48 protein-coding genes, 2 tRNA genes and 2 riboswitches (2 of these 52 cut by a window edge) are annotated in these 57,671 nt (G+C 63.6%); of the genes, 29 read left to right on the forward strand and 21 right to left on the reverse strand.

The genetic code is table 11. The features are described 5' to 3' along the window. Both cycA and BMY91_RS19595 read right to left on the reverse strand, forming a co-directional pair. Positions 1-698: the 5' end (the start) of a D-serine/D-alanine/glycine transporter gene (gene cycA / locus BMY91_RS19590; RefSeq protein WP_090824981.1), read on the reverse strand. The gene continues 769 nt to the left of window position 1, outside the view; the window shows 698 of its 1,467 coding nt (coding positions 1-698); it begins with the start codon at positions 696-698; its stop codon lies beyond the left edge, outside the window. A 144-nt stretch (positions 699-842) separates the two neighbouring features. Next, positions 843-941: riboswitch (glycine riboswitch) on the reverse strand. Between the two features lie 74 nt (positions 942-1,015). After that, positions 1,016-2,953, reverse strand: coding sequence for an FAD/NAD(P)-binding protein (locus tag BMY91_RS19595; RefSeq protein WP_090825088.1), 1,938 nt, complete (start codon positions 2,951-2,953; stop codon positions 1,016-1,018). Positions 2,954-3,013: 60 nt separating this feature from the next. Between BMY91_RS19595 and BMY91_RS19600 the strand changes: the two genes are divergently transcribed. Together BMY91_RS19600 and BMY91_RS19605 are read left to right on the forward strand one after the other, a co-directional pair. Beyond that, complete coding sequence (locus BMY91_RS19600; RefSeq protein ID WP_090824982.1) at positions 3,014-5,245, forward strand: prolyl oligopeptidase family serine peptidase; 2,232 nt, start codon at positions 3,014-3,016, stop codon at positions 5,243-5,245. Between the two features lie 189 nt (positions 5,246-5,434). Next, a tRNA-Ser gene (locus BMY91_RS19605) sits at positions 5,435-5,522 on the forward strand. Positions 5,523-5,560: 38 nt separating this feature from the next. Here the strand turns inward: BMY91_RS19605 and BMY91_RS19610 are convergent. Both BMY91_RS19610 and BMY91_RS19615 read right to left on the reverse strand, forming a co-directional pair. Beyond that, complete coding sequence (locus BMY91_RS19610) at positions 5,561-6,994, reverse strand: MFS transporter (RefSeq protein ID WP_090824984.1); 1,434 nt, start codon at positions 6,992-6,994, stop codon at positions 5,561-5,563. Between the two features lie 148 nt (positions 6,995-7,142). Next, positions 7,143-9,308: a RecQ family ATP-dependent DNA helicase gene (locus tag BMY91_RS19615; RefSeq protein WP_090824986.1), complete on the reverse strand. Its 2,166-nt coding sequence runs from the start codon at positions 9,306-9,308 to the stop codon at positions 7,143-7,145. Between the two features lie 125 nt (positions 9,309-9,433). On the opposite strand from BMY91_RS19615, the gene BMY91_RS19620 reads away from it, so the two are divergent. The 4 genes from BMY91_RS19620 to BMY91_RS19635 all read left to right on the forward strand — a co-directional run bounded on the left by BMY91_RS19620 (position 9,434) and on the right by BMY91_RS19635 (position 13,120). Beyond that, positions 9,434-10,852, forward strand: a complete 1,419-nt coding sequence (locus BMY91_RS19620; RefSeq protein ID WP_090824988.1) for a phosphomannomutase/phosphoglucomutase — start codon at positions 9,434-9,436, stop codon at positions 10,850-10,852. 11 nt (positions 10,853-10,863) lie between these two features. Further along, positions 10,864-11,319, forward strand: coding sequence for a hypothetical protein (locus BMY91_RS19625; RefSeq protein WP_090824990.1), 456 nt, complete (start codon positions 10,864-10,866; stop codon positions 11,317-11,319). A gap of 24 nt (positions 11,320-11,343) precedes the next feature. After that, positions 11,344-11,814 (forward strand): RrF2 family transcriptional regulator, encoded by a 471-nt coding sequence (locus tag BMY91_RS19630; RefSeq protein ID WP_090824991.1) that lies wholly within the window; start codon positions 11,344-11,346, stop codon positions 11,812-11,814. A gap of 148 nt (positions 11,815-11,962) precedes the next feature. Beyond that, entirely contained in the window at positions 11,963-13,120 is a 1,158-nt protein-coding gene (locus tag BMY91_RS19635) for a globin domain-containing protein (RefSeq protein ID WP_090824993.1), read from the forward strand. A gap of 89 nt (positions 13,121-13,209) precedes the next feature. Here BMY91_RS19635 and BMY91_RS19640 read toward each other — a convergent pair whose 3' ends face one another. Then, complete coding sequence (locus tag BMY91_RS19640) at positions 13,210-15,036, reverse strand: phosphoenolpyruvate carboxykinase (GTP) (RefSeq protein WP_090824994.1); 1,827 nt, start codon at positions 15,034-15,036, stop codon at positions 13,210-13,212. A 284-nt stretch (positions 15,037-15,320) separates the two neighbouring features. Between BMY91_RS19640 and BMY91_RS19645 the strand changes: the two genes are divergently transcribed. Beyond that, positions 15,321-15,394, forward strand: a tRNA-Arg gene (locus BMY91_RS19645). 159 nt (positions 15,395-15,553) lie between these two features. Here BMY91_RS19645 and BMY91_RS19650 read toward each other — a convergent pair. Then, a complete protein-coding gene (locus tag BMY91_RS19650; protein ID WP_090824996.1) occupies positions 15,554-16,282 on the reverse strand; it encodes a FadR/GntR family transcriptional regulator in 729 nt (242 codons plus the stop codon). 323 nt (positions 16,283-16,605) lie between these two features. Between BMY91_RS19650 and BMY91_RS19655 the strand changes: the two genes are divergently transcribed. The 7 genes from BMY91_RS19655 to BMY91_RS19685 all read left to right on the forward strand — a co-directional run bounded on the left by BMY91_RS19655 (position 16,606) and on the right by BMY91_RS19685 (position 24,897). Beyond that, positions 16,606-18,228: an ABC transporter substrate-binding protein gene (locus BMY91_RS19655; protein WP_371261064.1), complete on the forward strand. Its 1,623-nt coding sequence runs from the start codon at positions 16,606-16,608 to the stop codon at positions 18,226-18,228. Positions 18,229-18,330: 102 nt separating this feature from the next. Continuing rightward, a complete protein-coding gene (locus tag BMY91_RS19660; protein ID WP_024819607.1) occupies positions 18,331-19,287 on the forward strand; it encodes an ABC transporter permease in 957 nt (318 codons plus the stop codon). A 3-nt stretch (positions 19,288-19,290) separates the two neighbouring features. Next, on the forward strand, positions 19,291-21,411 hold the full coding sequence (locus BMY91_RS19665; protein WP_090825000.1) for a dipeptide/oligopeptide/nickel ABC transporter permease/ATP-binding protein: 2,121 nt from the start codon (positions 19,291-19,293) through the stop codon (positions 21,409-21,411). Beyond that, positions 21,408-22,214: an ATP-binding cassette domain-containing protein gene (locus BMY91_RS19670; RefSeq protein ID WP_090825002.1), complete on the forward strand. Its 807-nt coding sequence runs from the start codon at positions 21,408-21,410 to the stop codon at positions 22,212-22,214. The genes BMY91_RS19665 and BMY91_RS19670 overlap by 4 nt, the downstream gene beginning before the upstream one ends. A gap of 37 nt (positions 22,215-22,251) precedes the next feature. Continuing rightward, a complete protein-coding gene (locus BMY91_RS19675) occupies positions 22,252-23,169 on the forward strand; it encodes a dihydrodipicolinate synthase family protein (protein WP_090825004.1) in 918 nt (305 codons plus the stop codon). A 6-nt stretch (positions 23,170-23,175) separates the two neighbouring features. After that, complete coding sequence (locus tag BMY91_RS19680) at positions 23,176-24,177, forward strand: ROK family protein (protein WP_090825006.1); 1,002 nt, start codon at positions 23,176-23,178, stop codon at positions 24,175-24,177. 33 nt (positions 24,178-24,210) lie between these two features. Beyond that, positions 24,211-24,897 (forward strand): N-acetylmannosamine-6-phosphate 2-epimerase, encoded by a 687-nt coding sequence (locus tag BMY91_RS19685; RefSeq protein WP_090825008.1) that lies wholly within the window; start codon positions 24,211-24,213, stop codon positions 24,895-24,897. A gap of 61 nt (positions 24,898-24,958) precedes the next feature. Here BMY91_RS19685 and BMY91_RS19690 read toward each other — a convergent pair whose 3' ends face one another. After that, a complete protein-coding gene (locus tag BMY91_RS19690; protein ID WP_090825011.1) occupies positions 24,959-25,798 on the reverse strand; it encodes a sulfurtransferase in 840 nt (279 codons plus the stop codon). A gap of 156 nt (positions 25,799-25,954) precedes the next feature. On the opposite strand from BMY91_RS19690, the gene BMY91_RS19695 reads away from it, so the two are divergent. The 5 genes from BMY91_RS19695 to BMY91_RS19715 all read left to right on the forward strand — a co-directional run bounded on the left by BMY91_RS19695 (position 25,955) and on the right by BMY91_RS19715 (position 32,246). Further along, complete coding sequence (locus BMY91_RS19695) at positions 25,955-27,412, forward strand: dihydrolipoyl dehydrogenase family protein (RefSeq protein WP_090825013.1); 1,458 nt, start codon at positions 25,955-25,957, stop codon at positions 27,410-27,412. Between the two features lie 72 nt (positions 27,413-27,484). After that, positions 27,485-28,360, forward strand: a complete 876-nt coding sequence (locus BMY91_RS19700) for a P-loop NTPase family protein (RefSeq protein ID WP_090825015.1) — start codon at positions 27,485-27,487, stop codon at positions 28,358-28,360. Beyond that, on the forward strand, positions 28,357-30,393 hold the full coding sequence (locus BMY91_RS19705) for a YhgE/Pip domain-containing protein (protein ID WP_090825017.1): 2,037 nt from the start codon (positions 28,357-28,359) through the stop codon (positions 30,391-30,393). Before BMY91_RS19700 ends, BMY91_RS19705 begins: the two co-directional genes overlap by 4 nt. After that, positions 30,390-31,022, forward strand: a complete 633-nt coding sequence (locus tag BMY91_RS19710; protein WP_090825019.1) for a TetR/AcrR family transcriptional regulator — start codon at positions 30,390-30,392, stop codon at positions 31,020-31,022. The genes BMY91_RS19705 and BMY91_RS19710 overlap by 4 nt, the downstream gene beginning before the upstream one ends. 582 nt (positions 31,023-31,604) lie before the next feature. Beyond that, positions 31,605-32,246, forward strand: a complete 642-nt coding sequence (locus BMY91_RS19715) for a hypothetical protein (RefSeq protein WP_256212841.1) — start codon at positions 31,605-31,607, stop codon at positions 32,244-32,246. 80 nt (positions 32,247-32,326) lie between these two features. Here BMY91_RS19715 and BMY91_RS19720 read toward each other — a convergent pair whose 3' ends face one another. The 6 genes from BMY91_RS19720 to BMY91_RS19745 are packed head-to-tail and all read right to left on the reverse strand — an operon-like array spanning position 32,327 to position 40,625. Next, on the reverse strand, positions 32,327-33,745 hold the full coding sequence (locus BMY91_RS19720; protein WP_090825022.1) for an NAD(P)/FAD-dependent oxidoreductase: 1,419 nt from the start codon (positions 33,743-33,745) through the stop codon (positions 32,327-32,329). 33 nt (positions 33,746-33,778) lie between these two features. Next, positions 33,779-35,383 carry a dipeptide ABC transporter ATP-binding protein gene (locus BMY91_RS19725; RefSeq protein WP_090825024.1) on the reverse strand — a complete coding sequence of 535 codons (1,605 nt, stop codon included), beginning with the start codon at positions 35,381-35,383 and terminating at the stop codon, positions 33,779-33,781. Continuing rightward, complete coding sequence (locus tag BMY91_RS19730; RefSeq protein WP_090825026.1) at positions 35,380-36,237, reverse strand: ABC transporter permease; 858 nt, start codon at positions 36,235-36,237, stop codon at positions 35,380-35,382. Before BMY91_RS19730 ends, BMY91_RS19725 begins: the two co-directional genes overlap by 4 nt. Then, positions 36,234-37,250 (reverse strand): ABC transporter permease, encoded by a 1,017-nt coding sequence (locus BMY91_RS19735; protein WP_090825028.1) that lies wholly within the window; start codon positions 37,248-37,250, stop codon positions 36,234-36,236. The genes BMY91_RS19730 and BMY91_RS19735 overlap by 4 nt, the downstream gene beginning before the upstream one ends. Before the next feature lies 1 nt (position 37,251). Then, on the reverse strand, positions 37,252-38,937 hold the full coding sequence (locus tag BMY91_RS19740) for an ABC transporter substrate-binding protein (RefSeq protein WP_090825030.1): 1,686 nt from the start codon (positions 38,935-38,937) through the stop codon (positions 37,252-37,254). Next, positions 38,934-40,625: an amidohydrolase gene (locus tag BMY91_RS19745; protein ID WP_090825032.1), complete on the reverse strand. Its 1,692-nt coding sequence runs from the start codon at positions 40,623-40,625 to the stop codon at positions 38,934-38,936. Before BMY91_RS19745 ends, BMY91_RS19740 begins: the two co-directional genes overlap by 4 nt. Positions 40,626-40,804: 179 nt before the next feature. Here BMY91_RS19745 and BMY91_RS19750 point away from each other — a divergent pair, with 179 nt between their 5' ends. Continuing rightward, the gene (locus tag BMY91_RS19750) at positions 40,805-41,482 is read left to right on the forward strand and encodes a TetR/AcrR family transcriptional regulator (RefSeq protein WP_254779890.1); all 678 of its coding nucleotides are present in this window, start codon (positions 40,805-40,807) and stop codon (positions 41,480-41,482) included. Positions 41,483-41,603: 121 nt separating this feature from the next. After that, the gene (locus tag BMY91_RS19755; protein ID WP_090825036.1) at positions 41,604-43,082 is read left to right on the forward strand and encodes a gamma-aminobutyraldehyde dehydrogenase; all 1,479 of its coding nucleotides are present in this window, start codon (positions 41,604-41,606) and stop codon (positions 43,080-43,082) included. Positions 43,083-43,169: 87 nt separating this feature from the next. Here the strand turns inward: BMY91_RS19755 and BMY91_RS19760 are convergent, their stop codons facing one another. Further along, positions 43,170-44,081, reverse strand: a complete 912-nt coding sequence (locus BMY91_RS19760; protein WP_090825038.1) for an EamA family transporter — start codon at positions 44,079-44,081, stop codon at positions 43,170-43,172. A gap of 72 nt (positions 44,082-44,153) precedes the next feature. Here BMY91_RS19760 and BMY91_RS19765 point away from each other — a divergent pair, with 72 nt between their 5' ends. Continuing rightward, complete coding sequence (locus BMY91_RS19765) at positions 44,154-45,104, forward strand: LysR family transcriptional regulator (RefSeq protein ID WP_090825039.1); 951 nt, start codon at positions 44,154-44,156, stop codon at positions 45,102-45,104. A gap of 132 nt (positions 45,105-45,236) precedes the next feature. Beyond that, positions 45,237-45,575, forward strand: coding sequence for a hypothetical protein (locus tag BMY91_RS19770; protein ID WP_254779892.1), 339 nt, complete (start codon positions 45,237-45,239; stop codon positions 45,573-45,575). A 34-nt stretch (positions 45,576-45,609) separates the two neighbouring features. On the opposite strand, the gene BMY91_RS19775 is transcribed toward BMY91_RS19770, so the two are convergent. From BMY91_RS19775 to BMY91_RS19785, 3 genes are all read right to left on the reverse strand, one after another. Then, positions 45,610-46,134, reverse strand: a complete 525-nt coding sequence (locus BMY91_RS19775; protein ID WP_090825041.1) for a SixA phosphatase family protein — start codon at positions 46,132-46,134, stop codon at positions 45,610-45,612. A gap of 100 nt (positions 46,135-46,234) precedes the next feature. Further along, entirely contained in the window at positions 46,235-47,101 is an 867-nt protein-coding gene (locus BMY91_RS19780) for a winged helix-turn-helix domain-containing protein (protein ID WP_090825043.1), read from the reverse strand. A gap of 552 nt (positions 47,102-47,653) precedes the next feature. Then, positions 47,654-48,610 carry a hypothetical protein gene (locus BMY91_RS19785; protein ID WP_256212842.1) on the reverse strand — a complete coding sequence of 319 codons (957 nt, stop codon included), beginning with the start codon at positions 48,608-48,610 and terminating at the stop codon, positions 47,654-47,656. A 204-nt stretch (positions 48,611-48,814) separates the two neighbouring features. Between BMY91_RS19785 and BMY91_RS19790 the strand changes: the two genes are divergently transcribed. From BMY91_RS19790 to BMY91_RS19810, 5 genes are all read left to right on the forward strand, one after another. After that, complete coding sequence (locus BMY91_RS19790; RefSeq protein WP_090825045.1) at positions 48,815-49,555, forward strand: response regulator transcription factor; 741 nt, start codon at positions 48,815-48,817, stop codon at positions 49,553-49,555. Positions 49,556-49,558: 3 nt separating this feature from the next. Beyond that, on the forward strand, positions 49,559-51,058 hold the full coding sequence (locus tag BMY91_RS19795) for a sensor histidine kinase (RefSeq protein WP_090825047.1): 1,500 nt from the start codon (positions 49,559-49,561) through the stop codon (positions 51,056-51,058). Between the two features lie 109 nt (positions 51,059-51,167). Beyond that, positions 51,168-51,355: riboswitch (cyclic di-AMP (ydaO/yuaA leader) on the forward strand. Between the two features lie 3 nt (positions 51,356-51,358). Further along, positions 51,359-52,219 (forward strand): aggregation-promoting factor C-terminal-like domain-containing protein, encoded by an 861-nt coding sequence (locus tag BMY91_RS19800; protein ID WP_090825049.1) that lies wholly within the window; start codon positions 51,359-51,361, stop codon positions 52,217-52,219. Between the two features lie 172 nt (positions 52,220-52,391). Next, the gene (locus tag BMY91_RS19805) at positions 52,392-53,651 is read left to right on the forward strand and encodes a glycosyltransferase (RefSeq protein WP_090825051.1); all 1,260 of its coding nucleotides are present in this window, start codon (positions 52,392-52,394) and stop codon (positions 53,649-53,651) included. 18 nt (positions 53,652-53,669) lie between these two features. Further along, positions 53,670-54,338, forward strand: coding sequence for a MerR family transcriptional regulator (locus tag BMY91_RS19810; protein ID WP_090825053.1), 669 nt, complete (start codon positions 53,670-53,672; stop codon positions 54,336-54,338). A 19-nt stretch (positions 54,339-54,357) separates the two neighbouring features. Here BMY91_RS19810 and BMY91_RS19815 read toward each other — a convergent pair whose 3' ends face one another. The 4 genes from BMY91_RS19815 to upp form a co-directional block, all read right to left on the reverse strand. Next, on the reverse strand, positions 54,358-55,749 hold the full coding sequence (locus tag BMY91_RS19815) for a pyridoxal phosphate-dependent decarboxylase family protein (RefSeq protein ID WP_090825055.1): 1,392 nt from the start codon (positions 55,747-55,749) through the stop codon (positions 54,358-54,360). Between the two features lie 94 nt (positions 55,750-55,843). Continuing rightward, positions 55,844-56,542 (reverse strand): HAD-IA family hydrolase, encoded by a 699-nt coding sequence (locus BMY91_RS19820; protein WP_090825057.1) that lies wholly within the window; start codon positions 56,540-56,542, stop codon positions 55,844-55,846. Between the two features lie 45 nt (positions 56,543-56,587). After that, positions 56,588-56,965, reverse strand: a complete 378-nt coding sequence (locus BMY91_RS19825; protein WP_090825059.1) for a glyoxalase superfamily protein — start codon at positions 56,963-56,965, stop codon at positions 56,588-56,590. A gap of 47 nt (positions 56,966-57,012) precedes the next feature. Next, positions 57,013-57,648: a uracil phosphoribosyltransferase gene (gene upp, locus BMY91_RS19830; protein ID WP_090825061.1), complete on the reverse strand. Its 636-nt coding sequence runs from the start codon at positions 57,646-57,648 to the stop codon at positions 57,013-57,015. A 22-nt stretch (positions 57,649-57,670) separates the two neighbouring features. Between upp and BMY91_RS19835 the strand changes: the two genes are divergently transcribed. Further along, position 57,671: a 1-nt sliver of a nucleoside deaminase gene (locus BMY91_RS19835; protein WP_090825063.1), read on the forward strand. It continues 533 nt past the right edge of the window; just 1 of its 534 coding nucleotides falls inside the window; the start codon is cut by the window's right edge — 1 of its three bases falls inside, at position 57,671; its stop codon lies beyond the right edge, outside the window.

The following is a 57,671-nucleotide window of genomic DNA, read 5'->3' on the forward strand; positions in this document are numbered from 1 at the left end:
TCGGCAGCGGTGGTGCCCACCAGTTCGATGCCCACGAAGGCGAAGACGGCAATCTGGAAGCCGGCAACAAAGCCCATGAACTCGTTGGGGAAGAAACCGCCATGGCTCCACAGGTTGGTGAAGCTGGCCGGTCCGGCCTCGGACTGGAAGCCGCTGAAAATCATGAACAGGCCAACGATGATGAGCGCCGCGATGGCCACGATCTTGATGAGGGCAAACCAGAACTCGGTCTCCCCGAATGCTTTCACCGTGGCCAGGTTCAGGAGCAGAAGGATGCCGATGGTGATCAGGCCCGGCACCCACAGCGGCAGCGAGGGCCACAGTTCCTGCGAGTAGCCGGCGATCGCAATGACGTCCGCGATGCCAGTAATCACCCAGCAGAACCAATACGTCCAGCCGGTGAAGAAGCCGGCCCAAGGACCCAGGAGGTCTGCCGCGAAGTCGCTGAAGGACTTGTAGTTCAGGTTGGACAACAGCAGTTCGCCCATGGCACGCATGACGAAGAACAGCATGAAGCCGATGATCATGTACACGAAAATGACGGAGGGTCCGGCCGCGGAAATGGTCTTGCCGGAACCCATGAAGAGGCCTGTTCCAATTGCTCCGCCGATGGCGATGAGCTGGATGTGGCGGTTGCTGAGCTGACGCTCAAGATGCGGTGAATCGTTACCAGTGGAAGGTGGGCGCTGAATCGTCAAAGGAACTCCATCGTTCAGGCGGCACAGGGTGCCACAAGATTCGGGTTCCTCCCCGCTCTGTAGATGGACCTGAGAGTTTCCGCAGGCATGGACCTGCTTGCACCTTCGGTGAGCCCGGCGTTCCGGGCTGCTTTCCAGAGTTGCCTCGTCGCGGCGGTACATGGGCCTGAGAGATTCCTGGGGAGGATTTGCTCCTACGGCGCCTGAAGGGATGTACCGGCAGGACTCTCCCGCCGCGGATCAAAAGCGCGCACCACCTACGGGGTGATGCAGCTCACACAGTAACGAAGGCGGGGCAGGTCCGCAACCCCGTGGAGCTACCGCGCCAGAATGCTACGGGCAATCTCATCAGCATCGCGGAGGGTCCGCTGTCCGCTGGCGTAGGCTGGCCCGGTGCGGGGTTTCGCTTCCGCAGCAATGGCTGTTCCCCACTGCGAGGCGGACAACTGAAGACCCAGAACGTACATTCTTTCGGTGACCGATCCGTTGGCCGCCAAGGGCCGGTACGGGTGCGGTTCAACATCCAGACCAGTGGTCTGCATCGGCGTGCCCTCGGCACCCATCATGATCTTGGTTCGCACCAGCCCGTCCGCCATGAGCTGCTCCAGCAACGGCGAGAGGTTGATGCCCACGCGGTTGGCGGGAGACATCGCCTCAATCAAAGTCCGGGCTTCAACGGGCGCATCATCCACCCACGGCGAAACGGCCCGGAACACCTTGGCGCCCCGGTCCACACTGAATTTCGGGTCCGGTCCAACAAAACTTACGACGCCGGCACGAGCCAAAGCGGCCAGCTGTTCCGAACGCAGCGCAGGCGCCCCGCTGGCCAGACCTTCGACGAAGGATTCGAACCAGCCGCGCAGCCCTGCCAGCCACGATTCGTCGGTGATACCACCGTCAGCCACCACGGATTTGAGGATTGCCCGGCCGGTATGGAGGGCACCAATGGCCATCTTGACGGGGTCCGCTTCGCCCAAAGCCGATCGCCGCGCATCATCATCCAGGTACGCCGTGATGGCCGCATCCAGCTCACGCCGGGATGCGAAGGACCGGCCGGCCAGCGGCGCGGCAAGGCCACGGAGATTCAGCCGGCGGGAGGCGACGACGTGCTTTTCAACAAGGTCTCCCACATCGCTTTCCCATTTCGCGGTGGTATGCGCATGTGGTTGGAGGGCGTCCTCCAGATCCGCAAGGAACTGCGCCGGGTCCTTGATGGCCGCGGGTTGGGACCGGGCCAGGGTGGAATAGTAGGCCCACAGCGCGTCGCGGTGCAGGAGGGGCCAGAGGTCGTGATCGAAGCCGGGTTGGATTCCGGCCGCCCGGAACCGGTCCACGGCGTCCTCGGTCAAGTAACGCATGGTGATGCTGCTGGGGTAGTAGCCTGCCAGCCCTGCCTTGGCCCGGTAGGGCGTGCCACGGCGGGAGGCAGCGATAATCCTGGGCTCCCGACCCGACGCCCGGTACTCCAGGACACCTGCCCCCGGCGAGCCTGCCTCAACGAACTTTCCGCCGCGACCTTCCGTGAGTTGGCCCATGACGTCGAAGAAATTCAAACCCATGCCCCGGACCAGCACGGGCTCATTGTCCGGCACACCCTGCCAGTTCACGTCCGCCGGTGGCGCCGGAGGGAAATACAGCAAACCCTGCTCATCGGCCGCCCTCTTAAAGGACCGCTGCTCGGGATTCAACCGCGACTCGATGTGGCCCAGCGCCAGGACCACGGAACCGACGGTGAGCGTCGCGCCGCTGGCGAGTTCGACGTCGAACCCGTCCGCAGCGGGACGCGCAGCAACGGCGAGCGTCCGGTGGAAGGCGACCTCGACGCCATCGGGCAGCCGTTCCAGCAACCCTTCCAGGGTTTGGCGCAAGTAGCGGCCGTAGAGCGCACGGCTGGGGAAGTTATCTGACTCGAGCGTCGCCAGCTCTGCCTTTTCGGCGTCGTTGAGTCCCACGCCATCACGACGCCGGGCCTCGCGCCATTGATCGAACGAACCACCCGCCAGCGGCGGTGCGAGCCTGGGGTCCTCGGGGATAAGCGTCGGGTAAAACGACTGAGTGTTCATCAAATAGAGGCGTGACTGCTCCGGCTGCCACACGTGGCCTGAACCCGCCGGGTAAGGGTCCACGACGTCAATACGCAGCGTGCTGCCTTCAACGCGCTCCGCCGCCCAATTCGCGAGCAACCGCTCAAGGACGCTGGTGCCCCGAGGGCCTGCCCCCAGCAGGGCAACACGGTTGGTTTGGGATGTAGCCACGCTCAAGCCTAACTTCTGCGTGACTTGCTTACCGTTGAACACTGTTGCTTGGATGGGGCCATGACCACCACAGAAGCTGATCAGACGCCCCTTCGCCGGAATGACACCGCGACGGCCTCCGGGCCGCGCCACGCAGCGGACGTCGCGCCCGAACCCACGGATGAAAACGTATGGCTCGAAGACATCCACGGCGAGGAACAGCTGGCGTGGGTCCGCGAACAGAACGCGCGCACCGAGGATTTGCTGCAGGATGCCGAGTACGAGGCCGTCGAGGCCGGCATCCTGGAGGTCCTCGATTCAACTGACCGCATCGCCATGGTCAACAAGCGCGGAGACTACTACTACAACTTCTGGAAGGACCAGGACCACCCCAAAGGGCTCTGGCGCCGGACTTCGTGGGACAGCTATCTCTCCGACGAACCCGTCTGGGACGTGCTGCTGGACATCGATGAACTCGCCGCCGCCGAAGGTGTTGAATGGGTTTTCCACGGCGCAGGATTCCTCCGCCCTTCGGACGGCAACGAATACCGCCTCGCCATGGTTTCGCTCTCCCCCGACGGCGGCGACGCTGACCGCCACCGCGAGTTCGACGTCGAATCCCGCACCTTTGTGGACGGCGGCTTCGACCTTCCCACTGCAAAGGGCAACGTCAGCTGGCTCGACGCCGACACCCTGCTGGTGTCCAGCACTGCCGAAGGTCTGCCCGCCACCAGCTCCTCCTACGCACGGACGGGCGTGAAGCTTCGCCGCGGCCAATCCCTTGCCGACGCTGAACGGCTCTTCGAAATCCCCGAGGACCACATGCTGGCCATGGTGGCCCACGATTCGACGCCCGGATTCGAGCGTACTTTCGCTGTTGATTACATCGACTTCTACAACCGGAGCACCTGGCTGCTCCGCGAGGATTCGTGGGTGGCCATCGACGTTCCCACGGACGTGAACATCAGCGCCCACCGTGACTGGCTGCTGTTCCGTCCGCAGAAGGACTGGGAAGTTGACGGCGTTGTCCACCCTGCAGGCTCCTTGCTGGCCGCCGGCTTCGACTCTTACCTGGCCGGGACCAGGTCATTGCTGGTGCTGTTTGCCCCCGACGCCCACACCTCCCTGCAGTCCTGGAGCTGGACCAAGGACTACCTGCTGCTGAACCTCCTCCGGGATGTGTCCTCCGAGATCCGGGTGCTGGATCCGTCCGTTCCCGATCCTGACGGCGGATGGGCATCTACCGTGCTGGACGCCTGCCCTCCCTTGCACGACGTCAATGCGTACGCCGTGGACGACGAGGACCTGGGCCCTGCCGGCAACGACTTCTGGCTGGTCGCAACCGGTTTCACCACGCCCACCACCCTGACACGGGGAACGTTGGGCCGCGATCCGGATGAGCAGTCCAGCGGCGTGGCCAGCCAGCACGCAGTGGTGAAGCGATCGCCGTCGTTCTTCAACGAAGCCGGGTACGAGGTCCAACAGCACTTCGCCGTCTCTGCTGACGGCACCAAGGTTCCGTACTTCCAAGTGGCATCCAAGGATCTGGTTCTTGACGGCCAGAACCCCACCCAGCTCTCCGGATACGGGGGCTTCGAAATCTCCCGCACGCCCGCTTACAGCGGGTCGGTAGGACGGGCCTGGCTGGAACGCCGCACTCTGGGCGCCGCGTCCGACGACGGCACAGAGTCACACTCACGAGGTGGCGTCTACGTTGTGGCCAACATCCGCGGCGGCGGCGAATACGGCCCGGCCTGGCACCGCGCCGCCCTGCAGGAAAACCGGCACCGCGCCTACGAGGACTTCGCTGCGGTGGCCAAGGACCTGATCTCCCGTGGAGTGACCAGCCGACGCCGGTTGGGCTGCGTAGGCGGCTCCAACGGCGGCCTCCTGGTGGGCAACATGCTCACCCAGTACCCCGAGCTCTTCGGCGCTGTTTCCTGCGGGGTACCCCTCCTGGACATGCGCCGCTACATCAGGCTTTCCGCAGGGTATTCGTGGATTGCCGAATACGGTGACCCCGATGTTCCTTCCCAGTGGGAGTTCATCAGCACCTTCTCGCCGTACCACCTGCTCCACGACGGCGTGGATTATCCGGAGACCTTCATCTGGACTGCCACGTCCGATGACCGTGTGGGACCCGTCCAGGCACGCAAGATGGCGGCCCGCATGCAGGCCATGGGCATCCGCAACGTCTGGTTCCACGAGGCCCTTGAGGGCGGACATGCCGGAGCATCGGACAACAGGCAGGCCGCCGCACTGCAGGCCAGGAGCAACCACTTCCTGTGGCGTTCACTGGCCGGGAGCAACTGACAGGTTCTGCTGGGCTCCGGTTTGTCCCGGGCTCCGAATTCTCCCGGGCTCCGATTCGATGGTTCCCTGCGTGGACGCCCGTGCGAACGGCTCATCCCGCAGCGAAGCATCGAAATGGGCGGGAGAATAGCTGCGTTTTGCGCTGGGCCGTAGGTTCTGCGTATCCTTGGTGGGCTAGCAATAGCAATTGGAGACGTGCCAGAGCGGCCGAATGGGCTTCACTGCTAATGAAGTGTGGGGCACAACTCCACCGGGGGTTCAAATCCCCCCGTCTCCGCGAATTGGTCCCGGTTTTCGAACCGGGACCTTTTGCGTTTAAGTGCGCTTCACTCCACCGCTGACTTCAGCTCCGGCGTGCCGGTGAAGCATCAGGCTGTCCACAGTGCTGATCAGCATGAGCACAGCCATGGCGATGAACGCCCCCTTGTAGGCCGCCACCTGGTCCGCCCCCAAGAGATGGGTGCTCTCAAACAGGCGCAGGAACAGGGCACCCACCGCGATCCCCGCCGCGGCCGCCAACTGAACAAGTGTTGCCGAGATCGCGTTGGCCGAGGGCAACTGTGCCGGGACGATGTCTGCGTATTGCACGGAGGCATAGGCGGAGAATCCGATGGATCGGAAAGCACCGCTGAACAGCAGCAAGGCAAAGATCAGAGGCTCTGGTGTTTGGGCGTCGAGGAAGGCGCACAACCCGAACGTCACGGCCGACGCGAACGAGGCAAAGACAAGTACGGGCTTGAATCCAAAACGCCTGATCAGGGGCGTGGTGGCCGGCTTGATCCCGATGTTGCCCACAAAGACCGCTGCGACCATCACACCAGCCTTCAGAGGATCCCAGCCAAAGCCATCCTGGAACATCAGGGGCAGCAGGAAGGGGACTGAACTGATGGTCAGCCGGTAAATGAAACCGCCGGTGGACGTCGCCCGGAACGTTCTGGTCCCGAAGACACTGAGGTTGAACAGCGGCACTCTTGCCTTACTCATCCACCAGACAGCGCCGGCCAGGGACAGCACGCCGGCACTCACCACCACAACGGCAAGCACGTTGGAGGCATGGCCACCCAGGGTTTCCAATCCCACCACCAACGCGCCCACACCGAGAGTGGTCAGCAGGAGCCCGAACCAGTCAAGGCAGCGCTTGGAATCGAACTGCGTCCGCGGAACCAGCCTCAGCGCGGCAATGAACGCAGCCAGGCCCAAGGGTACGTTGATGAGGAAGATCCAATGCCAGGACAGGAAGGTGGTGAGGGCTCCGCCCACCATTGGGGCCAGGACCGGCGCCAGCAAGCCAGGCCACACCAGATACGCGGTGGCCCGGAGAAGCTCGGACTTCGGGGTGCCTCGCAACACCACCAGCGTGCCCACGGGAACCATCATGGCGCCGCCCATACCCTGAGCTACCCGGCTGAGCGTCAGCATCGTCAGGTCGGTGCTCACTGCGCACAGCAGGGAAGCGATGGTGAACACTGAAATGGCAAGACAGAAGATCCTGCGAGCGCCGAACCGCTCAGCCAGCCAACTGCTGAGCGGGATGCCCATGGCGACCGTCACCAGATAGGCAGTCATGGTGATGTTGATGTCCGCCGGAGCCACCCGGAAATCGGAAGCGATGCTGGGAATGGCTGTGGTGAGGATGGTCCCGTCCAGGAACTCCATGAAGAATGTTGCGGCCACCAGCAGTGCCAGGCGCGGACGCCAGCTGGATTCGTTGGCCGCATCGACGTCCGTGGTGCTGGGGTTTGTGCTCATGGCTCCGGTCCAAGTTCTGGCTGGTGGCCCGCAGCATGCAGCAGGCGTGTTTGCTCGATCCTATAGACGACGCGTGGGAGCGATCACAACATGACGTGGTTCTGCCCAGTCTCCTACCCTGCGTTGTTGTACCCGGCGTACCCCGCTTCTACCCTGCTTGGGCCAGCGCGAGGGGCAGAACGGCGCCCACTCCTGCCTGACGCAAGGCCAGCGAAGAGATGGTCATGGTCCACCGGCTGTCAACGAGGTCGTCCACCAGCAGCACCGGCTGGCCGCCGATACCCGCCAGCGCCTGGGCAAGTTCCGGACCCACTACAAGCCTGTCCCAGACGCCGGCAAGCCTGTAGGCACTGTTTCCCCCGCGGGCACCCGTCGGTCCTCCGTGTTGGGGCTGCAGCTGCCCCAGGTATGGCATGCGTCCAATTCCGGCTATTCCCTGTGCCAACGACTCCACCACCTGCGGTTTACTCCTCGAGGGAATGCTGACAACTGCTGCCGGACGGCCAACTCCGCTCCACGGAGTTCCACCGTCGGCACCGGACCATTCGCGCAGGACTTGAACACAGGCCTGCAACATTGCCGGGTCTACCGCTTGGTCCGGCGCCCCCGCAGCGAACAGCTCGCGGAGCGCACCGCCCCACCCCAAGTCCGTGAGCCTGGCAAGGACCCGGCCTTCGGAAACACTTTGGTCCGGCTTGATCTTTCCCTTGACCGCTACCCCGAGCCGGTCCATGCCACTGGGCCATTGGAGGCGCGGTTCCACGGCTATTCCCGCGCGCCGGAGGGTCTGGCCCGCTGCGTCGGCGGCCGCGGCAGCCACGTCCACGGGGAACCATCGGCCGGCGCAGTTGTCGCAGCGTCCACAGGCTGCTGCTGTTTCGTCGTCCAGGACCGAGGTGATGTACTCCATGCGGCAGCCGGCAGTGTCCTGGTAGATGACCATGGAGTCCTGCTCATCCACCCGGGCTTCGGCGATGCGGGCGTAGCGCTCGGCGTCGTAGATCCATGGCCGCCCTGTTGATCGCCACCCGCCACCAACCCGTTCTACTGCTCCGTCAACGGCCAGGACCTTAAGAAGAAGCTCCAAGGGGGTGCGCCGGAGGTCTACCCTGGCTTCCAGTGCCACGGTAGACAACGCCGCACCCGCATCCCCGAGGACGCTCAGAACGGCATCGGCCTTCTCGGCCGAAGGCATGGAAGCAGTGGCGAAGTACTGCCAGATCTCACGGTCCTCTGAGCCGGGAAGCAGCAAAACGTCTGCGTTCGCTGCTCCTCGTCCTGCGCGGCCAACCTGCTGATAATAGGCCACGGGCGAAGACGGCGCGCCCAGATGGATGACGAATCCCAGGTCCGGCTTGTCGAATCCCATCCCCAAGGCTGAGGTGGCCACGAGGGCCTTCACTTCGTTGTCCTTCAAAAGTTGTTCAGCGCGTTCCCGGTCTGCGGGGTCTGTCCGCCCCGTGTAGGACAGGACGTTGTGACCGGCTTCTGCCAGGAGCCGCGCGGTGTCCTCGGCCGCGGAAACGGTCAGCGTGTAGATAATGCCGCTGCCGGGCATGTTCGCCAAGTGGGTCAGCAGCCATCCCAGGCGGTCGCGTGAATCGGGCAGTGTCAGGACGCCCAAACGCAAGGATTCCCGTCCCAGTGCTCCACGGATGGTGAGCACTCCGGCACCGAGTTGTTCCTCGATGTCATGGACCACACGGGAATTGGCGGTGGCCGTGGTGGCCAGGACGGGTACCGATGCCGGCAGTTGGGCAATGAGGTCAGCGATGCGCCGGTAGTCGGGCCGGAAGTCATGTCCCCAGTCCGAAATGCAGTGGGCCTCGTCAATAACAAGGAGCCCTGTCCGACGGATGAGCTCCGGAAGCTGGTTCTCCCGGAAGGACGGGTTGGTGAGCCGCTCGGGTGACACCAGGAGGACATCAACCTCGTCTGCGGCCAGTTGGGCCAGGACGGTGTCCCATTCGAGGGCATTGGCCGAGTTGATGGCTACTGCCCGTACGCCTGCCCGGGCAGCCGCAGCCACCTGGTCCCGCATGAGCGCGAGCAGCGGAGAAACGATGAGAGTGGGCCCGGCTCCCCGCCGGCGCAACAGCAACGACGCCACGAAGTAGACTGCAGACTTTCCCCAGCCCGTGCGCTGGACCACCAACGCCCTGCGGCCCGCATCCACCAACGCCTCAATGGCCTCATATTGTCCGTCGTGGAACCGGGCTTCGGGGTGCCCCACCAACTCACGCAGGCACGCCAGGGCCTGCTCTTCGGTAGGCGATTGCACGGAAACGGCAAAGTTCGGGGAGTTGTTGGCCATCACCCCAGTATTCCAGCCGCCCCTGACAGCCATAACCCGCAGACCCTGCTATGTGGACAGCGATTATCCACATAACCCATAGCCCGGTTCATGCCCAATTGCGTTGCCACAGTAGGATTGAGCGCGTGACTAGCGAGCAGAACAAGACATTCGACCTCTCGGCATCCTTCAAGGCGTATGACGTCAGGGGCATCGTGGGTGAATCCATCACGGCTGAAATCGTCGAGGCCGTGGGGGCTGCCTTCATCGACGTCCTGGGCCTCGAAGGCGAGACGGTCCTTGTTGGCGGGGACATGCGTCCCTCATCGCCGGAGTTCAGCCAGGCCTTTGCCAACGGTGCAGCTACCCGCGGAGCCAACGTCCAACTGCTGGACCTGATCTCCACCGATGAGCTCTACTACGCCTGCGGCGCCCTGAATGCCGCCGGTGCAACGTTCACAGCAAGCCACAACCCGGCCGAATACAACGGCATCAAGATGGCCAAGGCCGGCGCCCAGCCCATCTCCTCGGAATCCGGCCTCAAAGAAATCCAGGCCCTCGCCGAGCAGTACCTGAACTCAGGCACCATCCCGGCAGCGGCTACCCGCGGCGAGATCGGCGTCCATGACGTCTTGAAGGATTACTCCGAGTACCTGCGCAAGCTGGTGGATCTGTCCGGCTCCCGTCCGTTGAAGATCGTCGTTGACGCCGGCAATGGCATGGCCGGCCTGACCACCCCCGCGGTCCTCGGCGACAAGCTGCTCCCAGCGCTGCCGTTCAATATCATTCCTCTCTACTTTGAACTGGACGGCTCGTTCCCCAACCACCCGGCCAACCCCTTGGAGCCGGAAAACCTGCGGGACCTGCAGGCTGCTGTCATCAAGCACGGCGCGGACATCGGACTGGCGTTCGACGGCGACGCTGACCGCTGCTTCGTCATTGACGAAAAAGGCCAGCCCGTTTCCCCTTCCGCCATCACGGGAATGGTGGCCCGCCGGGAGATCGCCCGCGCACAGGCCGCAGGTGAAGCAACGCCTGTGATCATCCACAACCTCCTGACCTCCAAGGCAGTGCCGGAGCTCGTAGCGAAGGACGGCGGCCGTGCCGTGCGGACCCGCGTGGGCCATTCCTTCATCAAGGCTGTTATGGCCGAAGAAGGCGCCGTCTTCGGCGGTGAGCACTCCGCCCACTTCTACTTCCGCGATTTCTGGAACGCCGACACCGGAATGCTCGCTGCCATGCACGTCCTTGCCGCCCTTGGCGAGCAGGACGGACCGCTCTCCGAACTGGGCCTCCAGTACGAGCCCTACGTCTCCTCCGGTGAGATTAACTCCGAGATCGAGGACAAAGTTGGCGCCGTCGAGCGGGTGCGCGTGGACTTCGAAAACGAAGACATCGACATCGACCACATGGACGGCAGCACCTTCACCGCGAAGGACGGCAGCTGGTGGTTCAATCTGCGCCCCTCCAACACCGAGCCCTTCCTGCGCCTGAACGCAGAAGCCAAGGACCAGCCCACCATGGAAAAGATCCGCGACCGCGTCCTCGCACTGGTCCGGGCATAGGGCTGGCGGGTATGACGGATCCGACAGCCGCGGAGACAATCCCGGGCGAATCAGTTGAAGACCGTGAGCTCCGCGAAACGTTGGGGACCGGCCTGGGGACAGCGCAGGAGCACATCCAACAGAATGGTGGCTTCTTTCCTTTCGGCATCACCCTGTCCAACGACGGCGAGCTCCGGATAGTGATGGTTACTCCAGGCGAACCAGACGAAGACGGTCAGGTAGATGCGGGGCAGATGCTGGCTGACCTCCACGAACTGATTCGCCAAGGCCGTGACGATTTCCGAGCCATAGCAATCGTCAGCGACGTCACGCTGCCGGAACACGGCTCAGACGGCATTCACGGCGCAGCGGAGCATCGCGATGGCGGTGTCAGGGCCGCAATCATCCCCTACGTTCCAGCAGCCGATGGTTTCACCTTCGCTGCCATGGAACCCGATACCCACGAGCCATCCATCTGGGTGGACTAGACCCCTACTCCGTGAGCTGATCCCATGAAGATAAACGCGTTCGCAGACGTTAGCCTCCGCGCCATCATGGTGTTGGCTGCGTCTCCTGAGGGCACGTTGCTGACCACCCAGGCGGTGGCCGATGCCGTGGGGACACCGTATAACCATGTCAGCAAGGCGATGGTTCGCCTGCGCGCGTTGGGCTACATCGACGTTGAACGTGGGCGGCTGGGCGGTTCGCGGCTCAATGATTCCGGGCGACGCGCCACTGTGGGCGAGGTGCTGCGCCACTTGGACAGCCGGCAGGATCCAGCCGAGTGCCAGTCTCCCACCAAGGATTGCCCGCTCATCACTGAATGCGGGCTGCGCCACGCAATGAACCGCGCCAGGGAAGCCTTCTACCGCGAGCTGGATTCCGTGGTCATCTCCTCACTCCCCCATGCCCGCCAGATGAACCCAGTGTTCCAATCCATCGGGCTCCGGCCGGAATTCAGGGCATCGGCGCGGCTGGCTTAGCCGGCCTTCCTCCAGTTTGCACAACTCTTCTACAGGGTGTAGAAATTGAGATGTAAATACAAGCATTTCAAATGCTGATATTTAGCGAGCAGATCATCGCCGTTGATTTCCCGGCCAAGCAGGTCCGGCACCTACACCCAGGAGAACCATGCTCTCGGAAAAGTCCCGCCCCATTATCGAAGCCACCCTCCCCCTGGTCGGTTCGCGGATCGGCGCCATCACCGCAGATTTCTACAGCCGGCTCTTCGCCGCTCACCCGGAGTTGCTCGACGGACTCTTCAGCCGCTCCAACCAGCGTTCAGGTGATCAGCAGCGCGCACTTGCCGGAAGCATCGCCGCTTTCGCCTCACACTTGGTGAATAATCCGGACACGCTCCCGGAAAAGGTCCTGTCCCGCATTGCGCACAAGCACGCTTCCCTGGGAATCACGGAGGAGCAGTACGGCGTGGTCCATGAGCATCTCTTTGCCGCCATTGCAGCTGACCTCGCTGAAGTCATCACCCCGGAAATCGCCGAAGCGTGGACTGAGGTCTACTGGCTCATGGCCGACGCCCTGATCAAGCTCGAAAAGGACTTGTACGCCTCGCAGGCGAACAGCAAATTGTGGATTCCGTGGCGTGTCACCGCCAAGCAACCAGCAGGCACGGACGCCATGACCTTCACGTTGGAGCCCGCGGACCAAACCCCCGTCACAGACGCAAAGCCCGGTCAGTACGTGAGCGTCAAAGTCCAACTTCCGGACGGCTTCCGTCAGGTTCGCCAGTATTCGCTCTCGAGCACCGCCGGCAACAGCCGCGTGTTCACCACCAAGCTCAACGACGGCGGTGAGGTGTCCACCGCCCTGCACGCCGGCGTCGAACCTGGCGACATTCTGGAGATCTCGAACCCTTACGGCGAGATCACCCTCAGGGAAGGGGATGGTCCCGTCATCCTGGCTTCCGCGGGTATTGGCTGCACGCCCACGGCGTCGATCCTGCGCTCCCTCGCGGAATCCGGCACGCGCCGCAAAGTTCTAGTCCTTCATGCTGACAAGGCCATGGAGAACTGGGCACTGAGCGACCAGATGACAGCCGACGCCGTGAAAATCAACGCCGAGCTGCAGTTGTGGCTGGAAAATCCCCAGCATGGCTCTAAGGAAGGCTTCATGTCACTGCGCGAAGTGGACCTGCCCGCACATGCCTCGCTGTACCTGTGCGGGCCGCTCCCCTTCATGAAGAAGATCCGGGACGAAGCCATCAGCGCCGGGATTCCAGCCACTCGAATCCACTACGAAGTTTTCGGTCCTGACGTTTGGCTCGCCAACTAAGGCAAGGAACGACGGCGGCCCGCCACCTTTTCATCGAAAGGTGACGGGCCGTCGTCGTTCACTTAAGAACGCCGTTGTTCCTAAGGGGTCTAGCCCAGACGGGTCTTGAGACCGTCCAGCTCGGACTGCAGTGCCGCCGGGAGGGACTCGCCGAAGTTGGCGAACCATTCCTCGATGGACGCCAGCTCGGTTGCCCATTCTTCGGGGTCGACGCGAACAGCCGACTCAACCTCAGCCGGGGTCATGTCCAGGCCTTCGAGGTCGATGGACTCGCCGGTCGGAACAAAGCCGATCGGAGTTTCCACAGCGTCAGCCTTGCCCTCGAGGCGCTCGATAGCCCACTTGAGGACGCGGGCATTGTCGCCGAAGCCAGGCCAGGCGAATCCGCCCTCAGCCGTGCGACGGAACCAGTTGACCAGGAAGATCTTGGGCAGACGCTCCGGGTTGGCCTTGGCGGACAGGTTTACCCAGTGGTTCAGGTAGTCACCCGCGTCGTAGCCGATGAACGGAAGCATCGCCATGGGATCGCGGCGGACTACGCCAACGGCACCGGCGGCAGCAGCCGTGGTTTCCGAGGACAACGTGGAACCCATGAAGATGCCGTTGGACCAGTCGCGGGCCTCGGTGACCAGCGGGATGGTTGTCTTGCGGCGGCCGCCGAAGAGGATCGCGGACAGTTCCACGCCTTCGGGGCTGAAGTATTCCTCGGCCAGCATGTCGATCTGGTCGATCGGCGTGCAGAAGCGGGAGTTCGGGTGCGCGGCCGGGGCGTCGGAGTCCGGAGTCCAGGACTCACCGCGCCAGTCGGTCAGGTGTGCCGGAGTCTCCTCGGTCATGCCTTCCCACCAGACGCCACCGTCATCGGTCAAGGCGACGTTGGTGAAGATGCTGTTTCCCTTGGCGATGGCGCGCATGGCGTTGGGGTTGGTGCCCCAGCCGGTTCCCGGTGCGACGCCGAAGAGTCCTGCCTCGGGGTTGACGGCGCGGAGTTCGCCTTCCTTACCGAAGCGCATCCACGTGATGTCGTCGCCCAGGGTCTCAACTTTCCAGCCCTTGATGGTGGGGTCCAGCAACGCGAGGTTGGTCTTACCGCAAGCGGACGGGAAGGCAGCGGAGACGTAGTAGGTCTTCTGCTCGGGGGAGGTCAGCTTGAGAATGAGCATGTGCTCGGCAAGCCAGCCCTCGTCGCGTGCCATCACCGAGGCGATGCGCAGCGCGTAGCACTTCTTGCCCAGGAGGGCGTTTCCACCGTAGCCGGAGCCGAAAGACCAAATGGAGCGCTCTTCAGGGAAGTGCACAATCCACTTGTCGGTGTTGCACGGCCATGCGACGTCGGCCTGGCCGGCTTCCAGCGGTGCGCCCAGTGAGTGGAGGGCGGGCACGAAGAAGGCGTCGGTCTGGGTGATGCGGTCCAGGACGTCCGTGCCGATACGGGCCATGATACGCATGGAGGCAACAACGTAGGCGGAGTCGGTGATCTCGACGCCAAACTTCGGATCCTCAGCATCCAGGTGACCCATCACGAAGGGAATGACGTACATGGTGCGGCCGCGCATGGAGCCGGCGAAGAGTCCGCGCAGCTTCTGCTTCATCTCGGCCGGAGCCATCCAGTTGTTGGTGAAGCCTGCATCGCGCTCGTTCTCGGAGCAGATGAAGGTCTGCTCTTCCACGCGGGCAACGTCAGCGGGGTCGGAGAACGCCGCGAAGGAATTCGGGAACGTTTCCGGGTTCAGCCGCTGAAGCGTGCCGGCCTCAACGAGTTCGTCGGTGAGTTTCTTGTTTTCTGCTTCGCTGCCATCAACCCAGTGGATGCGGTCCGGCTGAGTCAGCTCGGCAACTTCCTCAACCCAGGCCAGCAGGCGTGCATGCGTAGTAGGTGCCTTCTCAAGCAGCGGCAGTCGCGCCAGATCGCCCATTGCGGTTCCCTTCCTCGGGTTCAGTGGTGTGTCCTAAACGATAGGGGCCGCGGACCAGACCAATCCGCTGTCAGACATCGGACATCCGCGTGGTCTAAAAGCAAAAACCGCTAGAAATCAAGGGGAAGGGTTGCTAAAAGGTCGATTTAAGTGACTAAGGTCACGTAGACCGGTCTAGTTGCGCAGATTACAGCTTTTCGATTTGGAACTTCTCATGAACTTCTGTAAAGTTTATTGAGGTTCGAGGGGGTCAGAGAAACAGACCGCCGAGAATCACGCGAAATGCGCCCATAGCTCAGCTGGATAGAGCGTCTGTCTACGGAACAGAAGGTCAGGGGTTCGAATCCCTTTGGGCGCACAAATGAAGACCCGCACCGGTTCGCCGGTGCGGGTCTTTTTTATGCCGATTTTTATGCCCGGATCCGCCTGGGCAGGTGAGCCGCTCCGGGAACGCGAAGGGCCGCCGTCGTACTTCGTGGAAAGTACGACGACGGCCCCTTGCGTTAGGCGCGGAGGCTTAGTCCCCCACGGCCTCGCTGATGCGGCGACGAATGCCATCGAAGTGGCGGTTGAGCAGTTCAGAGGCCGAGGCCTTGTCCCCGGCGGCAACTGCGGCGTAGATGCTGCGGTGCATGGCGGCGGTCTTGACCAGATCCTCGTTGCCGGGGCCAATCTCCACGTGGATCTTCCGGTAGACCTTCCAGAAGACGCCCATGAGGTTGATCAGGAGCTCGTTGTTGAGGGGCTCGAAAAGGCGGCGGTGGAACTCGGCGTCCGCCGCTACAAAGTTTTCACCGGCGGCAGCGAGTTCCTCCATCTGCTTCACAGCTTCTTCAATGGAGGCGAGTTGCTCTGTGGTCATGACGTCAATGGACGAGCCAATCAGACCGGATTCCAGCGCCTGGCGCACGTCCACCAACTGCAAAGCCTCGAGGCCCTGGTGCCGGAGGGAAAGCCGGCCACGGAACGTGAGTCCGTCCGCAAGGGCGTCGAAATTACTGGGCGCCACAAACATCCCGAAGCCGTGGCGAATTTCGATCACGCCGAGGGCTTGGAGCACCTTGAGGGACTCGCGAAGCGTATTGCGCCCGACGCCAAGAGCCACGGAGAGCTCACTTTCGGTGGGCAACGGATCGCCTGCCTCGAGCTCGCGCTCCAGGATCAATTCCATAATGTCCGACTGCAGGGCACGCAGCCGGGCCTGTGCACTGAACCGCGCCTGCGGAACCACACCGGAAGTTGTCATGGCTTTCTCCTTGCCGATGCACCTGCCCACGAGGTTGCGGGACGATGCGGTGTTAATATTGAGGCGAGCTTAGTGCCCACCACAGCTTGAGTGACTCGCAACATACAATATCGGATGTCCCACCTCCTTGATAGGTATGTCAGGGGAATTCGCTGAGATTTCCCCCACGGACCGGCCGCAGCCGGCAAACTGCCAAGCGCGTGGCAGAGACCCAGGCGCCGCTACTCACTTGACGTTCCGTTGTGACCGCCCTTACAGTTTCACTACGAGCATCGGACGTCCTACATCCGATAACCCACGAAACGCGAATGGTGAGGCACCCTATGAGCAAGACGATCCACAGCCTGCCGCTGGTCAACGACGCCAGCCGCCGGAATTTCCTGAAGCTAAGCGGCGCAGTTGGTGCAGCAGCCGCCTTCACGGCAACCCTTTCTGCGTGCGGCGGCGCTGCCAGCACCACCACCGGAACAGCCACCAACACCGCGGCTGTCAACAAGGACCTCACCATCGAGGCAGGCATCTCCTACGCTCTGTCCACCGGCTTCGATCCCCTGAGCTCCTCCGGCGCCACACCGATGGCAGCCAACCTGCACATCTTTGAAGGCCTCATTGAGCTCCACCCCGCCACCCGCCAGCCGTACAACGCCCTCGCAGCGTCGGACCCCAAGAAGGTCAACGACACCACCTACCAGGTGACCATCCGCGACGGTGCCAAGTTCCACAACGGCTCCCCCGTCACCACCGAAGACGTCGCCTTCTCCTTTACCCGCGTGATGGACCCGGCCAACAAGTCCCTGTTCTCGCAGTTCATCCCCTTTATCCAGGACGTCAAGCCGCTGGACGCCAAGACCGTGGAGTTCACCCTCAAGTACGCCTTCCCCGGCTTCGGCCCCCGCATCTCGGTGGTCAAGATCGTCCCCAAGGCACTCGCCACCGATCTGAAGGCCTTCGACGCTTCACCGGTGGGATCCGGTCCGTACAAGCTCATCTCGGCAGTCAAGGACGACAAGATCGTCTTCGAAGCTTTCGCCGATTACAACGGCCCCAAGCCGGCACTGGCCAAGGGCATGACCTGGCTGCTGCTCTCCGACGCCGCTGCCCGCGTCACCGCGGTCCAGTCCGGCCGCGTTCAGGCGATCGAAGACGTTCCTTACCTGGACGTCGACGGCCTGAAGTCCAAGGTCAAGGTTGAGTCCGTCCAGTCCTTCGGCCTGCTGTTCCTTATGTTCAACTGCGCCAAAGCACCGTTCGACAACAAACTGGTCCGCCAGGCCCTGCACTACGGCATGGACAAGGAAGCCATCATCAAGAAGGCGCTGTTCGGCAACGCAAAGGCTGCCAGCTCCTACTTCCAGGAAGGCCACCCGGACTACGTCAAGGCCAAGAACGTCTACGGCTTCGATACGTCCAAGGCCGAAGAACTTCTCAAGCAGGCCGGCGTCACCAACCTGGAGTTCGAACTCCTCACCACGGACACCGCCTGGGTCAAGGACGTTGCGCCACTGATCCTCGAATCCTGGAACAAGATCCCCGGCGTCAAGGTCACCGTGAAGAGCCTGCAGTCCGGTGCGTTGTACAGCGACCGAGTGGGCAAGGGCGACTTCTCCGTGGTGGCAGCCCCGGGCGACCCCTCCGTCTTCGGTAACGACGCCGACCTGCTGCTGAGCTGGTTCTACTCGGGCGCAACCTGGATGGACAAGCGCGCCTTCTGGACCACTCCCGAGCGCACAAAGCTGCAGGAACTCATGAACAAAGGCTCGCAGGCCTCCGGCGATGAGGCCAAGAAGATCGTGGGCGAAATCGTGGACATGGTTTCCGAGGAAGTCCCCCTCTACCCGATCTTCCACCGTCAGCTTCCCAGCGCCTGGGACGAGAAGAAGCTCAACGGCTTCCAGCCCCTGCCCACCACCGGCTTGTCATTCGTCGACGTCGGACGAACTGCCTAAAGCCCCCTTCGCGTTGTGGGGCCCGCTCTGCGGCTCAAATCCCCCAAGTAGCCCGCAGAGCAGGCCCCACAACAAGCAGCACCCAACCAACCGGAGAACAAATTGGTCACGATATTGCGTTTGCTTGGCCGCAGACTCGCAGCATTGCCATTGATGATCCTGGGCATTACGTTGCTCGTCTTCCTCGTCCTGCAGGCCGCTCCCGGCGACCAGGCAAGCTCCGCCCTCGGTGACGGCGCCAGCGAAGAAGCCAAGCAGCAGTACCGCCAGGACAACGGCCTCAACGACCCCCTGGTCCTGCAGTACTTCCGATTCCTCGGCAAGCTCCTGCAGTTCGACCTCGGCGTCACCACCCCACCGGCCAAGTCGGTGGCATCCATGATCGGCTCGGCGTTCCCCCTGACGCTCCAGCTCACCTTCCTCGGCGTCCTCATTGCGATCGTCCTCTCCCTGGCGTTCGGCATCCTCGGAGCCCTGTATCGCGATAAGTGGCAGGACCAGTTGGTCCGTGTCTTCTCCATCGCCGCGATCGCCACGCCGTCGTTCTGGCTCGGCATCCTGCTCATCCAGTGGTTCGCCCTCGGTGAGAACCCGATGTTCCCCTCAGGCGGAATTGCGACGCCGGAATCCGGCTTTGGCGGTTGGCTCAACTCGATGGCCCTCCCGGCACTCGCCCTCGGCATCCCCGTCTCAGCGTCCCTGATCCGCGTGGTCCGCACCTCCATGGTGGAAGAACTGGACCGCGACTACGTCCGCACCGCCATCGGCAACGGCGTCCCCTACCGCGAGGTGGTCTCCAAGAACGTCCTCCGCAACGCGCTCGTCACCCCGGTGACCGTGCTGGGACTCCGCGTCGGCTACCTGCTGGGTGGCGCCGTCGTGATTGAAATGATTTTCGCCCTGCCCGGCATGGGCCAGCTGATCCTCAACGGCATCACCAACCTGGACGTCAACCTGGTCCAAGGCGTGGTGCTCACCATCTCGGTCACCTTTGTTCTGGTGAACATCGTGGTGGACCTCCTCTACCTGCTCATCAACCCCCGAATCAGGACGGTATAGCTCATGCGCAGCAAGCTCGCAGAACGGCTAAGTGCCCCGGGCATTCGTTTCAAGGCCCTGCCCTGGGGCTCCCGTATCGCCCTGCTCTTCCTCATCGTTATTGTCCTGGCCGCCATCTTCGCGCCGGTCATCGCCCCACACGATCCTCTGGAAACGTTCATTCCAGCCACGCCACCCGGCGCCGAGCACTTCTTCGGCACCGACCGCCTGGGCCGTGACATCTTCTCCCGCCTCCTGTTCGGCGCACAGTCGTCGCTGATGATCGGTCTTGGCGCGGTTGCCCTGGCCATCCTTGCCGGCGCGCTTCTCGGTTCCTTCGCGGCCACATCCAGCAAGTCCGTGAACGAGATCATCATGCGGCTCATGGATATCCTCATGGCCTTCCCCGGCATCGCCCTGGCCGCCGTGCTGTTGGCGGCATTCGGCAACTCGGTGCCCACCATCATCATTGCGATCGCCATTATCTACACACCGCAGCTGGCCCGCGTGGTCCGCGCCAACGTGCTGGCCCAGTACGGCGAAGACTACGTCCGTGCCGAGCGCGTGATCGGTGCAGGCCGTTTCTACATCCTGGTCAAGCACATCGTCCGCAACACTGCCGCTCCCGTGCTGGTGTTCGCCACGGTCATGGTGGCCGACGCCATCATCCTGGAAGCCTCGCTGTCTTTCCTGGGCGCCGGCGTTCAGGACCCCGCTCCGTCCTGGGGCAACGTCATTTCCTACGGCCGCAACCTGGTCCTTTCCGGCGGCTGGTGGGCCACCACCTTCGCCGGTGTCACCATCCTGCTGACAGTACTGTCACTGAACATCCTGGCCGAAGGCCTCACCGACGCCATGGTGAACCCGAAACTGCGCCGTGCGCCTGTAGTAAAGGACGACGACGGCTCCACAGCTGCCGTGGCCGTGGACACCGAGGTCGCAACCTCCGTTGCCCAACCTTCCGTTGTTGAGGCACACGAGCTCGACGGCGTCCGTGCAGCTTCCGCTGACGGCGTCGCTTCAGAGGCGGGAACCTCAGCCGTCCTCACCGACGTGAAGTTGGCCGCCGCCAACCCGCACCTCCTCCTGGACCGCGAACTGGAACTGCTCGCAGCCATCGAAGCCAAGCGAACCGACCGCCTCCCGCAGGTCTCCCCCGGTGCCCGCAATGTCCTTGAAGTGAAGAACCTGTCCATCCGATTCCCGGGCCGCTTCGGCGACATCGCGATCGTGGACAACGTCTCCTTCACCGTCCGCGAGGGCGAAACCATGGGCCTGGTGGGCGAATCCGGTTGTGGCAAGTCCATCACCTCCCTGGCCGTGATGGGGCTGCTGCCCAAGACCGCCCAGGTGACCGGCTCCATCACGTTCGACGGCAAGGAACTCCTTGATCCGAACACCAAGCACAGCAACGTCAAGGCCTATGAGGGCCTCCGCGGAGAACAGATCGCCATGGTTTACCAGGACGCCCTGAGCTCCCTGAACCCGTCCATGAAAATCAAGGACCAGCTGGAGCAGCTCACCAAGCGCGGTGGCCGCAAGACCCCAGCCGAGCTGCTGGAAATGGTGAAACTGGATCCCGTCCGGACACTTGCCAGCTACCCGCACGAGCTCTCCGGCGGCCAGCGCCAGCGCGTCCTGATTGCCATGGCCCTGTCCCGTTCGCCCAAGATCGTCGTTGCCGACGAGCCCACCACTGCCCTGGACGTTACTGTCCAGAAGCAGGTTGTGGACCTACTCAACGAGCTGCGTGAACAACTCGGCTTCGCCATGGTTTTCGTCAGCCACGACCTCGCCCTGGTGGCCTCCCTGGCCCACCGCATCACCGTGATGTACGCCGGCCAGGTGGTGGAATCCGCACAGGCTTCCGAACTCCTGCAGAACCCCAAGCACGAGTACACCCGCGGATTGCTCGGCGCGGTGCTCTCCATCGAAGCCGATGCAGTCCGCCTGCACCAGATCCCCGGCACGGTTCCGTCTCCCCGCGACTTCGCTACGGGTGACCGCTTCGCGGCCCGCTCCCTGCGACCCGACGCCGATCCCCACCAGAAACTGGTCCTCACCGCGGTTTCTTCGGTTTCCTCGGCGAACGGTGACGATGCCGACCACTACTGGGCGAGCCACCTGAAGGAGGACGCGAAATGAGTCAGTCAACCGGCAAGCCGGTCATCGAGCTCAAGGACGTCAAGGTCTACCACCATGCACGTACCGGTGGCCTGTTCCGTCCGAACATCGTCAAAGCCGTGGACGGCGTGGACTTCACCATCAGCCGCGGCGAAACCGTGGGCATCGTGGGTGAGTCCGGCTGCGGCAAGTCCACGCTTGCTTCGGTCCTCGTGGGACTCCAGCCGCCGACGTCGGGCAAGGTTTTGTTCCACGGAAAGCCGGCCATCAAGCGGAACGCGGCCATGCGCAAGCAGTTTGGCCGCTCCGTCTCCGTGGTCTTCCAGGACCCGGCGACTGCCTTGAACCCGCGCATGACCATCCAGGACATCCTCACTGATCCGCTGCAGATCCATGGGATCGGCAGCGCTGCTTCCCGCGCCGCCAAGGTCAAGGAACTGTTGGCGCTGGTGGGCTTGCCGCAATCGGCAGCCGAGGTGACGCCGTCGCAGGTTTCCGGCGGCCAGCGCCAGCGCGTTGCCATCGCCCGCGCGTTGGCTTTGGACCCGGACATCATCGTGGCGGACGAGCCGACGTCGGCGCTGGACGTTTCGGTCCGCGCGCAGGTCCTGAACCTGCTCTCGGACCTGAAGACCCAGTTGAACCTGGGCATGGTGTTCATCTCGCACGACATTCAGACCGTCCGGTACGTCTCTGACCGTATCTGCGTCATGTACTTCGGCAAGATCGTCGAGCAAGGCTCAGCCGCGCAGGTCTTCGACAACCCGAGCAACGACTACACCAAGAAGCTGCTGGGCGCCGCGCCCAGCCTGCTTCACATCTAGTTTTTCCCTTCACAAGCTACAAACAACGGAGAATTCTGTGTCCACTCAGTTCCAGGGCGTCATCCCCCCGGTCATCACCCCCCGCCACGCAGACGGCAGCATCGACACCGCGTCGCTGAAGAACGTCACCAAGCACCTGATCGACGGCGGTGTGTCCGGCCTTTTCGTCCTGGGCTCCTCCGGCGAAGTCCCCTACCTCACCAATGATGAGCGTGAACTGGTGGTCTCCACCATCGCCGACGCGAACGCCGGAGCGGTCCCGCTGATCGTGGGCGCCAACGAGCAGACAACCACCCGCGTCATCGAGGAAGCGCGCAAGGTGGTGGATCTCGGCGCCGACGCGATCGTGGTCACCTCCATGTACTACGCCATTGGCAACGCAGCGGAGACCGAAACGCACTTCCGCAGCATCCACGCCGCCATCGAGAAGCCGATCTTCGCCTACGACGTTCCGGTCCGCACGCACTTCAAACTGCCTACCGATTTGTTGGTCCGCCTCGGCCGCGACGGTGTCATTGCCGGCGTCAAGGACTCCTCCGGCGACGACGTTTCCTTCCGCCAGCTGCTCCTCGCAGCCAAGGACATCCCCAACTTCGACATCTTCACCGGTCACGAAGTTGTGGTGGACGGCGCGCTCCTGGGCGGCGCGCAGGGCGTTGTGCCAGGCCTCGGCAACGTTGATCCGGCTGGCTACCGCCGCCTGTTCGACGCCGCACAGGCCGGCGATTGGGCTCTCGCGGCAAGGGAGCAGGACCGCCTCGCCGACGTCTTCGAGATCGTCTACACCCCCAACGGACGCGTCTCCGGCGGCGCCGCGGGCTTGGGTGCGTTCAAGACCGCGCTGCAGGTGATGGGCGTCATCGAGTCCAACACCATGAGCCAGCCCATGCTGTCTCTGAACTCCGAAGAGACGGCGTTGATCCGCGAAATTTTGGAGCGGAACGGGCTGGTCTAGGTTTTCATGACTTCCAAGACCCACGTGATCGGCGTTGACCTCGGCGGCACCAAAACCGCCGCCGGGGTTGTTGCCCACTCTGGTGAAGTGCTCATGTCGGAGACCATTCCGACGTTGAACCGGGCCGGTGGCGAAGCGATCCTCGACGCCACCGCTGCGCTGATCACGGGCTTGGTGGAGCGCGCTGCCGACGCCGGAATGTCAGTTTCCTGCGTCGGCATCGGCTCCGCCGGGGTCATTGATGCTGTTGCCGGGACCGTCGTCTCTGCGACCGACGCGATTCGTGGCTGGGCCGGGACTTCGCTTGTTGCTGGGCTGTCTGCCCGTCTTTCGCTCGCTGCCCCGTCCGTACAGACCGTGCGCGCCGTCAATGATGTTCACGCCCACGCCCTCGGCGAGGCCTGGCTGGGCGCGGCCGCCGGATCCTCGAGTTCGCTCATGGTGGCGTTCGGAACCGGCGTGGGCGGGAGCTTTGTGCTGCACGGTTCGCCTGTTCTGGGGCACCGCTTTGTGGGTGGTCATGTGGGGCACTTTGCTTCACCGTTGGCAGCCGTTGATGGGGTCCCGTTGCCGTGCGTCTGCGGTGGGTCCGGACACGTCGAGGCGATCGCTTCGGGGCCTGCCCTTTACGAGGCTTTCCTGCGCTTTGGTGGTTCTGCCGTGGAGGCGGTGGATACGCGGGGCGTCTTTGCGCTGGCTTCTGCTGCTGAAGGGCTCGACGCCGGTGCTGGCGCAGGTCCCGCGAACAGTCGCACCGCCGCGTTGCGTGCTATCAATGTCGGCGCGGCCGCCGCCGGGCAAGCCGTGGGCGGACTCATCAACATTCTTGACCCCGAAACCGTGGTGGTTTCCGGTGGTTTGGCCGACGCCGGCGAGCTCTGGTGGAAGCCCATGGAGTTCGCCTTGCGCCAGGAACTGCTGGCGCCCTTGGTTTCCGTACCCGTCGTCCGGGCAACCCTTGGCAATACCGCGGCCATTGTTGGCGCCGCGAAACTCGTCCTGAAGTAGTCCGTGAGTAGTCCGCAAGTAAAGGGAGACATCATGATCCTCACCCCCGAAGGCCTCGAAGCCCTCCGCTCCCAACTGATCGTCTCCTGCCAGGCGTACCCCGGCGAACCCATGCGCGATCCCCGGACCACCGGCCAGGTAGCGGCATCGGCCGTCATCGGGGGCGCCGCGGCGATCCGCGTCCAGGGGTTGGCCGATGTGCAGTTCACACGTACCGCCGTCGAAGTTCCTGTCATTGGCCTCTGGAAAGACGGGCACGACGGCGTCTTCATCACCCCCACGCTGCGGCACGCCCTGGCCGTGGCGAATGCGGGCGCGCATGTTGTGGCGATTGATGGAACACGTCGTTCACGGCCCGATGGGCTTTCCCTTGCCGACACTGTTGCCGGTATCCACTCGGAGTCCCATGCACTGGTCATGGCTGACTGCGGCTCGTTTGGGGATGCCGTTGCTGCTGTGGAAGCGGGGGCAGACCTGATCGGCACCACGTTGTCCGGTTATACCGGCGAACGCCCCAAGACGGATGGCCCGGACTTGGAGCTATTGAAGCAGATCGCCGCGGCCGGCCTGGGCAAACCACTCATCGCGGAGGGCCGCATCCATACCCCTGCCCACGCCCGGCAAGCTCTGGACGCCGGCGCGTTTGCTGTCGTGGTTGGCACCGCGATCACCCATCCGGCCAGCATTACGGGCTGGTTCAAGGGCGCCATGCACGCGTAGGCCCTGCGTTGCGGGGCCTACTCTGCGCCCCAAAACCCCCCGCAAGCCCGCAGAGCAGGCCTCACAAGCGGCCATCCGGCTGGATTTTCGTCTCCACGGGCCTGTCCGTCGCATGGCCATACTGGGACCATCCACCCACAAAGAGCCTGCCGTTGCCCATTCCCAACTGCTCCATCACCAACAGGTTGTGGCACGCGGTCACTCCGGATCCGCAGTACGCAATGGTGTTCTGCGCGGTCAGCACTCCGGCGTGCTCGAAGTTCCCGCGAATCTGCAGCTCCGGGAGCAGATGACCTCCGGCGTCCAGATTCCCGCGGCATGGAACGTTCACGGCGCCGGGTATGTGTCCGGGACGGGGATCGATAGGGTCTTGGCGGCCGTCAAAGCGATCACGGTTTCTTGCATCCACTGTGAGGAACGCGTCAGAGGAAGCTTCGGAAATGTCTGCCAGCAGGTGGTCAGGCCAGGCTTTAGGAGTAAAGCTCCCGGTCCTCCGTAGCGGTATTTCTCTTGCGAGTTTCCCAGGACAGCTGCCGAAACCCCCGTCCAGAATCGCTGCCTTGTGCCCTGTGGATCGGAGCATCCAGACCAGTCGGGCCGCGATAACTCCTCCGGCGTCGTCGTAGGCGATCAAAGTGTCCGAATCGCTGATGCCTGCTTCCCGCATTCCTTGGGCAAACACTTCCGGATCGGGCAACGGGTTCCGCCCCTTCTCAGGTGATGCCGGCCCGGAAAGCCATCTGTCCATGTCCACAAAGACTGCGTCCGGGAGATGTCCGGCCTGGTACGCGTCCGCACCCGACGAGCCATCCAAGTACCAGCGTGTATCCACCAGGACAATCCGCCCGAGGTTGCGGGCACACCAACTCCAGTCGACAAAAGGTTTCAGTTCATCTCGCATGCATCGAAGCCTAGAGACTTATTCCATATTTTGAGATACGTATCTCATAATATGGACAGGGCATGGGGCTGCGGGGCCTACTCTGCGCCCCAAAACCCACGCGAAGCCCGCAAAGTGGGCCTCACAACGCGCAGGCAGCGGTTGTAGGCTTCTCACATGACTGCCGAGAGCTCGCGGGAATTCGACGTAATCGTGATCGGCGCCGGCGCCGTGGGAGAAAACGTGGCGGACCGGGTGGTTCGCGGCGGCCTCACGGCGGTGATTATCGAAAGCGAATTGGTGGGCGGCGAGTGCTCTTATTGGGCTTGCATTCCTTCCAAGGCTCTCCTCCGGCCAGGGGACGTGCTGCACGCGGCTCAAGTGATCCCGGGTGCCTCCGAGGCTGTCACTGGAGTACTGGATGCCGAGGCTGCCCTGAAGCACCGGGATTGGTTCACCAACAACTGGGAAGACAGCAGCCAGGTTGAATGGCTGGACAGCGCGGGCATCGAACTGATCCGCGGACGTGGACGAATCACCGGCCCACGCGAGGTCCAGGTGGATGGCCTCGATGGCAACAGTTATGCACTCAAGGCACACCATGCCGTGGTGGTCGCGACAGGCTCCACCCCCACCATCCCGGGCATAGAGGGCCTGAAAGACGTACCGTTCTGGACAACCCGCGGAGCCACGGCGGCCAAGGAAATCCCCAAGCGGCTTGTGGTCCTGGGCGGCGGGGTGGCCGGCGTCGAAATGGCCCAGGCGTTTGCCCGCCTTGGTTCCGACGTCGCCGTTGTTGCCCGGGGCCGCCTCTTGAGCAGCTATCCCGATGAAGCGGCCAAGCTGGTGCTGGCAGGGCTCCGCGCAGACGGAATCGACGTCCACGTTCACACGGACGTGGAGGCAGTGAAAACGAACGACGACGGCTCGGTAAGGGTAACGCTGGACGGCACGACTCTCCAGGCAGACCAACTCCTGGTCGCCTCTGGACGGCACCCCGCCCTGGCCAACCTCGGCCTGGAGAATGTTGGAGTCGAGGCGCAGAACGGCAAGCCCCTGCGGCTCGCAACGGACGCCAGCGGCCTGGTGGAAGGCCCGGCCAGCGATGGCACCAGCGGACTGTGGCTGTACGCCGCCGGAGATGCCGCAGGCAAAGTGCTCCTGACGCATCAGGGCAAGTACGAGGCCCGGGCCACCGGCGACGCTATTGTGGCAAGGGCCAACGGCAAGCTGAGTGGCTCCCCAAAACCGTGGAGCCCTTATGCCCACACGGCCAATGACCACGCTGTTCCCAGCGTCGTTTTCACTGATCCCGAGGTCGCGTCGGTGGGCCTGAGCCTGGAACAGGCCCTCCTTCAGGGCAAGAACGTGACGGGCGTCGAACTGCCCATCAACGTCTCCGGCTCCCAGCTCCACTCCCCCGACTACAAGGGCTGGGCGCAGATGGTGGTTGATGAGGACCGGAAGGTGATCCTCGGGGCCACCTTCGTGGGTCCTGGAGTTGCAGAACTCCTCCACTCAGCAACCATAGCCATTGTTGGCGAGGTCCCCTTGGACCGCCTTTGGCATGCAGTTCCGTCGTACCCCACCATCAGCGAGGTGTGGCTGCGCCTATTGGAAAAGTACGGTCTCTAATACTCCTATTTGAACTGACCAGTCAGTTCAGTTAGACTTTTCGTAGACACCATTTCTGCGAAAGGCTTCATTGTGCTGTCCGTACAGCAACTCCAGATCAACGGCCGCCGGGACGATCTCCTTCCGGCCACGTCACTCCAGGTCCGTCGCGGCGAACTCCTGCTTGTTGCCGGAGAGGGCCAGGACCAGCGGACCGCATTGGCGTTGGCCCTGAGTGGTCGCATGAAGCCCAGCAACGGCGTCCTCAGCTGGGACAACACCACCAAAACCAAGAAGATCCGCCTCGCGAGCGCCCTGGTGGACTCCCCCGGCGTCAATGAGCCTGAGCAACACCTCAGCGTCCGGGACCTCGTCACCGAGGACCTCTCCCTGATCCCGCGCCGCTACCGTGGCGCGCTGCTGAGCAAGCCGTGGTTGAAGGTCAACAGCTTCGAGGACATCGCCGGACTTTGGATCGAACAGCTTCCTGCCGGCCGTCGCCTGGAACTCCTCACCGCGCTTGCCCTGGCAGATCCCGCCACGGACCTCCTGGTGGTCGATTCCCCGGACCGCCACAGCGCAGATCCCGCCGCTTGGTTGCCCCGGCTGCAAGCATTGGCGTCCGACGCCGGACGGCCGCTTGCCGTCGTCGCGGTGGTAGGTGCCCTCCCGGACGACTGGACCGGAGCCGCCGCGGTGATCGGGAACTCAGTCGCGCACCCTCCCGAACCTTCGCCCTCCGAACCCGCGCCAGCTGAACTTCGGGCCGCCCAGCCCAAGCCGGCCGCCGCCGTCGAGCCCCAAGCAGCCGCCGTCGAGCCCCAAACGGCCGATGCGGAGCCCAAAGCCAGGCACGCCGCACAGCCGGACCCCGGAACAGCCGAAGCGCCCAACGAACCCGAAGCATCCGCAGCGGTCAAAGCCGCTGCCCACCCTGAATCCGAAAACCTCCAAAGGACTGCAAAGTGACTGTTCTGCGGCTTGCCCGCTCCGAACTCAAGCGCATGACCGGCGGGCTCCTGCCCAAGCTGACCATCCTCGCCCTCACCATGGTGCCGTTGCTGTACGGCGCCGTGTACCTTTACGCGAACTGGGATCCGTACGGCAACCTGAACCAGATCGATGCTGCCCTGGTGGTGGAGGATACGGGCGCAACGTCGTCGGACGGCACGGAGTTGCAGGCCGGCAAGAAGGTGGCAGACAGCCTGGTTGAGGGCCATGTCTTCAACTGGAAGCAGGTCTCCAGCGCGGAGGATGCAGACGCCGGTGTCCGCACGGGCGAGTACGCTTTCGCGCTCCGCATCCCCAAGGATTTCTCCTCCAACCTGGTCTCCCCCGGAAGTTTCGACGCCGCCAACCAGGCGATGCTGCACGTCACCACCAACGACGCCAACAACTACCTCCTGAGCACCATCGTGGACAAACTCACCACCGCAGTGCACTCCACTGTCGCCAAGGAGGTGGGCGAGGAAACCGCCAACCAACTCCTCACCGGCTTCGGCACCATTCACGCGTCCATCGTGAAGGCGGCTGATGGCGCCTCGGAACTCGCTACAGGCGTCGGGAAACTCAGTGACGGCGCAGCTACCCTCCACGATGGCACCACCCAACTGGTGACCGGCGCTGACCAACTCGTGGCCGGGCAGACCAAACTGCGCGACGGCGCGGTGCAGCTCAACACCGGCGCCAGCCAGTTGAGCTCCGGCCTCACCGAACTGAAGAACAAGACCTCCACCCTGCCTGCTGACTCCCAGAAGCTTGCCGATGGCGCCGCCCAAGTAGCCGCCGGAAACGCCGAGCTGAACGCGAAAGTGCAGGACGTCGTCGGGCAGCTTGAAGCCGCAGACAAGGGCCTCCGGAACCGTGTGGTGGAGTCCAACGCCCGGCTGGTCACTGCAGGTGTGCTGACGCAGGAGCAGGCAGATAAGGTGCTGGCCGACTTCGACGCGGCTGCTTCATCAAGCCCAGTGACCGACGCCAAGGCAAAGATTTCCGGTGACGCCGCCAAGATCCAACAGCTTTCGGACGGTTCCGCCGCCGTGAGCGCCGGGGCCTCGAAGCTTGCCGCCGCTACGCCGACCCTCACGGATGCCATCTCCAAGGCGGCCGCTGGCGCCGGCCAGCTGAACACGGGCGCGTCCACTCTGGCCGCCGGGCAACAGGCTGCCCTGGACGGCGCAGTGAAGCTCGACGACGGCGCCCACCAACTGGACGACGGCGCGGGCCAACTCGCCTCAGGTGCCGTGACCGCAGCCGACGGTTCCCACACCTTGGCCACGGAACTTGCCAAGGGCGCAGGGGACATCCCCAACCCCAACGATGAGCAGAAGAACAGTGTGTCCAAGGTGATCGCCGATCCTGTGGCCGTGGACAACGTCTCCCAGGCCAAGGCAGGTTCCTACGGTGCCGGCTTGGCGCCCTTCTTCCTCACTCTGGCCCTCTGGATTGGCGTGTTCATGCTGGTCCAGGCCATGCGACCCATCACCCAGCGGGCCTTGGCGTCGAACGCTCCAGCCTGGAAGATCGCCGTCGGAGGCTGGCTGCCGTTCTTCGTGGTCTCGGTCCTGCAGGCCACCATCCTCACCTTGGTAGTGAACCTTGGCCTCGGCTTGAACCCCGCACATCCCATCGGCATGTGGCTGTTTATGTTGGCCGCAGTGATGGCATTCAGCGCGATCATCCAAGGCATTGTGGCGCTCATGGGCACACCCGGCAAGTTCGTGGTGCTGATCCTGCTGGTCCTGCAGCTCGTTTCCTCGGGCGGTACGTTCCCGTGGCAGACCACGCCCATGCCGCTGCATGTGGTGCACGAGGTCCTGCCCATGGGCTACGTGGTGACCGGTATGAGGCACCTGATCTACGGCGGTGAGCTCAGCATGATCTGGCCCACGGTCCTTGGCCTGCTTGGATACACTTTGCTGGGAATGGCGCTGTCCACGCTCGCCGTCCGCAAGCACAAGGTGTGGACCCTCAAGACCCTGAAGCCGGAGATCGCAGTATGAGCACCACCGAGCCCGCCGGTCCGGGCCAAGCAGAGAAGAAGCTCCGGCCGGAACGCACCAACGCCACCAAGCAACGCCTGTTTGAAGCGTCCATGGAATTGATCGGCGAACGTGGTGCTGCGGGCGTGACCGTGGACGAAATCGCGGCCGCCGCAGGCGTGTCCAAAGGGACCGTCTATTACAACTTCGGCAGCAAATCGGACCTGATCGCCCAGTTGCTGCGGCACGGCGTGGACATCATGCTGGGCCGACTCCAGGACATTCAGGGACAGAGCAGCGATCCGCTGGAGTCCATGAAAAACATGGTGGGCCAGGCCATGGAGTTCATGGACGATTACCCGTCCTTCGCCCGCTTATGGGTCAGCGAAAACTGGCGTACGCCCGGTGAATGGAGTGCCGTGTTCGCCGAACTCCGCGCTGAACTCCTGGCGGTCATCGGATCCGCGGTGAAACGCGTCGCGGACGGGTACAAGGTTGATGAGACCATTGCCCGCGGCAGCCTTGAGGCGGCCATTTTTGGAGCAATCTTTGTGGTGGGCCTCGATCGGCAGACGTACAACCCGGAGCGGACCCGCGAACAAAGCGTCGCGGCCGTGATGACCATCATGCACGGGTACGTCATCAAGTAGCCCGCGCCCGGCGTTGCGGGGCCCGCTCTACGCGTTCCCCCCGACCCTGGGCACGCAAAACAGGCCCCACAACCAAGGGATCGGCGTTGCGGGGCCCGCTCAACACGCCTCCCCCGGGCCTTGGGCACGCAAAACAGGCCCCACAACCAAGGGATAGGCGTTGCGAGGCCCGCTCAACACGCCTCCCCCGACCCTGGGCACGCAAAACAGGCCCCACAACCAAGGGATAGGCGTTGCGAGGCCCGCTCAACACGCCTCCCCCGACCCTGGGCACGCAAAACAGGCCCCACAAACTAGGGATAGGCGTTGCGGGGCCCGCTCAACGCGTCCCCCCCGACATTGGGCACGCAAAACAGGCCCCACAACCAAGGGATGGGCGTTGCGGGGCCCGCTCAACCCGATTCCCCCGACATTGGGCACGCAAAACAGGCCCCACAACCAAGGGAAAGGCGTTGCGAGGCCCGCTCAACACGCCTCCCCCGACCCTGGGCACGCAAAACAGGCCCCACAACGGTACGCAACTGCAATGTACGACGGCGTGGCGCGGCCACTTGGTCGGCGATGATTAACCTCATGCGTCACATGGGGAACAGTGGAAAACTTGCGGTGGTGGCCGCCTTCGTATCGTTGGGGCTGTTGGTGCTCGCCGCTGTGGTGCTCGAAGAACTAGTCCTTTACCTGTTTCTGGGTGCTGTTCTGGTCTGCTATTTGGCCTCCTTGGTCCAGGTCTTCAACCGGCGGCGCTACCTCGTAGTGCTTCTGGGCGCAGCGGGAACGAGCCTCTTCATCGGGTGCAGTATCGCGTTCCTGCGGATGTGGGGCATCGCGTTCAACCAGGACGCCAACGCTTTGGGCAGTGCCACCAGCACCCAGGACTCGGACATCTACTTCTACCTGGCCGTGGTGGCAGGTGTCGGCACGCTGGGAGTGATGTTCCTCGGTGCCGTGGTGCCATCGTTTGGTGCAAAGGCACCGGCGCCTCCAAAGAGGCCCGCGTCGGCTGTGAAGCGAACCCCGTCGGCACGCAAACCGGCAACACCGCGCCCGGTTACAGCGGCCAAGCGTCCAGCCACATCACAGCGTGCTTCAAGCACGGCCAAGGCGCCCATAGCAGCGAAGGCCCCCGTCGCGAAGCGTCCCGCGGCACCCCGCACCCCTGCAGCGGCAGCCAAGAGGCCGACGTCGAACGCTTCCTCCCAACGCAAGCCGGCCCCCAGGCGCTAACAACCCCCACAATGCGAGGCCCGCCCTACGCCCCAACCCCACACCCACACACGCACAACAGGCCCCACAACGGGTGGGGGTCAGGAGTCGAAACCCAAGCCCACGGCGTCGAGCGCTTTGAGGATGAGGTTCCGCTTCCCCTGGTTGTGGTCCGCACGGTCCATGGACCAGCGCGTCAGGTTGATACCCAGGGAGGCAAGCGGCTCGGGCGGGAAGGGCAACGGCCGTTTCCGGACCATTTCCACCCGGGTGCGCTCCGTGTCCAGACCGGACAAGAGATCGAGGAGCACATCGGCAGCAAAGGCGGTGGCCCCCACGCCCAGACCTGTGAAACCAGCCGCATACGCCACCCGCCCCCTCCGCGCTGTACCGAAGAACGCGCAGAACTGCGTGCTTGAATCGATGGGTCCGGCCCACTTGTGGGTGAACTTCAGCCCCTCAAGCTGCGGGAACGTGGTGAAGAAGTGCGAGGCGATCTTCTCCCACGTCGCGGGTTGGTGCTCGTGTTTTTGGTCCACGCGGCGGCCCCAGAAGTAGAGGGCGTCGTATCCACCAAACAGAATCCTGTGGTCCTTGGTGATCCGGTAATAGTGGAACTGGTTGGCGACGTCCCCGATCCCCTGGCGCTTGCCCCACCCGATGGACTCCAGCTGCCCAGGAGTGAGCGGCTCAGTCATGAGGGCGTAGTCGTACACCGGCACCGTCATCAACTGGTTCCGCTTGAGCAGCGACGGAAAAACGTTGGTGCCAAGGACCACGTGTCCGGCCTCCACAGTGCCGCGTTCAGTGACGATGGTGACGCCCTGCTCGTGATCCTTCAGCTCACGAACCCGTGTCCCCTCAAAGATGCGCACGCCCAGCTCTGTGACCACCCGGGCCAGTTCAAGGCCAAGTTTGTACGGGTGGACCATGGCCACGGAATCCTGGTGCCAACGGCCCGCGAGGTAGGTAGGCGAGTTGACTTCGGCACGGATGGCGTCCTGGTCCAGAAAGACACTCCCCGGGCTGTCGTCCTCCTGGAGCCAGGCCACTTGGTGCGGTTCCACTGCAACGTTGAGCTCGCCGGTGCGTTCCCATTCGCAGTCCATGCCGTACTTCTCCACGGCCTCCTGCATGCGGTCCAGGTTCTCCATGCCCAGCCGATCCAACACTTCCAACTCGTCCGGCCAACGGTTCTTGCCGTTCTCATGGCCGTGGGTGAGGCTGGCCTCGCAGAAGCCGCCGTTGCGGCCCGAGGCTGCCCAGGCCACCCGCTCTGCTTCCAGCAGGATGACTGTCCGGCGGGGGTCTCGTTCCTTGGCCCGCAGGGCTGTCCAGAGTCCGGTGTAGCCCCCGCCGACGATCACGAGGTCGGCGGCATCGTCGCCGTCGAGTTGCGGGTAGCGCGTTGCCGAGCCCTTGAGGTCGTCGATCCAGAAGGGCCGGTGGGCGGCATCTTCCAAGGCCTTCGCGACGACGGCGGGTTGCGGGACGTTCCGTTCGAAAACGGTGGTGTTCACGGGAAATTCTCCTGTTTCTGAGGTCTTGTCCGGTCAGGCAGTGACCGGCTCGGCGTCCCACAAAGGCCGGGGACGCGAGGCGATGAGGTTCCTGGTGTACTCGTCCCCGGGGTCTTCCAGGATCCGCGCCGTGGGGCCTTGTTCAACGATCCGTCCTTGATGCATCACCAGGATCTGGGAGCACAGGCGCGAGACCACGGCGAGGTCATGGGTGACGAAAAGAATGGTCAACCCCAACTGCTCCCGCAATTCCTCCACGAGTTCCAGCACCTGAGCCTGCACCGAGACATCCAGGGCACTGGTGGCTTCGTCCAGGACCAAGAGCCGTGGACGGGCGGCCAGAGCCTTGGCCAACGCCACACGTTGACGCTGCCCACCCGACAGCGCGCGCGGCCTCGCGTCGAAGCGCTCCGGTCCGATTCCTACCCTGCCCAGGAGTTCGGCCGCGCTCACCTTGGCTTGCTTGCGTCCTTGACGCTGGTGGAGCCGGAACACATCGGCTACGGCGTTGCCCACCGGGATTCGCGGGTCCAGGGACAGGTAGGGGTCCTGAAAAACGATCTGGACGTCTTTGGCCAGGACCTTGCGCTCGGAGGCTTTCAATGCCCGGCGCGGCCGGGGAACTCCTCGCAGGGTGAGCTCGCCTTCGGTGGCCGTTTCCAGCGCCACCACCAGCCGGGCCAGGGTGGATTTACCCGAGCCCGACTCGCCCACCACGCCCAAGGAACCGCCCTCCGGAAGGGTGAAAGCTGCATTGTCCAACGCTGTGATGACGTCGCCGCGAGGCAGTTGGTACGTTTTGGACAGACCGGCAACCTCCAACAGGGGCACACCCGCGGCCGCTGGTGCCTCCAAACCGGCCACGTCGATGACGGGGGTGGCCTCCACCAGCTGCCGGGTGTAGTCCTGCTGGGGCGTTAGGAACACGTTCTGCGTACCACCCTGCTCCACCACCCTGCCGCGACGGAGCACATAGACGCGTTCGCACAGGCTTGCAGCGAGATTGAGGTCGTGCGTGATGAACAGCAAGCCCATGCCCCGCGACTGCTGTTCTTCGCGGAGGAGCTTCACAATCCCGGCTTGGGTGGTGACATCCAGGGCTGTGGTGGGCTCGTCGCAGAGCAGCAGGTCCGGCGAGTTGAGCAACGCAGCGGCAATCATCACCCGCTGGAGCATGCCGCCGGAAAGCTGGTGCGGGTGCTGGTCCATGAGCTCCTTGGCCCGGCGCAGCCCCACTTGCTCGAGTTGCTTCACAGCACGCTCGGTGGCTTCGGCACGGGACAACCCGTCAAAGCGAAACAGCGTCTCCGTGAGGAAGTCCCCCACAGTCCGGACCGGGTTGATGCCGGCGCGGGGGTCCTGGAAGATCATTGACGCGTGGCCGCGCCGCAGCTCCATGAGCCGTTGTTTGCTCGCAGTCAGGGTATCGAGGCCCTGCACCGCCACCGTTCCGGAGAACTCTGAGCCACCAGGGAACAACCCCAGTGCGGCCCGGGTGGTCAGGGACTTGCCTGAGCCGGACTCCCCCACCAAGGCCACCGCATCGCCGTCGTTCACGTGAAGCGAGACGCTGTCCAGCAGCGGCGGCCTGTCCCGAAAACCGAGCGTAAAATCTTCAATCGTCAGGAGCTGGGTCATGACAGTTTTCCTCCGATGCGGTCAGAAAGTTCCTCGCCGATGACGTTGACGGCCACCACCACCAGGACCACCACCAATGCGGGCCAAAAAGCGGGCAGGATGTAGCCGCCCAGGAGCGCGCCCCGGGATTCCTCGATCATGGCTCCCCAGTCGCTGGTAGGCGGCTGAACCCCCAGTCCGATGAAGGACAGCGCCGCGAGATCAGCCAGCACGTAACCGAAGTTCAGTGTTGATTGCGCACCAACTGTGGGGATGAGGTTGGGCAGCACCCTGCCCAGCACCACCCACGGCGTCCGGAATCCAAGCACCCGGTACGCCTGGACATAGGGCCGGCTGCGCTCGGCAACCACCAAGGACTGCGCCAGCCGGGCCACGTACGGTACGTAGGCGATAGTCATGGCGAGGATGGGCGCCAAGAGGCCTTTGCCAAACAAAGCGATGGCGAGCATGGCCATGAGCAGAGCGGGAAAAGCGAAGAGAAGGTCGAAAACCCGGCCAAGAACCTTGCCAAGCCAGCCTTCGGACCAGCCTGCAACCAGGCCCAGCAGCAGGCCCAACACGGTCGATCCGATCACCACGATGGTGGGTCCCAGGAGCGAAGTCCGCCCGCCGTACATGAGCCGGCTGAGAAGGTCACGGCCCAGCGCGTCGGTCCCCAGCAGGTGTTGCGCGCCTGGACCGGCCAGGACGTTGTTGAGGTCCACATAGTCGGGGTCGTAGGGCGCCAGGATCGGGGCGAACACTGAGAGAAGTACGACGGCGGCGGCTACGGCTAGCGCTGACCACGCCATGGGTGACAGGAGGCTGCCGTAGCGGCGAAGGCCAGCCTGCGGCAATTGGACGGCTAACGTCATCGGGACTCCGTTCCGGCCGCAATACGCGGATCAATGAGGGGCTGGATAAGGTCAACCACGGTGTTGACCAGGACGAAGGCTGCCACCACCACCATGACGATTGCCTGGACCACGGCGAAGTCCAGCCTGTCGATGGATTGCACCAGGAGCTGCCCGATTCCGGAGAGGCCGAAGGTCCGCTCGATGATGGCGCTGGAGACCAGGAGCCCGGCCACCAGCACGCCGCTCACCGTGAGGATGGGTCCCAGGGCGTTGCGGAGGACGTGACGCGCCACGACGGACCCGCGGGTCAGCCCGCGGCTGGTGGCCACTTCGACGTGTTCTCGGAGGAGTTGTTCGTTCATGGACGATCGCGTCACCCGCGCCACCATGGCGATGTATGTAATGCCCAAGGCGAGCGCCGGGAGGGTGAGGTGCCAGATCCGGTCCCAGCCGCCGTCGCCGCTTCCAAAGGAAGGGAACCATCCCAGTCCTACGGAGAAGAGTGCTACCAACGCGATGGCTGCCACGAAGGGCGGCACGGCGCCTGCGGCGGTAAGGGTGATGAGGATGAAGCGGTCGCTGAAGCCCTTGTTCAGGCTGGCCAGTATGCCGGCAAACAGGCCCAGGACGGTGATGAACACTGCGGCGAGCGCCACGAGTTGCAGGGTGGTGGGCAGCCTGCCGAGGAGCACGTCGGAGACGTCTTGGCGGTAGGTGAGCGAGCGTCCCCAATCTCCGTGCAGGATGCCGCCGAGCCAGTTCAGGTACTGTTCCCAGGCCGGCTTGTCCAGGCCGAATTGCCGGGTGATCTCTTCCAGTGCTTCGGGTTTGGGGCTGCGTCCCCTCAGCAGGAAGCGTGCGGGGTCGCCGGGGACCAGGAACCGGGAGAAGAACACCGCCAGTGAGGCGACCAGCAGGGTCACCATCAGGGCGAGCACCTTCTTTGCGATGAACGCGGCTGCCCTGTTGGCAGCTCGCTTGCCCGGACCCCGTGGGGGTGCGGGAGCCTGTGCTTGATCCATAACGGCCATGTCAGCGACCTCCTATCTGGGCTGCCCACGGGAAGTACATGTAGTTGATGGACGGGTCCGCACCGGTGATGCGTTTGCCCAGCCACATGGACGTGACGGTCTCATAGAGTGGCCCCCACACCACGTCATCGGCGGCCAGCTTGGCGGCCTGGCCAGTCAGCTTGCCCCGGGCGTCGGGGTCCTGCACGGTGTACGCAGTGTTGACCAGATCATCGAATTGCGGGTTGCTCCAGCCGCCGTAGTTGCTGAAATCGCCGGTGCGCAGCACGCTGTACATTTCCAAGGGCTCGGTGCTGGAGAGGTACCAGGACGTCACCATGAGATCCACGTTCTTGCGGGCCTCGGGGTCGGAGAAGAGAGTGGTGTATTTGTCGTTGGACATGGTCTGGATTTCAGGGTCCAGGCCGATCTCCTTGGCCGCGGACGCGATGGCCCGGGCCGTGATGTCGAAAGCTGCGTTCAGCGAGGCAGTGGCGAAGACGAACTTGCTGCCCTCCGCCCCTGCTTCCTTGACGAGCTTCCTGGCTTCTTCCACGTCATAGGGCGTGGAGAGCAACCCGTCGAAAGCCTCGTCCGCAGTTTCCGTGGAGACGTCCTTCCAGACGTTCCGGGTGGTGAGGGCGTCAGTGCCGGAGGCGTAGCCCTGTTCGGCCGCCTTGATCAAGGCTTCACGATTGATGGCCATCATCAGCGCCTTGCGGACCCGGACGTCCTGGAACGTTCCGCCGAGGTTGGTGAACACCATGCTCTGGACTGAGGTGTCCTTGCCGAAGTACAGCGAGCCAGCATCTTTGTTGGCTTTGAGGATGTCCATGGCGTTGGACGGAATCGCGAAGCCGCCGTCTATTTCGCCGGTCTGGAAGGCGTTGATGCGGGACGTGGCGTCCGGGAGCATCTTGAAGGTGACCTGTTGCGACTTGGCCTTGAGGTCCGGATCCCAATAGTCGTCGAAGCGTTTGAGGGTGATGCTTTCCCCGGCCTCCCATTGCTCGAATGTGAAGGGTCCGGTGCAGTTCACGCCGGTGCTTGAGTTGCCGTAATCCTTGCCGGCTTCCTTCAGGGTTTTGGCGGATTCCACCACCCCGGTAGCTCCCACCAGGGACGCGTTGAACACGTAGTCCGGCTTGGTGGTGGTCACCGTGACCTGGTAGTCGCCGGTCTTCTCTATTGACTCGACGTTTTGGTAGGCGGAGGCCCAGAAGGATCCGACTTCCGGGTCCACGTGCCGGCTCAGGGATGCCACGACATCCTCCGCTGTCATCTCGGTGCCATCGTGGAATTTCACGCCCTGCCGGATGGTGTAGATCCAGGTCAGCGGGTCCGGGTTCTCCACTCCGGTTGCCAGTCCGGGAGACGTGGACAGGTCCGCGTTCCAGCGGAACAGCGACTCGCAGACGTTGGACAGGACAGTGTTGTCCGGGTAGTCAAAGGCATAGGCGTAGTCCAGCGAGAACGGCTCCGCGTACATGGCCCAGTTGAAGTTGTCGATCTCCTTGGTGGGTGCCGGCGTTGAGTCGGACAACGTGAACTTGGCTCCCCCGGCGGCGTCCGTCACGCTGGCGGGCCGGACGCCGCAGCCGCCCAGGACCAAGCCGGCCACGACGGCGGCCACCGTTACCGCTGTGATGCGCGACGGCGTCGTCCGCTGTTTGGGCGGTACGGCACCGCGCGCTGCCTGCGGCTTCACTGCATCACCGGGGAGGGCTGGCTCTGACGGGCTGTTGCGCGGTCATAGACGCACTCGCCCCCGATCCACGTTTGCGTCACCACCGCCCGGTGCAGTTCTTCCGGCGAAAGCTCGAAGAGGTTGACGTCCAGCACCGCGAGGTCGGCAAGTTTGCCGGGTTCCAAGGTCCCCGTCTCCGCGTCCAGGTGGTTGATCCACGCTGTTCCCTGCGTGTACGCGTTCAGGATCTGTTGGAGGCTGAGCTTCTGTGATTCCGGGCCGAGAGGCGGCAGGTCTTCCCCGGGTGCTGTGCGGTTGACGGCAACGTGGATGGCGGCGATCGGATCGGCCGTGGAGACGGGCCAGTCGCTGCCGGCCACCAAGCGTGCCCCCGCCGCAGCAAGTTCACCAAAGGGATAGTGCCGCGCCTCGGCGCCCGGTTCCAGGAACGGCAGGGTCAGGGTGTCCAGTTGATCCTCGTGGCAGGCCCAGAGGGCCTGCACGTTGGCTGCTGCTCCGAGCTCTGCAAAGCGGGCAGCGTCCTCGCTGCGGACTACTTGGAGATGCGCCAGGTGGTGGCGGTGATCGTTGACTCCGTTGCTGTCCCTGGCAGTTTGGAGGGCGTCCAAGGCGTCGGTCACGGCGCGGTCGCCCAGGGCGTGGAAGTGGAGCTGCATCCCGGAGGCGTCGATGGCGGTGACGAATTCCTTGAGCTCTGCGGGCTCGAAGAACTCAATGCCGCGGTTGTCAGTGTGGTGTCCATGGTGGTCCAGGTAGACGTGGTGCATGGCGGCTGTGAAGTTCTCAGCGACTCCATCAACCATCACCTTGACCGTGTTGGCATTGAGGACCAGGGGGTCGAACGACTCCCGGACGGTGTTCCGTCGTTCCAGGATCGCCTCCAGCTGGGACATGCCCGCCGTCCGGTCCCACCATTGGCATGCGGTGACCCGGACTTTGAGATCCCCCGCGTTGGCGGCATCCATGTAGACCTTGAGGTTGTCGGCATGGCCGCCCTCGGGAATCGGCACCCAGGCGTCCTGCCATGCCGTGATGCCTTGGGAAAGCAGCAATTCCTGTGATGCGAGCAATCCTTGGTAGGCGAGGTTGTACGGCAAAGCAGGCTTGGCGTCGTTGAAGAGATCCATGGCACCTTCATGGACGGTGCCGGCGGGAGTACCGTCCGGCTCCCGCTCAAAGCGTCCACCGGCGGGATCCGGGGTGTCCCTGCTGATGGCCGCCGCTGCGAACGCGGCAGTATTGGCCCAGGCTCCGTGATGGTCGCGGTTCTGGAGATACACGGGCCGGTCCTGCACCACAGCATCCAACAAGCCCCGGGTAGGTGTTCCTCCCGGGAAAAGATCCATGGACCATCCCGCGCCGAGGATCCACGGTTGGTCCGGGTTTTCCGCTGCGTAGCGGCCAACCAGCGCCACGGCATCCTCAGCGGTGCTGGCCTCCGTCAGATCGCATTGCAACATCTCCACGCCGGCGAAGATGGGGTGGATATGGGCGTCCTGGAAACCCGGGACCACCAGTTGACCTTGGAGGTCAACCCGGCGGGTGTCCGGCGTTGTAGTGGATTCGACGTCATCGGGGCTTCCGACGGCGACGATCCTCCCGCCTGCCACGGCCACATTTGCCCGGACAGGACCGGCGTCATTGCCGGTGTAGACCCATCCGTTCTCAAACAAAATCTCTGCGTGCACGTTCGAGTCCTTTCGAGGGGAAATTCAACTCTGCGAGACACACTATGAGCCGGATCACACTTAAGTCAACAGTGTTGACATCATCGCTGACAAAGTCTTTGACTTGTCCTCGAGAGGAGGAAACCATGAATCATGTACGGTGATAAAGATCCCGGGATCCCATGGAAGGTGGACAACAGATGGTGCAGCCAGCCCAGTCAACGGACCGGCGCACCCGATTGGACCCAGCCACCATCATTGATGCCGTCCTCCGGATCTCCAGCCAGGAGCCCGGCGAACGGTTGACTGTCCGAAGGCTGGGCCAGGAACTCGACGTCGATGCCACCGCCGTGTATCGCCATTTCCGTAACAGGGACGCCGTTGTACGGGCAGCCTTGGACCAGTTGTTCATGATGTCCGTGGAACGCACCCTGGCCACGGCGCGCGACCACGACTGGCGCGCCCGGCTGGAGGCCTACCTCGATGAACTCCTCAGGGTCTTTATGCAACACCCTTCCCTGGGCAGCGAGTCCTTTGCCACGGACACCTACGGCCCCGGCGAGCTGAAGGCAATCGAGTTCGTCCTGCAATGCCTCACCGATGCCGGCCTGGCAGAGGACCGCGTGGTGCACTACTACGCAGCCCTGGAAAGCTACACCCTGGCTCTCGGTGCCGGAATTGCGGTGGAGATCCAGCGGCTCCCGGACTCCGAAGGCCACGATCCCTGGCTCAACCCCCGGGTCTTCACTCGCATTTCCGGGCATCCGCTCCTCGAAAAACACCACGCAGCCCTGCAGACCCTCGATTCACTCAAGGCGTTCCATGCCGGCCTGGCAGCCATCCTGGACAGCGCCGAACGCGAAAGCAAGCACTCGTGACCGTCCGCATCTGACGGACTGCAAGCCCAGCGCAACCTGCCCCACCCGCACAACGGCACCTCCGGCGTCGTTCATTCAGCACTGCCCGGGCACCGACGCCCAGCAGGGAAAGCATGGCACCATGCACCAGTTCATCAACGGAAAACTACAGTCCGGGACGTCCGGACAAAACCTCGACGTCATCAATCCAGCCACCTCCGAGGTAGTGGAAACGGTAGGTTTGGCGTCATTGGCGGACCTTGAATTGGCCGTGGAAGCGGCACGCAGCGCCTTCCCGGCCTGGTCCCGCGCCGCGCCCGGCGAGCGCGCAGGCATCCTGCAGAAGTTCGCCCGCATCATGGAGGAACGCGCCGGGCAATTCTCCCGCGTGGAAAGTTCGCAGACAGGCAAACCGCTCCGGTTGACCCGGGAATTCGACGTTCCCGGAACCATCGACAACATCGACTTCTTTGCCGGTGCCGCCCGTCATCTGGAGGGCAAAGCCACCGCCGAGTACTCCCCCCAGCACACCTCATCCATCCGGCGGGAACCGATCGGCGTGGTGGGGTCCATTGCGCCATGGAACTATCCGTTGCAGATGGCAGCATGGAAGATCCTTCCCGCTGTCGCCGCCGGCAACACCATTGTCCTCAAGCCCGCCGAGATCACGCCCCTCACGTCGCTGATGTTCGCGCAGGCGCTCACCGATGCGGGACTGCCCGACGGCGTGGTGAACGTGGTGGTGGGCGACGGCGCCACCGTGGGAGCCGCCCTCATGCGGCATCCCGACGTGGACATGGTCTCCTTCACGGGATCCACCGCCATTGGACGCACCGTCCTGGAGGCGGCGGCCGTCAACGCCAAGCGCGTGCATCTTGAGCTGGGCGGCAAGGCACCCTTCGTGGTGTTCGACGACGCCAACCTGGACGCCGCGGTGCACGGCGCCGTGGCGGGTTCGCTCATCAACACAGGCCAGGATTGCACGGCCGCCACGCGGGCCATTGTGCACAGGAGCGTGTATGAGGAATTCGTGGCGAAGCTCGCTGCCCGCTTCGAGGGGATCGTCCTGGGCACCCCCACGGACACTGGCGCCGACCTGGGCCCGCTGGTTTCCTTCAAACAACGGGACCACGTGGCAGGAATGGTGGAGCGCGCCCGCGGATACAGCAAGATTGTGGCTGGGGGCTACGCTCCTGCCGAGGGTGGCCTTGAAAAGGGCGCCTTCTACCGGCCCACGGTGGTAGTCGACGCGGCACCGGACTCGGAGATCGTGCGGGATGAGGTCTTCGGCCCGGTGCTGGTGGTCCTCCCCTTTGACACCGACGATCAAGCCATCCAGCTGGCCAACGACACCGTCTATGGCCTGGCAGCCTCAGCCTGGACCAACAACCTGCAGCGGGCACTGCGTGCCACCCGCGAGATCAAGGCCGGCTGCGTCTGGGTCAACGACCACGTTCCCATCATTTCCGAAATGCCCCACGGCGGCTTCAAGCAGTCAGGCTCCGGCAAGGACATGTCCGCGTACTCCTTTGACGAATACACCCAGGTGAAACACGTGATGTTTGAGCTGGATGGCGTCACCGAAAAGGACTGGCACCGGACCATCTTCTCGCTGCGCTGAACTTCGCGTTGCGGGGCCCGCTCTGCCCACGTTGCGGGGCCCGCTCTGCCCACGTTGCGGGGCCCGCTCTGCGTGCCTCCGGGGACTTCAGAGCCGCAGAGCGGGCCCTGCAACGGTCACTTCCGAACGCTTCCGTCCGGCCCCCAGCACTGCGGTGGCAACTCCCAGGAGCAGGATCAGCCCGCCAATGATCTCGGTCAGCGTGGGAATCTCGTTGAGGACAAGCCAGGCAGCCGTCATCCCCACCACCGGGACCAGGAGCGTGAAGGGCACGACGTCGGAACTCGGGTACAGCGACAACAGCCGGTTCCAGATGCCGTAGCCAATCAGGGACGCGAACACGGCCGTGTAGATGGCGCTCAGGATGGTGGCCGGCTGAAGGTCGGAGAGCGTAGCCCACACCATGTCCGGGCCGTCCACCGCCAGCGACAATCCCGCCAAGGGAAGCGGCACTACCGCCCCGGACCACACCACCAGGCCAAGACCGGATGCAGCTTTCGAATGCCTGGCCACCACATTGCCAAGGGCCCAGGACAATGCTGCGGCCAGGACAATCATGAGCGGCAGCACGGGCGCCACGGCACTGCGTCCCAGTGCCACCACACCCAGGCCGGCGATGCCCAGCACCACGCCGGCCAACTGACGGCGGCTGGGCCTCTCACCGAGGAATCTTGCGGCCAGCAGGATGGTGAACAGCACCTGGGCTTGCAGCACCAGCGACGCCAGTCCAGCCGGCATCCCCAGCGCCATGCCCAGGTACAGGAGCCCGAACTGGCCGGCACTCATGAAGAGTCCGACGCCCAGAATCGCCCTCCAGCCCACATCCGGTTTGCGGATGAACAGGATGAAGGGAAAAACGACCAACAGGAAACGCATGGCCACGAAGAGCAGCGGAGGCACCTCCCGGCCATTGGTGTGAAGGCCCAGGTCGATCGCGACAAAGTTGATGCCCCAGAGGACGGCGACAAGGACGGCGAGGGCAGAGTGGCGAAGGTTCACAAGTACACTCTGGACTTCTTAATCTTGAAGCACCAGCGTTGATTTCAGCATGAAACCGCGTAGATTTACTTCATGATCGACATTTCAGCTTTGCGGGCACTCGTCGCCGTGGAACAGCATGGATCCGTGGTGGCCGCGTCGGATGTGATGGGGTATAGCCCGTCCGCCGTATCGCAGCAGATCAAGAAGCTTGAGAAGCAGACCGGGGTCGCTGTTCTGGAGCGGAACGGCCGCGGGGTGCTCTTGACGGAACGGGGCCTTGCGCTGGCAGGCTACGGGCGGCGCATCATGGGTGAACTCGAGGAACTGCAGGCAACCTTGCTTGCCGATCCGGCCAAACCTTCAGGACTGCTGAGGTTGGTTGCTTTCTCCACCGCATGCCGTGGCCTGGTGGGGCCGCTGCTCGGCCGATTGGCGGCGTCACACCCGGCCTTGGACATTACGGTGCTGGCAGAGGATCCCCGCGAAGCCGTGCAGAAAGTGGCCTCCGGCGAGGCCGAGCTCGCTGTGGTGCACAACTGGAACTCCGTGCCGCTGGTGATTCCGGAGAACCTGGTGCATGAGGACCTCTGTATCGACCAAGCCGATGTCCTGGTCAACAGCACGCACGCACTGGCGACACGGGCCGTCGTCGAACGTGAAGAGTTACTGGACCAGACCTGGATCAGCACGCCGGCGGGAGCTATCTGCAACGAAGCCCTGCTGCAGATCTTCGCGGGACTGGGCCGCGTACCGGATATCCGCGTGTACGATCCCGACTTTTCCACGCACATCGCCATGGTGGAGCAGGGCGTGGCCGTGGCGCTGGTTCCGCGGCTGGGCAGGCCGCCGCTTCCCGCGGGGGTGGTTGCGATCCCCGTCATCAATCCCGTGCAACAGCGCTCCGTGGGAGTGGTCTACCGCAAGACCATGACGGCAAGCCCCAACATCCGGCTGGCCGTGCGCCTGTTGCGGGACATCGCCGCCCAGGAGCTTCCCACCCAGGAATTTCCCACCCAGGAGCTTCCCACCCAGCGAGGTTGATCTACGTCTGGGGTTGATCAACGTCACACAGGGGAACATTCGACGCCCGGCAGGCTATTAGCTTAGGCTAACCTTACCTAGCTACCTGCGCCGCCCGGAGCGCAGTCGTCGAAACTCTGAAGGGGCCCAACAGTGGAAGCAATCCTCTTTCCCACGGACATGAACCACCACCACACCTATGGCCTGGTGAGTTACATCATGATCGACGACGGCCTGTATCCGAGCGCCCACAACCGGCGCGACCCCTACGCACTTCCGGCCTTCGACATCCGGGGTCAGTGGGTCTACCCCAGCCGGTACAACGAGTACATGGCCCCGCAGCTGCCGGTGTACATGTTCGACGGCGAATACCTGATCGCAACAGGGCATGGCGAGGAAGCCGCGGGCCTGCCCGTCTTCGAAATCCGCTGCATGTGCATGCCGCAGCTAACTCCCGGGCACGGCTCAGCATCAGGCGCCAGCGAGTACTGAACGGCCCCTGCAGCCCAGACCGGTCAGGCGCTGATTATGGCCGGGGCACCGTGAAGTGCGTCAACCGCGCATCCTGCCCGTCAAGCTCGGCCCAGGATTTCTCCGTCTCCATTACTGTCAACGCACTCGTTGGGTAACGGGTGGCGGCGTCCATGTAAGCGTCGTGGTCCGAGTCGCGGGAAGCCAAATGCATGGCAAGATCCTGCACTCCGGGCAGGTGAGAAATGATCATCAGCGTGGTGACGGTGTCCGGAACGTGGTTGATGACCGTCAGCATGCGGTTTGCGGAGGCGGCATACAAGCCATCTTCGAGCTTGGGCGTCGGAGCCTTGTCCCCCAGCTCGTCGCAGACCCAGGTGCACGTTTGGCGGGTCCTGAGCGCGGACGAGCACAGGATAAAGTCCGGCACCACGCCGTGCTTGAGCAACCACTTGCCGGCAAGTGGCGCCTCACGGTGACCCCGTTCCTCCAAGGGCCGCTCGTGGTCCGGCACGCCCATGGGCCAATCGGCCTTGGCGTGGCGCATGATCACCAAACGCTTGATGTGATGGTCGCTCATACCCCAACCCTATCCGCCCTGCCCACCATGGCAGGGTCCCGCAGGGAATGCGAAAGCGCCCGCCTCTTGACCGGAGACGGGCGCTTTTCTGCTGCTGTTGCTAGATCGAGTATTCGGGAGCGGCCCAGACGATAACTTCGGGGTGCTCGTAGAAACGGTAACCCTGGCCGCGAACCGTACGGACGGTGTTGGCGAGGCGTCCGAGCTTGGAGCGGAGGCGACGGATGTGGACGTCGATGGTGCGCTCGTTGGGCACCTCTTCGGCGTTGCGCCACAGGCCCTCGAGCAGTTCGTCGCGGCCCACGGTGCGGGTGCCGTTTTCCACGAGGTAGTTGAGGAGTTCGAACTCCTTGAACGTCAAGTTCAGCGACTCGCCGTCCAGGTGAACTTCGCGGCGGGCCAGATCGATCAGGACGCCGGAGGGACGGGATTCCTGCTGCGGCGCGGGGCGGGCAGCTTCGGTGCGCTGACGTGAGGCAACCGTGGGGTCACCGAACGTGGAACGCACGACGTCGAGGGCGGACCCGGGTGCCCCGGCAGGCGCGACGGCGACGGCGGCATAGCTCTCAGCGCCGGTCACGAGGGACTGCGCGTAGGCCCGGATTTCCTGGGCGAGCTTGGCAATGGAGGTTCCGGCCGCAGCGGCGGTTTCTTCGTCAATGCCCATGTAGAGCACGAAGCCGCGGGCTACGTTGTCATTGGCAACGGGACGCAGCCTGTCCGACTGGGCAATCACCGGGGTGGGTGCCGTCATGGGGGCAGGCTCGGCGGTGGGTACTGCGCGCAACTGGCCATAGGAGTTGGGGTTATAGCCCTGCGGAACGTAGCCGGGAGCCTGCTGGCCTGCACCCTGCTGGGCGGGGGCGTAGCCGGGGCGGTTGCCGAATCCGGGGCGCAGCCCTGCGTTCGACGCTGCCTTGTTGGCGTTACGGACGGAGATGTGGACGTATCCAGATGCAACTGACATGGAGTGCTTACCTCAAAAGTGAATAGCCGTCATCGCGGCTTCGAATGCTGGTTGTCCCCGCAATGAGTTTGGGGAGGGGCGCCCAACGCTGGGCTAGGGGGCGAATGCCTGAAACTTCTTGGGGTGGAAAGTTAGGCTTGCATTCGACAACAGCGGTCATCATGGCCAGCGGGTGTGCTGGGCCAGGTTGCTGCGGCTGCAGGTGCTGTTGAGTTCTTGTTCACATTGGAAGTGTGCAACGTAACAATGGCAACACGCAAGTAACAAAGCGCCGAACCGTCCACATTTTGAGACGTAGAGGTCTATTGTGTCGCAAATCACAATTCCACGCACGTACTAAATGAACGCCATTTCATTCGGCGACGGCAAGAAATATTTGCAATTCAGTGAATAATCTTCGGCCGATGGGGCATGATGCGCACCTCGCTTCCCGCGAACACCGCCCACGCGGAATCTCACGATCTGAAACAGTTGTTGTCCAATCGCAGGTAGTCTCCCTCGCTAATTTTCTGCCGAAAATCTGCTACAAGCTGTAGAAACAGCCGTTGCTTGTCAGGACGAGGTGCCCAAACCAGAGGTGGAGCCCAGACCGGACGATGATGAGCCCTGCCCGGACGTGGTGGACGTAGTCAGCCTGATGGACGCCGCGGTGTAGTTATCCCCGTCCTTGATGGCCGTCACCCGAACCAAGGAGCCAGCCGTCACGTCAGCCATTGTGAGGGTGCTGGCGGTGCTGCCCCGTTGTCTGGCACCCTGAGCCACGGTGGTGTCGTCGTCTAAGGCGTAGCTCCGGGTGAAGCCATCCTCGCTCTTCACAGTAAGGGAATTCGACGAGACATCGCTGACCGTCCCCAACTGATCCGCCATGGTCACGTACGCCCCGTTGCGGAGCACCACGTATTCCGAATGGACCGCTGCGTTGAGCCCTCCTGCCATGCCCAGACCATCGGGCGCCTGGTTCCCGCCCATCTGCCCCGGTCCGGCTTGGCCCAGGCCACCCTGGCCCGGTACCGCTTGGCCTTGCTGTCCGCCGAGCCCACCGGCGTCCGTCTGGCCCAGAGGAACATTGGCGGCGTCCGCAGATCCGGCGCTTCCCAACGCGTAGAAGCCGGCCGCCGTTCCGGCAACCACCACCACGGCCACCCCGGCTACCACCAGCGTCCGTTTGACGGGCCAGCGCCCTTGAACACCGGCTTTCGACCTGCCGGGCTGCCGTTGAGTCCACCCTTGATGGCCCGACGGCGGCGCTCCCCAACCAGCCGACGGCGCGGTGTCAGGAAAATGAGGGGTGTCAGGAGAATGCGCTGTGTCAGGAGACGGTGCGATCTCAGGAGACTGCGCAGCGCCAGCCATCGTTTCACCAGCGAGAGGTTGGGTCCCTCCATCCTGCGGCTCAGACCAAGCCCACGACGATCCCGCGCCGGCCATGGATTGCTGCGCCGAGGAGTCCGGTGCCCGCTCGGGGAGCGGGTTGCCCTGGGGCGTGGAGGGGCGGTTGTGTTCGTTCATGATTTTCTCCGTTGACGCGTTCTTGTCTGTGTACGCCCCTCAGCGTCGGACCCGTTGCTGTGGGGAGCCTGTGTTGAGGAGAAGTCGCTCCTGTGACCTGTGGATACGCGTGTTTCCAGACTCCCACCTCGCTAGTGTTGACTTCACAGCGTCCTCACAGGACGGGCAAAGCGCTGGCAAACCAGCAGAACGGAGAGTTGTCCCATGGCCTCCTCGCACTCCATGACCAACAACCTTCCCCAGCTCTCCCACCCGGACGGCTCACCTATCCGTGCTCTGGTGGTGGATGACGAACCCAGCCTCGCTGAACTGATGAGCATGGGCCTTCGCATGGCGGGGTGGTCGGTGGCGGTAGCTGGAGACGGCCCGGAGGCAGTGAAACTGGCCAAGGATTTCCGGCCGGATGTTCTGGTCCTCGATGTCATGCTGCCCGGATTCGACGGCGTGGAGGTGCTCAACCGCATCCGCGCGTTCGCTCCTGAGGTTCCCGCATTGTTCCTCACTGCCAAGGACGCTGTGCAGGACAGGATCGTGGGCCTGGCTGCCGGCGGCGATGACTATGTCACCAAGCCTTTCAGCATGGAAGAAGTGCTCCTTCGCCTGCACCGGCTGGTTCAGCGTTCGGGCGTGGCAGCCATGGACACTGCGGAGTTGGTGGTGGGAGACCTGACCCTGAACGTGGACACCCGTGAAGTAACGCGTGCCGGGGAGGATATCCCGCTCACCGCTACCCAGTTCGAGCTCCTGCGCTACCTCATGGAGAACCCCAAACGAGTGGTCAGCAAGGCCCAGATCCTGGACCGCGTGTGGGACTACGACTTTGGCGGCCAAGCCAACATCGTGGAACTCTACATTTCCTACCTCCGCAAGAAGATCGAGGCGAACCACCCGCCCATGATCCACACCATCCGGGGTGCCGGTTACGTCATCAAGCCTGCGGACTAGGCGTTGAGCACACTTTCGGGCGTGGCCAAAACCTCCCAACGCAGTTGGCTCAAACCTTCAACATGGCATTTGCGCACCCGTTTGGTTCTGGTGGCCATGGCCCTGTTGGTAGCGATCTGCGGCGCAGTAGGGGCGGTCAGTTACGCGTCCATGGACATGGTCTTCAACAAACAGCTCGACAGGCAATTGGAGCAGGCGTCCAGCCGCGCGACGGAGTTCGGCAGGCCGCCGTCGAACTTTCCCAGCAACCCTTCCGGACGTCCGGATCCTCTGGAGGCGCGCGGCCAGGCTGCGGGAACGCTGAACGCGAGGATCGACGGGTCAACCGTGAGGAGCTCTGGGCTCATCGACGCCCAAGGAAATCGTGTTTCCCTCTCCGCGGCGGATGAACAGGTCTTGTTGTCTCTCCCCAAGGGCGACCTCCCCGTGGATCGGTCCCTGTCCAACGGCGACTACAGACTGGTGGCAGTGGACCCCGGCTACGGCGACGTGATTGTCACCGGGTTGCCGCTGGCGGACAAACAGAGCGCCGAGGCATCACTGGTGTGGACCATGGTGCTGGTGTCACTGGGTGGCTTGGTGCTGATTGGTCTGGCCGGCACCGTCATTATCCGGCGGACCATGCGGCCCTTGGAGCAGCTCTCCGAAGTGGCCACCAAAGTTTCGCGCCTGCCCCTCGACGCCGGTGAGGTGGCACTCGCGGTGCGGGTACCGCCGTCGGCCGCCCATCCTGGAACGGAAGTTGGCAGTGTGGGCCATGCCTTGAACCAAATGCTGAACAATGTCTCCAGTGCTCTGGAGGCCAGGCAGGAAAGCGAAACCAAGGTCCGGCAGTTCGTGGCGGATGCGTCGCACGAACTCAGGACGCCGTTGACCGCCATCCGCGGCTACACGGAACTGTTGCGGATGACGGAAAACTTCACCGAAGACGGCAGGAAATCCTTGGCGCGGGTCCAAAGCCAATCCGAACGCATGACCACGCTGGTGGAGGACCTTCTGCTGTTGGCAAGGCTCGATGAGGGTCAACCAGTGAAGGTCACGGATGTGGACCTGACCCAGCTGGTGATCGAAACCGTCAGTGACGAGAAAGTCATGGCGCCGGACCACATTTGGCAGCTCCAGCTTCCGGATGAACCCATCACCGTTCGTGGCGATGCAACGCAACTCCACCAGGTGCTGGCCAATCTGCTGTCCAATGCGCGCAAACACACCGACGCCGGCACCACTGTGGTCACCGGAGTCATGCTCTCAGCCGACGGCAGTGCAGTGGTGACCGTGACGGACAACGGACCCGGCATTCCGGAGGATTTCCAGGGCCGGATCTTCTCCCGGTTTGCCAGGGCCGACGCCGCGAGATCAGGGTCTGAGGGGACGTCTGGTTTAGGCCTGTCCATTGTGGAATCCATCGTGGAGGCGCACGGCGGCAACGTGGAGGTAACGTCCCGGCCAGGGCGCACCGAGTTCGCCCTTCGACTCCCCGCAGTCAGCACCGAACGCGTATAAGGAATCCGGCAAGACGACTCACCGGCATCGTGATCTCTGTTACCTAAATGTGACTTCCGCGGAATCCTCCTGTACCGTCGAAAGGGTGGGTCTCCCCTAACGGGCCCACACCCGGGATGCGCCGAGCTCTGCCACTTCCCGGAGTTCCGTTCTCATTCGAGGCAGAGACGGGGGACCCAGAGTCTCCGGGCCAAGGCATTTTTTGCCGGCCCTTGGGGTGAAGCCGCAGCTTGATGCGCGGCCGGATGACCTCATCCGAACCCGACAGCTAACTCCGCAGGCGCTGAGAGGTAACCACACATGTCTGAATTTAACGATCAGACGCGCCCTTCCGCGCGTCACCGCGATGAACACAACGCACCGCTGACCAAGTCGCAGGCCATCCTCAAGAACGCCGCCCGCCAGGGTAAGTCCGGCCACCGCATGTCGGTTGTCGCCGGTGTTGTTGCCGCCGCACTGGGTGTTGCATCGCTGGGAACGGCCGCCAACGCCGCTTTGAACCTCCCCGAAGCCAGCCGGGTCGCTGAGACCCAGGCGGCCGCGCAGGTCAGCAACACCCGCTCCGCTGCCACGGATGCTGCCGCCGAAAAGAGCGCAGCTGACCGGGCTGCAGCCGCGAAGGCTACGGCCGACAAGGCTGCCGCTGAGAAGGCCGCTGCAGACAAAGCCGCAGCTGAGAAGGCTGCCGCTGACCAGGCCGCCGCCGAAAAGGCTGCTGCCGAAAAGGCCGCCGCGGATCAGGCTGCTGCAGAGAAGGCTGCCGCTGACGCTGCTGCCAAGCAAGCCGCCGACGCCGCTGCTGCCGCCGCCGCTGCGGAAGCTGCAGCTGCTGCCGCCGCCCCCAAAGCCGTTGACGATCCCGCCGCTGCCAAGGCTTACGCCGCCAGCATCCTGGGCAACTACGGCTGGAGCGCGGCCGAAATGACCGCGCTGAACACGCTGTGGGAGAAGGAATCCAACTGGAAGACCACTGCCACGAACGCTTCCAGCGGTGCGTACGGCATTGTCCAGTCCCTGCCTGCTTCGAAGATGGCCACGGCCGGTGCTGACTGGCAGACCAACTACCAGACCCAGATCAAGTGGGGCCTGAACTACATCAAGGAACGCTACGGATCCCCGTCGGCCGCCCTGGCCTTCCACTTGGCCAACAACTGGTACTAAGCCAGACTGTTTGATTGCCGCGCCGGATTCCGCCGTTCGCACCAGTGTTTACTGGAGCGGATCGTGGGAACCGGCGCGGCTTTCACGTGTTTCACAGGCGCTCCCCCGGGTTCACAGTGGGGTCACAGCTTCCGCCTAAAGCACTCATATTCGGCGGCGCCATTCTGGAAGCATGACGCTCACAGATCCAACCACCAGCGCTTTGCCACGAAAGACCCATTCGGCGCGCTTGCGAGGCTCGGCGTTGCCCACTCCCCAGCTGGAACACCTGCACGATGGGCCGGCTGTGCACCGGCAGACCCGGCGGCTGCCCATTGACACCAAGGGCGTGGTTCCGGTTCTTGACGTCACTGTTCCCGTTTACAACGACGAAGTCTCTTTGGAACGCAACCTGCGCCGGCTGCACGGTTATCTGACGGACACCTTCCCGCACACTTTCCGGATCACAGTGGCGGACAACGCCAGCACCGACAGCACACTGAGGATCGCAGAACGCCTGGCCCGCGAGTTTCCCGAGCTGGTGGTGGTTCGGTTCCAGGCAAGCGGACGCGGGAACGCCCTCCGCCACGTCTGGGAGTCCTCGCCCTCACCGGTGCTTGCCTACATGGAATCGGACCTGTCCACAGATCTCGCGGCTTTGGCACCGCTCCTGGCACCATTGATTTCCGGCCATTCGGACCTGGCCATCGGCACGCGCCTGGCACGGACTTCGCGCGTAAGCCGCAGTCCTCTGCGCGGTTTCGTGTCACGCAGCTTCAACTTCCTGCTGCGGGCTGTCACGGGAGCACGCTTCTCCGATGCCCAATGCGGCTTTAAGGCCATCCGCGCGGACGTTGCCCAGCGCATCCTGCCCTACACGAAGGATGACGGCTGGTTTTTCGACACCGAACTCCTGGTGATCGCGGAACGCTGTGGTCTGCGCGTCCACGAGGTTCCCGTCGACTGGACCGACAACCCTGACTCAGGCGTCGACGTCGTACGAACCGCGCTTGCCGACCTGCGCGGCATGGCTCGCCTGACCCGCCACCTTGGCCGTGTTCCCATCGCTGAGCTGCGCGGAGAACTCGCGGTGGAAGCTCCTGCCCGGCGAGGCGGACTGGGCCGGCGTCTCTCCCAGGCTCTGGCGTGGACGTTGGCCTACGCCGTGGTCTTCCTGCTGGCCCGCACCGTGGTGGATCCTCTCCTGGCGAACCTCGTTGCCCTGGGGTTCACCACCTGGGCGGTAGGACTCCGCCGCGTTGGACCCCACCGCGCAGGATTCCTCACGTTCTTCACCACGCTTTTGCTCAGCTCCGGGGCGCTGATCCTCCTGCCGTTCATCACGACGCCGGACCGCTGGCTTGAGGGGTCCGCGGTGGTTGGCGCTTCACTCGCCGCCCACTTGCTGGGATACCTGGCGTTTCGAAGGACTCTTGCACCTGACGCCACGTGAGGATCTAGCGTTGTGCCCATGGGATCAACCAGGAGCGGGCTGTGGAGTGTTGGCGAACTCGCACGAGCCTGCGGGGTCAGCGTACGGACGCTTCATCATTACGACGACATCGGCTTGCTGTCAGCAAGCGGGCGGACGCCTTCCGGCCATCGGAGGTATGGCGAGGCCGACGTCCGGCGCCTCTACCGGATCAGGGCACTGCAGATGTTGGGGATTCCCCTTGCCGGGATTGGGGAAGCGTTGGGAGGGTCCGGGGACGACGACCTTGCATCAATGCGCAGCTTGTTGGACCGGCAGCTGCGTCACGTTCAACAGCACGCCCAACAAATCCAAGCCCTGCAAGATCGCTTGGACGATCTCCTGGAGCGTCTGGACGCTCCAGTTATGCCAACCCCTGAACAACTGGGCGTTGAGAGAATTGAGGAAGCAAAAAGGCAATGGGAAGCCTTGGTGAATGAAGGTCTTTTACTCGTCGGCGCCGGCACTCCCGTGAGCGATCCGGCGGTGCAGGAATGGGTACGTTCCTGGGAGGAAACAGGCTCAATGTTCCATTCCGGAGAAGACACCAAGGTGGCCGCCCGGGCAGCCTGGCAGGAGAACCAGCAGGCTATCAGCTCCGACCTGCCCTGGAGTTCTGAAGACTTGGCTGGTCTGATGGCGTACTTGCAGAAGGCAAGAGCGCAGTAGCCCTCCCGACGGCGTACGGCTATGCCTCCGGCTCTGCCTCGAACGCCCGCCGGACTGCAGCAATGGACGCGGCAACGTCCCCGGCGTCCGTGGTCCAGTTGCTCACCGAGATCCGGAGGATTTCCCGGCCGCGCCAGGACGAGCCTGACATCCACACAGCGCCTTCGGCCATCAGCCGTTGCGTGACGCGGTGGGTCCGGTCGTCACTGCCAAAGCTCACGGAAACCTGTGTGAACACGACGTCATTAAGAACCTCGACGCCGGGAATCGCGGCGAGTCCCTCCGCCAGTGCCCTGGCATTTGCAGCGAGCCGCTCCACCATGGCAATCACTCCGTTGCGGCCCAACTGCCGGAGGGCCGCCCAGACGGGAATGCCGCGGGCACGGCGGGACAATTCAGGAACCTTCTCAAAGGGGTCCCCGGGCCCGGCATCCGTTGCAATGAAGTAACTGGTGTGAATGCTGAAGGCCCTTCTGAGTGCCTCAGGGCTTGAGACGATGGCCAATCCGCAGTCGTAGGGGACATTCAGGGTTTTGTGGGCATCCGTGGCCCAGGAGTCGGCTTCCTCCACTCCTGCCAACCGCTCCCTGAGTGTCGGGCTGACGGCTGCCCACAAGCCAAAAGCGCCGTCCACGTGGACCCAGGCGCCGCGCTGGTGGGCCACAGCAATGGCTTCCGTCATGGGATCAAACGCTCCGGAGTGCAGGTTGCCCGCTTGCAGGCACACCAACGATGGCCCGGGCTGCTGCTCCATGGCTTCGGCCAGTGCGTCGGGAATAATCCGGCCTTCGTCGTCGGCAGCCACGGGTACGCAGGCCCCGAGCCCCAGATACCGGAGCGCCAGATCCACGGCCGCGTGCCGTTCCCGCCCCGCGAAAGTGGTGATTCTGGGAGCACCGGAGAGCCCCATGGCCTGCAGGTCCCAACCCGCCTCATCCATCAAGTACTGTCGTCCCGCTGCGAGGCCTACGAAATTGGCCGTGGTGGCACCCGTGGTGAATCCAACGTCCGCGGTTGCCGGAAGGTGCAGAAGGTCCAGCAGCCAGGAGGCGGCAGATTCCTCGATGGCGGCCGCCGCCGGAGTGGCGAAGCGGAGCCCGGTGTTCTGGTCCCAGGCGGAGACCAGCCAATCGGCGGCCATGGCGGCAGGCAAGGTTCCGCCCATGACCCAGCCAAAGAAGCGCCCCGACTGGATCGCCATGAGGCCGGGCTCGGCCAGCGCAGCGAGCTGGTCAACTACTTCGGCGGCATCAGTGGCTTCGTCAGGGAGCTTCGGCGGCATGCTCCTGGCCACCTGATCGGCGTCGGAAGAAGGACGGACTGAACGAGTAGGCACCGACGCCAGCCAATCACCGGCGTGCACCATGGCCCGCCCCAATGCAGCACCGTACGCCTCCGGCATCGCAGACATGCGCACAGCCTACTCCCGGTTCACCGCATGGAACAGTACGGAACGGTACAGCCGGACAGCAGCTGTGACGCCGGACGGTGCCCGCCGGAATGCGTTACAGGGTGAGCGTCAGGAGGTGACCGCCGTCGTCGTCTTTAACAGCGGCAACCGTGACTGCCGAGTAGTCCGGGATCCGCCACATGCCGTCCTCGAGGTGGCCGGCGTCGCCAACCACCACGGTCCGCATTCCGGCGGCGCGCGCCGCAGCGATACCGGCGGGGGCATCTTCGAAAACCACGACGTCGGACGCGTCAACTCCCAGCATCGCGGCCGCCTTGAGGTACCCCTCCGGGTGGGGTTTGCCAAGGGTAACGGCCTCGGAGGTGACTGCCGTGGCAGGCATGGGAAGTCCAGCGGCCTGCATACGGATGCCGGCGAGTACGCGGTCGGCAGAGGTGACCAATGCGATGGCGTCATCCGGCAGCGCGGTCAGCAGCGCTGCCGCGCCGGGAATCGCTATCACGCCGTCTGTCCGCGTGCGTTCCATGGCATCCAGCTCAGCAGTCAAAGCAACGACGTCGGCCCCCACCGGAGCGTAACGGCGCACCGTGTCGCCGGAACGGACGCCATGCGAGGTCCGGAGAATCTCCTGGATGTCCAAGCCGTAGCGGTCAGCGAACTCGGACCAAACCTGCTCCACGATCGCAGTGGAATCAACCAGTGTGCCGTCCATGTCGAAGAGGATGGCGCGGGCGGTCAGCGTCGGCGTCTCTGTCGGGAGGGTGTGTTCGGCGTGGTCGGCAGGATGGCTCATGGTTCCATCCTGCCGCACGCTGTCAGGGTAACGGCTAAGTGTTACTCAGCCATTGGGGCGCTGCGGCAGGTACTGGACCGCCCATTTGTTGCCGTCAGGGTCCGCGAAGTACACAAAGTGGCCCCAGTCCTGGACATCGACGTCGCTGACGTCCACGCCGTTGGCCTTGAGCTGCTCATGTGCCTTGTTGATGTCTGCCACCACCACTTGGAGGCTTGGGGCGGAGCCCGGAGGGGCGTCCGACAAGCCCTCGCCAATGGCGATGGAGCAGGCTGAACCCGGCGGAGTCAACTGCACAAAGCGGATGCCGTCCATGGGACGTTCATCGAAATCGGCGTTGAAACCAACCTTGTTGACGTAGAAGTCCTTCGCGCGATCGACGTCGGACACAGGGACAAACACCAGTTCAAGTTTCCAGTCCATGCGCCACAGGCTAGCGGCGCGCGGCAGAAACCGGTAGGGGTCTCCCTTTAGCCTGCCACGCCGTAGAGGCGGTCCCCGGCATCGCCCAACCCGGGCACGATGTACGACTTCTCGTTGAGCTTCTCGTCAATGGAAGCCAGGACAACCTTCACGTTGGCGTCCGCGAGCTCCTCTTCCAGCTTGGCCAGTCCTTCCGGAGCAGCCAGCAAGCAGATGCAGGTGACATCCGACGCGCCGCGCTTGAAGAGGAACTTGATGGCTTCGCGCAGGGTGCCGCCTGTGGCGAGCATGGGGTCCAGGACAAAGATCTGGCGGCCGGTGAGGTCCTCGGGGAGGCGTTCGGCGTAGGTGATGATGTCCAGGGTTTCCTCGTCGCGGGCCATGCCCAGGAAACCGACCTCTGCTGTGGGTACCAGTTTGGTCATGCCCTCAAGCATGCCCAGCCCGGCGCGCAGGATGGGGACTACCAGCGGCGTGGGCTTGGTGAAGGCCGTACCGATGGTCTTGGTGACAGGGGTCTCGATCTCAACTGGCTGCGTCTTGACCTCGCGAGTGGCTTCATAAGCCAGGAGGGTCACGAGTTCTTCAGTAAGTTGCCGGAAGACCGGTGAAGGGGTGTTCTTATCCCGCAGAACGGTGAGCTTGTGAGCGACCAGCGGGTGGTCCACGACGAGTGTGCGCATCCCCCAAAACTATCATTGAGACA

Origin of the sequence: Arthrobacter sp. yr096 (assembly GCF_900108925.1) — a bacterium.
Lineage (GTDB): Bacteria > Actinomycetota > Actinomycetes > Actinomycetales > Micrococcaceae > Arthrobacter.

Excerpts from the sequence above, each read along its gene's own strand:
- BMY91_RS19600 (WP_090824982.1), top strand. The coding sequence starts at position 3,014 with ATGACCACCACAGAAGCTGATCAGACGCCCCTTCGCCGGAATGACACC.
- BMY91_RS19610 (WP_090824984.1), bottom strand. The coding sequence starts at position 6,994 with ATGAGCACAAACCCCAGCACCACGGACGTCGATGCGGCCAACGAATCC.
- BMY91_RS19615 (WP_090824986.1), bottom strand. The coding sequence starts at position 9,308 with ATGGCCAACAACTCCCCGAACTTTGCCGTTTCCGTGCAATCGCCTACC.
- BMY91_RS19625 (WP_090824990.1), top strand. The coding sequence starts at position 10,864 with ATGACGGATCCGACAGCCGCGGAGACAATCCCGGGCGAATCAGTTGAA.
- BMY91_RS19630 (WP_090824991.1), top strand. The coding sequence starts at position 11,344 with ATGAAGATAAACGCGTTCGCAGACGTTAGCCTCCGCGCCATCATGGTG.
- BMY91_RS19635 (WP_090824993.1), top strand. The coding sequence starts at position 11,963 with ATGCTCTCGGAAAAGTCCCGCCCCATTATCGAAGCCACCCTCCCCCTG.
- BMY91_RS19640 (WP_090824994.1), bottom strand. The coding sequence starts at position 15,036 with ATGGGCGATCTGGCGCGACTGCCGCTGCTTGAGAAGGCACCTACTACG.
- BMY91_RS19650 (WP_090824996.1), bottom strand. The coding sequence starts at position 16,282 with ATGACAACTTCCGGTGTGGTTCCGCAGGCGCGGTTCAGTGCACAGGCC.
- BMY91_RS19655 (WP_371261064.1), top strand. The coding sequence starts at position 16,606 with ATGAGCAAGACGATCCACAGCCTGCCGCTGGTCAACGACGCCAGCCGC.
- BMY91_RS19665 (WP_090825000.1), top strand. The coding sequence starts at position 19,291 with ATGCGCAGCAAGCTCGCAGAACGGCTAAGTGCCCCGGGCATTCGTTTC.
- BMY91_RS19670 (WP_090825002.1), top strand. The coding sequence starts at position 21,408 with ATGAGTCAGTCAACCGGCAAGCCGGTCATCGAGCTCAAGGACGTCAAG.
- BMY91_RS19680 (WP_090825006.1), top strand. The coding sequence starts at position 23,176 with ATGACTTCCAAGACCCACGTGATCGGCGTTGACCTCGGCGGCACCAAA.
- BMY91_RS19685 (WP_090825008.1), top strand. The coding sequence starts at position 24,211 with ATGATCCTCACCCCCGAAGGCCTCGAAGCCCTCCGCTCCCAACTGATC.
- BMY91_RS19690 (WP_090825011.1), bottom strand. The coding sequence starts at position 25,798 with ATGCGAGATGAACTGAAACCTTTTGTCGACTGGAGTTGGTGTGCCCGC.
- BMY91_RS19695 (WP_090825013.1), top strand. The coding sequence starts at position 25,955 with ATGACTGCCGAGAGCTCGCGGGAATTCGACGTAATCGTGATCGGCGCC.
- BMY91_RS19710 (WP_090825019.1), top strand. The coding sequence starts at position 30,390 with ATGAGCACCACCGAGCCCGCCGGTCCGGGCCAAGCAGAGAAGAAGCTC.
- BMY91_RS19715 (WP_256212841.1), top strand. The coding sequence starts at position 31,605 with ATGGGGAACAGTGGAAAACTTGCGGTGGTGGCCGCCTTCGTATCGTTG.
- BMY91_RS19725 (WP_090825024.1), bottom strand. The coding sequence starts at position 35,383 with ATGACCCAGCTCCTGACGATTGAAGATTTTACGCTCGGTTTTCGGGAC.
- BMY91_RS19730 (WP_090825026.1), bottom strand. The coding sequence starts at position 36,237 with ATGACGTTAGCCGTCCAATTGCCGCAGGCTGGCCTTCGCCGCTACGGC.
- BMY91_RS19735 (WP_090825028.1), bottom strand. The coding sequence starts at position 37,250 with ATGGCCGTTATGGATCAAGCACAGGCTCCCGCACCCCCACGGGGTCCG.
- BMY91_RS19750 (WP_254779890.1), top strand. The coding sequence starts at position 40,805 with ATGGTGCAGCCAGCCCAGTCAACGGACCGGCGCACCCGATTGGACCCA.
- BMY91_RS19755 (WP_090825036.1), top strand. The coding sequence starts at position 41,604 with ATGCACCAGTTCATCAACGGAAAACTACAGTCCGGGACGTCCGGACAA.
- BMY91_RS19765 (WP_090825039.1), top strand. The coding sequence starts at position 44,154 with ATGATCGACATTTCAGCTTTGCGGGCACTCGTCGCCGTGGAACAGCAT.
- BMY91_RS19775 (WP_090825041.1), bottom strand. The coding sequence starts at position 46,134 with ATGAGCGACCATCACATCAAGCGTTTGGTGATCATGCGCCACGCCAAG.
- BMY91_RS19780 (WP_090825043.1), bottom strand. The coding sequence starts at position 47,101 with ATGTCAGTTGCATCTGGATACGTCCACATCTCCGTCCGTAACGCCAAC.
- BMY91_RS19785 (WP_256212842.1), bottom strand. The coding sequence starts at position 48,610 with ATGAACGAACACAACCGCCCCTCCACGCCCCAGGGCAACCCGCTCCCC.
- BMY91_RS19790 (WP_090825045.1), top strand. The coding sequence starts at position 48,815 with ATGGCCTCCTCGCACTCCATGACCAACAACCTTCCCCAGCTCTCCCAC.
- BMY91_RS19800 (WP_090825049.1), top strand. The coding sequence starts at position 51,359 with ATGTCTGAATTTAACGATCAGACGCGCCCTTCCGCGCGTCACCGCGAT.
- BMY91_RS19805 (WP_090825051.1), top strand. The coding sequence starts at position 52,392 with ATGACGCTCACAGATCCAACCACCAGCGCTTTGCCACGAAAGACCCAT.
- BMY91_RS19810 (WP_090825053.1), top strand. The coding sequence starts at position 53,670 with ATGGGATCAACCAGGAGCGGGCTGTGGAGTGTTGGCGAACTCGCACGA.
- BMY91_RS19815 (WP_090825055.1), bottom strand. The coding sequence starts at position 55,749 with ATGTCTGCGATGCCGGAGGCGTACGGTGCTGCATTGGGGCGGGCCATG.
- BMY91_RS19820 (WP_090825057.1), bottom strand. The coding sequence starts at position 56,542 with ATGAGCCATCCTGCCGACCACGCCGAACACACCCTCCCGACAGAGACG.
- BMY91_RS19825 (WP_090825059.1), bottom strand. The coding sequence starts at position 56,965 with ATGGACTGGAAACTTGAACTGGTGTTTGTCCCTGTGTCCGACGTCGAT.
- upp (WP_090825061.1), bottom strand. The coding sequence starts at position 57,648 with ATGCGCACACTCGTCGTGGACCACCCGCTGGTCGCTCACAAGCTCACC.